Source organism: Natrinema halophilum (assembly GCF_013402815.2).
Classification (GTDB): Archaea; Halobacteriota; Halobacteria; order Halobacteriales; family Natrialbaceae; genus Natrinema; species Natrinema halophilum.
The window spans coordinates 1-52,780 of record NZ_CP084881.1 but is presented as its reverse complement, the minus strand read 5'-3'; the positions used below and the strand labels follow the sequence as shown (position 1 = coordinate 52,780).

Below are 52,780 nucleotides of genomic sequence, written 5' to 3'. Positions count from 1 at the left end.
CGTTCACGTACTGTTTGCGGTGATCGGTCTGTTCACGCACACGCAGCGGGTTGACTCTTCCTTCCGATCGAATGACTTCAAGGACGTCTTCCTCGACGTCGTCCGGCTGATATTCCATTGGTGGATCGGTTGCTGTACTCATACCTCAATCTTACTACAGAGGACATTACTAAGTAGTTTACGGAGCCAATACAAGGTCAATTACTCCGTAACCTTTTTAGTAATCGGGATTGTAGATGGTAGTAGAGGCCGAGGGACGTCGGCAAAAAGCCGGCCGGGTGCCATCAACACCCGACCTCGGTCTTGGAGAAGACCAACGATGTCTACGACATACCAACCTAAGGACGTTTCGAACGATTCGGACGACGTCGAGCGGTTGCTCGAGTCCGTCTCAAACGGCCGCGTGACGGTCCAGCGCGTCCTCGAATTCATCCGTGGAAAGCGCTCAAAAGACGAAATGAAGGGCAGTGACTGGCTGAACGCTATCAACCACGTTCGACGGCACTGCGACGAGACGCTCGTGCTCTACGCAGAGGGCGACTGCAAGGCCACCTCGATCTGCCGGACGGACTACGGCGCGATCGACCGCGTTGATTTCGGAACTCGGTCCGGCCGCCACCGACAGTTCGTTTCCTACGACGTCGCAAAGGACGATCTCCACAAAACCGGCTGGGAGGTCCTGACCCACGACGAAGCAAAGCGCCGGTTCGACGCGTACGTCAGAGCCCACGAAGACCACAAACGTGACGGAGGCGATGCGTGATGCCAGTTATCGACGTCACCGACCTGATGGCCACGCCCGCCGGTCGCGATGAGATCGGGACGCCGGACGAGGCGATCGGTCGCTGTGACAATTGCGGCGAACTCTACCGCCGCCGAGAGGGTTCCTGGCACCTCTGCAATGGCGAGCGCGTCGAATACGAACAAGAGACCGACGAGTCCGTGCTGCTCCCTCGAGGTGAGGCATGATGATAGTTCGTGATCACGAACACGTTGCGAAACGCGCCGAGCAACTCGAGCGCGAAGCCGCTCGTGAGATGCGAAAGCTCGCCGAAGCCCACGCCGTCGCCGGCCCGGAGCACGTCGACGGGACCGATGGATCGGAGATCATCGTCGCCGGCGACGACGGCCTCCGTGCTGACGGTGGCGAGCCAGGCGAGGACCGCGAACCGATCGACGTCGGTAATCACGTCCAGGACCGTGAGGATCCCGACGCGACGATGGTGGTGGTCAACCTCGATACGCTTCGGGCCGATGCGTACGAACTCGAGGATGGTGGGCCAACGGTCGCGGACGTAAACCCGCAATACCCGGAGACCGACGACGTTGTCGAAGTGATCTACCCGCAGCGGACAGACCTGACGCTCGAGGGGAAGGAAACGTACGCCTTCCCGCGGGAGCGCCTCGAGGTCGTTGCTCGAGTCCATGATCGCGACGGCGGCGATGGGGGTGAGAAGTGATGCCATTCAACGGTCCTGAATACGAGCCTAACCCGAATCTCCCGGACGGGTTGTCGTACTGCGTCGCCTGCGGCACGGTCATGGTGTACCACAGCTCTCGTGACTGTCCGTCGTGCATGCTCGCCGAGCGCCTCGAGGAAATCGAGGAGGAACTCGACGCACTCTCGGAAGACGGCGAGATGATCGCCGAGCACATCGTCGACACGCACGAGTCAATCCACGGCCAGCTGGAGAGCCTCAAGGAGCGGGTCGATCGTGCCGAGCGTGACATCGATATCATCGATGGGGGTCTCTGATGGCGGCCGCCGAGCCCACCCACGATCCTACAGCCGGAATCGACGAGGCAACGCTCACCCGCGACCGCCGCGGCGCCGAGCAGTCGATGGGGATCTGGCCGATCGCCGACGACCTCTGGGGTGTCGGAACTGGTAGCGGTGAGGAGTACTCTGAGTACCTGGTCGACCTTCGCAGAGGCCGGTGTACGTGCGACGATTGGCAGTATCGTGGCGAGCCCGGCAGTGGACAGATCACCCGCTGCAAGCACGCCGCGCGCATCCTCCAGGCACTCGGTCGGACCGAACCGCCGGCGGACGCTGACCCGAGTCCGGAGCTAGCGGCCCAGCGCACGAGGTGGTCGCGATGAGTATCCAGACTGCCAACCTCGAGGGTGCTGCCGAGGCCGTCCCATCGCACCCGACCGTCCACGACGCCCGGCTCGTCGATCGTCGCGACGCCGGCGGCCGCCTGGCGGTCGAGATCGTCCTGGGGCCACAGGTCGACCGCGTCCCGCCAGGGGTACTGCGGATTCTCGCCGAACACGACTGCGGAATCCGGCAGACACAGCCGCAAGGAACGTTCCTTGTCGCGGAGGTGCGGTAGATGTCGATCGTTCGCGGCGCCGTCGCTGCGGTGATCGAGTGGCTGCCGCTCGTCCGACTCGCCGACGTCACCGGTGACGGCGACCTCGAGCTCGTGGTCGGTCCAAAGCCGAGCAGCACGATCGGGACGGTCCTCCGCCACGCCGGCGACCGGTCGATCCAGATCGGGCAACTCGTGATCACGCTGGGGGCCGAGTAATGCCTCGAGACGCACTCGCTCGAGACACGGAGTACATCCTCATTCGAAGTGACACGCCGGTCGACGTCGACGGCTTCAACTCGGCGAACCGACTGGAGAGGTAGAATGTCTGGAGTGTAGAAAGTCAGACCAGAATATAGACGAAATCCCACACAAGCCAGATTGCAGCCAGCGATACGCGAAAACGGATTACTGGCGCAAACACTTCTTATCGGAATAGTCAACTATACGCCATCTATTCCTTGGCGAGATTATTCGGAATTACAAGTAGTCTTTTTAACAGACGTGAGCGTTTGCTGAAGTATGATCCAGGACCCCAGGGTTTTCGATGACGGATTCGACGATGTCGAGTTGCTCCATCGAGAGGGGGAAATGGAAGAGGTACTCAAACGAATCGTTGGGTCTCTCACTGACAGCGAGATCCTACTGTCAGGCCCGAGCGGGGTTGGGAAGTCTCTGTTCGCACAGAAAGCGCTCGACGAACTCGAGGCGCGACGATCCGTCGATCGAATCAAAATCAAATGCCTGGGGAAAACGAGGGCCGCCATCTTCCGGTCGCTCCTCGAGGCCCATCCAAACGGCCCAGATACTGTTGCACAGACCAGAGCCACCGACTCCGTCCAGGAAGAGTTCGAGGAGATTGTCGATCGGAAGACAGTGATCGTCCTGGACGAAGGCGACGATCTCCCCTACACCGATGCGGTCGGAGATCTTCTCGCGATGCCGGACGTCACGGTCGTCGCGATAGTCCACGATGCGACAGACTGGCTGTCCAAACTCGAGATCGACGACGGGCACGCGTTCGATATCGGCCACATCAAACTCGACCATTACGTCACTGACGAACTTGCGGACATCCTCGAGCGACGGGCTCGCCAAGGCTTCTTCCGGCCTGATATCGTGTCCCGGACCCAGCTTCGGGATCTCGCTGACGATGTCGCCGGCGTTGCGCGGAACGGGATCCAACGCTTGTGGGGAGCTGCCAATATCGCCGACGAACGTGAGCACCTAACGATCCACGATGAAGATATCCAGGATGGCGAGGATCGGGCTTGGCGTCGGATCCGCCGGCTCAACCTCGAGTCACTTCCCGTTCACCACCGCGTGCTGTACGCGATCGTCCACGAGGCTGGCGAGATCTCCGGCGAAGCGCTCCATGAGAGATACGACGAGGTCGCGGACGTCATCTATCAGGGCGAGCCAGCTCAGCCGATCGGCGAGCGAGCTCGACGCGAAAAGTTTCAGAAGCTTCGCGAGTACAAACTCGTCGACTACGAGGGGCCGACCAGGGATCGCACCTACTGGGTCATCGATGAGGATGTCGAGCCACAACATATCGAGTTACCGGAATCGGTATCAACGAGGTGATATACTAATTTACTCTTTTTTGTATCGATAATAAGTTTTGGCTCCGTCTTGCGATTCGATATACCTCGTTTCTAACTCATCAACATATACAAGAGTCTGACAAATTGACTCAAAATATGCTCTAAGAACAGCATCTGCTATCTGCTCTGCATTTTCTGAGTGATCAGCGTCATAACCCTCCTCAAACGATGCTCTATACTCGTGAATGGTTGCCGCCTCCGGATAAATTTCTTTGAAGTATTCTATTGCAGCACCTATCTGTGATACAGGGTACCCATCCTCCCATTCTTTCTCGCTTATCGGCATAGAAGGGCTTTGATTCGGAAGGTGTAAATACTTGTCAGATGGACATTCGGTAGATCTTTTACATATTGCTCGCAATCAGGTACGTAACCTAATCTATGTCCAGTGCTACACCCCCACCACCCCCCTTGACGCCAGATGAGATTGGGGACATCGACGATCCAGATGATATAGATGATCAGAAGGTTGATCAGTTAGTTGGCGACGGCGTCCAAGAAACGCTTATGGTGCAAAAGGGGCGTATCCAACACAGCCAAGAGCCGACAAATTCAGGCAGTTCAAACCGTGGTGTGTACGAAATATTTGTATCTCGAATCTTGCGAACTTCACAGGCTGCAACGGACGCCAATGTTAACCGTGAGGGTGTCGTAGATAGGAGTACACGAGCAGAGAGGAAACCTATGAATCAACAGGTGCAAGTGGTCAATATCGCCAGTTTCCGGACGTTTACTGGATTGGCTTCGTTAGCGTCACTTGCATTCACAGTTCTGTTTCTGTCGCTCTTTCTGAGCGACGATTTGGCAGGACCAATTGCAGCTATCCTGTTAGTCCTCCTATCGCTGTCGACTGTTGGTTTCGCGAAGCTTTGGCATGAACTTAGGAAGTATTAGAGAAGCGCTTGATCTATTCTACTCGCTCGAGGAGGAAAATCAACAATTGTTTGCGGCTCTCAAAAACACCCTGATGGGTGCAATTCCAGGCGCTGTTGGAATTATCGCCATGTTGCACACTGTCGGGTGGGAACACACCGATTTCATTCTAAACATGGGATTCCTCCTATTTGGGGTATTTGTTGCTCTTGTCTGCTACCGAATCTGGGAACTGGTCCGGTTTGAATTTACGTGGCCCACTGGGCTAAAGTGAATTTGGACACTCCCACCGCCGCATTCTGTGGCTGATGCTGATGCTTAATAGCGATCGTTTTCCCCGTTACGACGAAAACACAACTATGACTAGCAGCGAGAGACAACCAGAAGACAATATGCTACCCGACGAACACCATGTGATCGCTGAACGCGCACCGGACTTGGACAGACTCGAAGAGGATGAATACCTCACGAGTGATGAGATCGCCAACGCACTCGGCATCGATCTCGAGTGAAATCTTTTGGTGAGGCTGGATCGATTAAAAGAAGATATCGTGGAGTTCGCCCGAGGTGTTGTCTTCTGGATCGATCCCTAATTCACGGAGATCGTCGTCGCTCGGCGGTTCACCCTTACCGTGATAACCGACAACCGCTTCATCGAGGTTTTCGAGTGCATCTTCGCAAGTCGGTCCCTGGGACGCCACACCAGTTTCTTCGTCGCGAGCAACCCACAGCGCGCCGCTCTCACCGAGTGAAAGCGAAATTTTGACCGGCGGGCTCGAGCCGTTGTCCCCGGTTCCGTCGGCGTCGGTGCTCATAGCTCGAGAAACAAGGGGGTGTCAGATAAGCGTTCGGCGTCCGTCAATCTTAACCAACAGTGGCGGGCTGCTGCCCCGGTTGTTGGTTAAAATCGAAAATAACCGCTTATCGGCCCCAGCTTTGCAATCACGCTGGCGCAACGTCGGGCGAATGCTGGCCAATGGGGAGGTCGATGTCGATCTCCTCATACCAGACGACCGGGCGTTTTGCACGACCATGCTGCTCGAGTTCGATAAGGCCGTAGTCGGCAAGTTCGGTGACGTTCTCCGTGACCTCTGGCGGGTGGCGATCAACGATTCGAGCGAGTTCGCGAATGCTACTTGGTTCGTGATCCGCGATCGCCTCGAGGAGCTCGAGATTTACCGGCCGGAAGATCCGACCGAACGTCTCGAGATCTTCGACTGAGAGTGTCGATGGCTTTGGGTCAACACTCTCGCCGGCATCGAGTGCTGCAAGCGTGTCTTCGAGATCGCTTCGATCGGACGACGAATTGATTCGGACGTGGAGTGTTCGGGTCATGATTTGAAGCTGAGTGGGGGGCTACCAATCGGTCCGTTTTTCGAATGGAAGCGCCGCGCGCCACGCACGGTATAGGGTTTGCAAACCGGGGAAGTCACCCTCGTATGTTCGTGAACCGAGATGTAATTCGTGAACGCCGTGGTGGTTATCGAGTCGGATGTAGGGATTCTCGCCGCCAGCAACACCGTAATGGAAGGAGTATTTGACTTCTTCCGGGAACTTCGTTGATTTGGGCACCGCAAGGACGCGGACACGGGCGACAGTGCCATCCGCGTAGGCTTCGATCTCGTCGCGAACAACGGTGACGTCATCGCTCATCCCTGTATGTTAGTATACGCCCTAACACAATAAGTGTTAGGTTTTAGCCTAACATAATCTCAAATCTACGTGCGAATTCGTCGTATACGATAGGCTTTTCAACTGATACTAATGGGATAGTAGTATGAACACCTGCTCAGATTGTGGTGCCGCTGTAAATCAGTCTGACAAATTTTGTAGCGAATGTGGATCGGACATTGAGCCTCCGAAGATAAACAGCGATGTCTACAAAGAAACGGATTACCAAGCTCACAAGGGAGGTCTTTTCAGAAACTACGTTTTCGACGCTGGACATGTCCAGACATGGGAATGGGTAGTAATGACAGCACTTCTCTTTTTTCTTCCACCAGTCGGTTTCTTCGTTGCTGGTTGGATCCTTATCGGGTGTATTCACAAAGTAGATGCCACTGGGACTAGGGTTAACCCAGGCGGACGATCATCAGCCGGACTATTCTCGCTTATATTACTCACGGTCGGAGCTTTAATCGTCAGCGGAGTTCTCCTGCTTCTGCTATTGATCGCTCTTCTATAAGCGGAATAGTTCGGCGGGATTCACTAATTGATTAGTGGCTAAAGGCATTAACCAACACGGTCAGTTGTCCACTGCGGATGTTGGTTAAGGCAATACCACCATTTTAATACAGGACCGACAGTCACACCATCGAGATTATTCGGAATTGTAAGTCGATTTAAAGGGGGTATCAACCCTCATCGCAATTGCCATGTCGACGACGACTACCAGGCGGATCGACATCGACCTACGCCGCGATCTCGGGAAAGACGTCCCCGAAGGCGAGCCCGCGACGGCCACGTTAGAGTTAACCTACAACGACGATGGCGGGCGTACGGTGAGTCTCGATTACGGACAAGAGGAATGGGTTCTCGAATTTGATAATCAGGGCCGGTGCGTCGATCGAGATACGCCGACGCGGCCGCTACCGGGCTGGGTCAGTGAAGCTGTGGAACTGGTCAAGGGTGAGCTGAGGTGAGATCGGTGTCACTCGCCGCTATCGTCGACAGGGTCAAGCTCATCTACGTCGAGATCGCCTTCCAGATAAGCTTCGCCTATGTCTGTAAGGCGATAGAGACCTCGATCAAGACGTTCAAGGAGCCCATACTCCGTAAGCTTGCGGCACCGATCGCCAGCGTAGTCTCGACTGATATCTATTCGGGGAACGTCCCCGTCACGGGACAGAGCGCGAGGCGTCATGTTCCCCTCATCAAACATCAGCTCAAGGATTCGGTCATCAGCAGGCAACCTCATCCACTCCGCCGGCTGGCGCATCTCGCGCTTAACTGGGCAAACAGGACTCATATGTACACCGGTATACGGATCAAATCACGCTACTGACCAATAAATATCCCGTTTATAACGGTAGGCATCCCGTTATTGGTGGGAAAAGTATTAGTCAGTCGAATTACTCACTGTAGATGGGAAGTCAGTCTCGCCAGAACCTGCAAAGGTTCGGGGTGTTAGGCCACCCCGAGATTGACTTCCAATCCCACTGGAAGGGATTTCAGAAGTCATGAATGACAACAACAACGGGGTTAAAAACGATTACCCCATCGAGAGTTGGACAGTTGGTCGTTCGGACGACCATGATCAGAACGCAGACGTCACTAACGAAGACGAATCGCTACCGCGCGAGCACGCGGCAGAAACGACGAGGCGATGTCCACGGCCTGGCCCTCGTCAAGAGAACAGTTCAGCACCGAACCATGAAAACGCCACCGGTAGCCGTCGACCGGCCGACACGAGAATCGCACTGACGGATGGCGGCACCGAGATCGGAACGGGCCAGGACGTCCAGACCATAGCCGGCGAGCTAACGAAATTCCAAATTCGGGCACTGGCTACGGTCGCCTGCCAAGACCGGCACGGCATCGGGATCAAAGACGAACTCGAGTCCTACTACGGCAAAGAGGTTAACCACGGTCGCCTCTACCCGAACCTCGATGAACTGGTCGATCTCGGTCTGATCGAGAAGGGGAGCCGCGACCGTCGCACGAATAACTACTCGATCACCGAGCCTGGCCGTCGGGTGCTGCAGCACGAACTCAGTTGGCTCGAGGAGCAGGTTTCTCGAGGGGATGACGCATGATCCGCACATTCCTTCGGGACCTTTTCCGTGATGAACCAGTGCGGTCCGACCTTCCGCTCGATGCAGCGGTACATCTGATGAGCAACGAGCGCCGGCGGTTGGCTGTCGAGCTCATCGACGCACTCGGACCGATGGAACTGAAAGTGCTCGCTGATGCGTTCGCAGCGATCTCCGATATCGATCGAAAGGGAGCATACGTCACGCTCTACCAAACACATCTTCCGAAATTGGACAAGCACGATGTGATTGAGCTTGGCGATCGTGGCCACCACATCGAGCCAGGCGAGCATTTCAATGCGTTAGTCAAGTGCATCTCGGACCTCGAGGAGCGGTTTGAGATCGAGACAGATTCGTCGCAGGTGTTCGAATTCGATGAAGACGACGCAGTGGCGGAAATCGCGGGTGATGCCTAATGGCAGGCTGGAACCCGACACTCGTAACCCCTGACGGTGAGGAAATCGAGCCATCGTCGAAGCTTGCCGGCACCCACAACACCACCAGTACGCGACAGCCGTCCGCCTCCAGCCGCGTGCACGCTTCCAAACTCCGCCAGGGTCTCCTCGAGAAGAAAGCGTTCGAGACGCTCTGCTGTCCGGACTGCGGGCGTGAACACGATACCCGCGAGGCCGAAGCCGATTGTCTTCGAGAACACGTTCGCGAGCGGGCAGATACACTCCAGCGCTGGGCCGATGATGGTCACGACATCCTGTCGAAGGAGGTGGGTGCCTAATGACGACCGAAGTCATGACCCTTCAGGAGTACGCCGACATGCTCGGCGAGCTCGCAGAAGACTGGGACGGCGATCAACCCGCAGTCCTCATCGGAGACGTCACCGGCAACGTCAGCGTGAACGCGAAAGAGGGCTTCTCGAAGTATGGTCCTGTTGGGTACGCCCAGGAGTGTTTTGAAGGCAACGGTGTGTTCGAACTTGGGCAGAAAGGGGACCGCCGCTTTTTCGGAACGATGCTATTCGCGGTTGACGATCTCGGTGAAGACGCGAGAGAACAACTCGAGGCTGACGAGGAGGTGACCGCCTGATGGCGAGCCTCCAGCGGCACACGAACCACAGCCCATGTCGGAACTGTGGACACAGTCGCGCCTACCACAAGCGAGTGCGCGTCTACCCAGACGACGGCCCCACGGGGAGCTACCACTACCGCTACACTGACTGCCCAACGGGCAACGGGGTGTTCCGGTGATGATCGCCGGTCAGCTGGCGCTTCTCAACGGATCGGCCGATGAGCCGCTTCAGAGTCATCATGACCAGACCGGTCGCGCACTTCAGGTCGACGAGACGCAGACCTACCTGGGCGACGATCTCGTCATCCAGTCCGGCTTGGTCGCGGGAAAGGTTCCGAAACAGGAGGAGCGAGTCATGGTGGACGGTCACGTGATCGAGACCGAAACACGGGATGTCAGTCGCCGTGTCGCCACCGAGTGGATCGCAGACGTCGACGGGAGCGGATGGGTCCTCGCAGAACGCACGCATTCGAGTGACCTCGAACACGAACCGGACTGGCCCTTCAACGAATTCTCAAAGCTGGCTGGACCAGAGATCGCACCGGTCCGCCTGAAGCCGTGGGAATTCGTCCGAAATCAGCGGGACGAAGGCCGGGACTGGACCGCGGAGATGGCGACACGAGAGCACAATCTCGACGACGTCTCGATCGAGTGGGGCACCGAAACCAAGACGGATGCGATCAACGCCGATGTCGGGGTCGCGCTGACGACTCACTGGCGGGATATGTTCGTCCGCCTCGTCATCTACTCGAGTGGATACCTCGCCATCTGGGAACCGGACGAGATGAAGCCCGAACTCCTCGGTCGGTTCATCCACGAGGAGATCATCCCGATCACGACGTTTGATGACAGCGCTAAGATCGACGAGAAACAGCAGGTCACGCAGACGACTCTCGATGATAGCGAGGTGGAAGCATGACCGGCGACGGCAAGACGCTCGATAAGGGCGTCCCAACCGAACCGACCGGCGAGGACTGCCCCGCCTGTCCCGACGGTGAACTCGTCAAGCCACGCAGTGAGGTGCCACAGTGTCCCAACTGCCTGTACGTCAACAACCCGCTCTACATGGACAATGAGCTCGGCGATTTCGAGCTTACCCATCGTCAGGGACGCCGCCTGCTCCGTGTGTTCGGATACGATCATCACGGCACAGCTGGTGATATCGGGACGCGCCTTCGGCGGTTCTGTCACGAACAGGACGTCGATATGGACCACCTCAACGATCTGCTTGCCGACCTTCGCGGAACCAGCGGATACGAGCGAGGGGATTCAGCATGACCCACTCGAGAGACGATCTCGACCGACGGGTTCGCGAGGCGATCCGCGCCCACCGCGACCGTGGCAACTGCTACGTGACAGTCCGGCAGTTGTCGAACGCCATCGAGGATGAGACACACCAGGCGATCAACCACGCAGTTCTCCGGATTGTCAACGCCGGCGATCTCGAGCCGTGGCGGGACGTCCGGTCGTCGTCGGTGACGTACCGAATCCAGATTGGTGCACACCGTTGCGACCTGTGCGGCGCCGGTCACGACTCTGTCGGCGCCACGCTCCGCTGCTGTGCCGGCCTGTTCGAGGACGGTCCTGCAGCTGGGATGAATAGCGTCCGCGGTCCCGCTCCTGGAGTCGCAGCCGCGCATGAGGAGCGTGATGCACGATGACGGAGGTTTGCCCAGTCTGTGGCGAGGATCCAGAGTCATGCTACCGGTGCCAGCAGTGTGGGAAAGATCTGGTCGGCAGCCAGACTGAGGAGAAAGACGATCTTGTCGCAGACGGAGGATTTCCGGAAGACCACCCGCTGGCGCCGTTCGCTGATAACCTCGAGACACATGCCGATCACCTGGATGCGTATAGCCAAGTCCTGGCCGAGGCAGATCCGGACGACATCCACGGCGTGATGCTGGTGATGTATTCGTCTGATGGCGTCGACACGTTCCCCACAGTTAGTGAGGACGTCGACGCCCGGCCTGCATCGCTGTGGATGCTCGGCGCGTTCATTCATCACGTCGCCTCAAGCGCACAGCGGGCTGGTGGTTCAGCGACGATGGAGGAGGTCGCCCACGATGCGATCGAGTACCTCCGCCACCACGGGTTCGGCCATCAAAACCTAAGGACGGACGGCGGCCAGCTGATGGCGACCGACCAAATCGTCCTTGAGCAGGTCGATGCGCTCCAGGACGAGTCCGAACACGGTGCACCGATCGGATCGGTCGTCAACGCAGTCCTCGAGGAGACCGACGATACGAACGTCGACTTTGGGAACGTCTTCTGGACGATCGAGTTCCTACACAACAATGGCGAACTCTACTGTCCCGCACGTGGCTACCTTCGCCGGCCATCTTTCACCGACAACGAGGATGAGAACGGAGGTGACGAGGCGTGAGCGCGAAGGAAACGGTCGAAGAGCGCTGGCAGAAGCGCCTCACCGAAGCCCGTGTCCAGATCAGTGACGGTCTTCAGCCGGAATTGCTGGCCAAGCGGTACGGCGCCGAGACAACCGACGAGATCGCGGAGCTGACCCAGCAAGCAACCAAAGAGATGATCCGCGGCGGTCACACGCTACTCACACTCGATGACCTGGACGTCGCCGAGGAGAAACTCGAGGAATCTGGATATGAGGTCGCCACTGATGGCGGTGTCGTCCAAGCCGCTAACGCAGCTGACCGATGCCGGATCTGCGACGATTCCGTTTCTGCATCGAGTGTCAAATCAATCGACACCGTGGATCCAGGGCCGACCGGGTACGGTCTTATGTCCGGCCCAGTCCCGTTATGTAACTGGTGTCGGGAGTACCTCGAGGCGCCTACTGGTGAGGGGTGCATCGTCTGTGGCTCAGACGATACACATCACTCGTTTGAGATCGAAGGTGTCGCCGGCGTAGACGATCTTGACGTCTACTACGGCGGTAGCCTCTGCACGCGTTGCTCGAGGGATCTGGTCTTCGATCTCCAGCAGCGAGCGCTGTCAAAACAGTCCGAGGAATCAGGTCGCGATACGGAGGAGAAGACCCTCGTTACTGACGGCGGCACCGATATCGATGACCGAGAAATCAAAGACGAGTTCGTCCAGGAGTACGCTGTTCCCGTCGACGAGGCCGAGTCGTTCGTTCATGTCGGATACGATGACGCATACCATCCGACGGGAGGGTACTGGTTCCCAACAGGCCAGAAATGGGGTGACGCCTCGGGGTGGGTCTCGAGGAAATACGACCTCCCAGAAGGCGAGTTGATCCAGTATCCATGCGACGATCGGCCACCCGAAATACTCGGCTACGATGACCTTCCGGGATGGGTCGTCAACCGGGCTCTGCCAGAGGCCCAGTGCCCTCTGGTGGTCGTGTCGTGTGCTGGGTGCGAGAAACGGTATCTGAAAGAGAACGCGACGATTCCCTCGGAGACGGTAGAAGACGGTGAGGTACTCGATCCAGAGGACGGTCACAAACGCTGCCCTTACTGTGGTCAGACAACTGTGTCGAGTGCGCGTGTCCCAGTTCGGTTAGACTTTGAAAACGGTCAGATCGAGGCAGGGGCGGATTCCGATGACGATGACGAGATCGTCACCGACGGCGGCCAGGATCTCGGAACGATGTGGTACGTCGTCGCCGAGCCACAGCAGGATCCGGCACGAATCGTAGCCGGCCCGTACTACGATGCCGACGAGGCGGACCGACGGGCGAGTCTGGACCACGACCTTAATGCCGAGGCCCAGTTCGCCCTCATGCTGGTCCACAATATCCAGGACAACGACTACAACGTCGAGTGGGCAGACGGCGTCGATCGGCCCGAAGCGCTGGTTCAGACGGATGGTGGATCTGTCCCAGATGAGGTTCGTGAATACCTCAAGCGGCGCCAGGAGCGCGGGAACAGCTACGTCAAATCGAGCCATATCTCCAATTCTCTCGGTGTCTCGACTAACGCTGCATCCGATTATCTCCGAACACTCGAGGAGCAAGGCGAACTCGATCGGTGGAGTAACTCCAGTGCTGGAACAGTCTGGAAGATCACCGGTTCTTTCGGTGCAACAGATCACGGAGGTGAGTCAGCGTGAGCCGCGCATGGCACCACGCGAACGTCGACGCAGTCCGTAACGAGGCAGGCGTCGCCGACCAGAGCGACGAGTGCCGAAACGGGACTACTGGTTGCCCGGGCCCCGACGCTGACGTCGATGCGTTACCGTGCATGACGTGTTTCCTCGAGGGAGACGACGCCGGCGATCGGGGCGTCGCGACCGACGGAGGTGAACGCCGGTGAGCGACGACGCTGAGTTCCGCGAGGAGATCCGGACAGTCATCAGAAGGCACGACCCGGACGCTGACGACCTCCGGGACCTCGCCAGCGATCTCGAATCGCTTGCCGACCGCTACGAGGCGACCTCGGAGGCGATCTAATATGCCCGCCGAGGATCTGAAATACCTTACCAACGGCGAGTTACGCGAAGAGATCGCTTACACCGTCGGTGGGGATCCGACCCGATACGGGGTAGACTCCGAGCGAGGGCTCACTAAAGCCGACGTCTTCCGTATCGCCGTCGCAATCGAGCCAGACGATACTACTGTAGACCTCCCGGACCTCGATCTCGAGGAGCTCTATCGGGTCGTCTGCAAGTGGGCTGGTGGCGAGTACAATGCGAACGTTGGCAACGCCTGGAGGATCAATCGGCCAAACCTGAAACGGATCCATCAGGCGGTCGACGCGCAGCCACCACGTGAGGTGGTGTCGCCATGAGTGCCTCCGCTACAAGCACCGACTCGATCGTCGTCGTGGATCTCTTCGCTGGCGCCGGAGGCTTCTCGACAGGCGCGGCTGACGCTGTGAACGACGTCCGGCAAAGCCCCGATATCGACGTTCGACTGATCGCAGTCAACCACGACGAGGACGCCATCGCCACACACGAGGCGAACCACTCGTGGGCCGACCACTATCACGCAAAAGTCGAAGAGATCCATCCCCCGGATGTCGTCGAACCGGGGACGGTCGACCTGTTGATCGCAGGGCCGATGTGCACCCACTTCAGCAACGCTCGAGGAGGTGTGCCCGTCGACGAACAGATGCGCGCCTCACCGTGGCACGTCCTCCACTGGATCCAGCTGCTCCAGCCGACGAACATCATCATCGAGAACGTTCGCGAGCTCCGGTCCTGGGGGCCGGTCGTCGACGGCGAACCGACGTGTGACGGCTCGATCTTCGAGCAGTGGGTCGCCACGCTCCAGGCACTCGGCTACACGATCAACCGGGACGACGACGGCGATTACGGCGTCGTTCTACGGGCGGCCGACTACGGCGATCCGACCACTCGAGAGCGACTGTTCGTGATGGGCAGCCGCACGCAACGACCGACGGTCCCTGAGCCCACACACTCGGACGATTCAACTGACGAGCTCGAGGACTGGCGACCAGCGGCCGACGTGATCGACTGGACTGACCCGGGAAGCTCCATCTGGACGCGATCGAGGCCGCTATCGAACAACACGATGAAGCGGATCGCCGAAGGGATCCGCCAGCACTGCGATCCCCGGCTCGCGCCGTTCGCCGACGCGATCGAGGAGTTCGGCGTCCGCCGAGACATCGAAGAGCACGGCAAGGACGTCAGGCTGACTGCCGACCTGCAGGACGACGTCGTCGACGTGGCCGATCTCGAGACGGCGCTCGAGGAGCGTGACGGACCGTTTCTTGTCTCCGGCGAGATCGAATCCGCGCTGTCGGTCCCGATGGTGATGGGGCAACACTCACACGCCAGAGCGAAGCCAGCCGACTCGACGCCGGTGCCGACGCTGACCAAACGAGGCGTGATCCACCACATCAACGCCGACGCGTTCGTCCTGCCGCGGAACATGCCTCAGCGTGATATCTACAGCAACGCCACGTTTGATCCGGAAGAGCGGCCGTTTCCCACCATAACCGCGAAGAACCACGACGGCCACCTCATCTCGCCGTTCCTCGTCGAATACTACGGCAACTCGGACGAGGCACCGATCGACGAGCCGCTTCCAACAGTCACGACGAAAGCCCGGCACGCGCTGATCGTCCCGGACCTCTTTCCATGGGGGCTCGACCTTCGGTACCGACTTCTCGAGCCGCCGGAGACGAAGCAGGCCCAGGGCTTCCCCCCGGACTACGAGATCGTCGGCGACACGAAGCGCTCGGTCCGGAAGCAAATTGGTAACGCAGTTCCGGTAAACCTCGCTGCAGCGCTGTGCAGGCACGTCTTGACCACCGAGATGCCAAGCCTCTCGACTTACGGGGCGGGGATCCAGCCCGATCGAGATGTGGAGGTCCCACAGTACGAGGAGGTGCTCGCCAGCGATGACTGAGCAGGCAGGTGAGGATGGACCAATTGTTTTCCTCGCCGTTACGACGAGCGGCGGGTATGGCAACGTGTATCATAGCGATTCAGGCTGTCGAGCCATCGCGAACGCACGGAGTGTGTCCGAGAAGCCGTTATCGCTTCTCGACGACGATGATTACCGCGAGTGCCAGGTTTGCCAAGGAACAGCATCTGACGGCGGGTGTCCGTCTCCAAACGCGACTCGCAAATTACTCGAGTCGCTAAACCCAGAGGACGTCGGCCTCAGTCCGCTCGGAGAGGTGGATTCCGATGTCTGAGGATGTGAAATACGTCGTTGGGAAAGCCCCTGCGCCGTCACTGTCGAACGCGGAAGTCAGGGTCCGCATCGCAGAGATCGTCGGCTGGGACTATCAGGTGCGACTCGACAGCCGAGACTCAACGTCGGATCACGCAGTCTACTTTCGCGCCGGCGATCTGGTTGCGATCCTCAACTGGCTGCGTTTTAGGACCGACGAGAATCCAGAGCCAGTCCAACACCGTCGATCGAAAGATGAGCTCGTCGACGAGCTGGGTGATCGGTGTGAATTCTATGCTCGGTCGACGCGCCTCGAGCGCGTGGAGCTGTCTGCAGTCCTGGACCGAGTAACCACTGTCAATGAGGGTGATCCGCAGTGACCGACCTTTCGCAGTTCGGTGGCGGGATCGATCGGCCCGAAATCGAGGATGAGGACGATAGTGACAGTGAAACCGACTCGAGCAACCGACCCTACGCGAACGTTCGCTGCCGCGGGATCACGACCGAAGGCCGTCGGTGCGCCGCGCCGGCGTCGAATATGTGGGGTGGCGAGAGTCTCTGCGGTGTCCACAGTGGTTCGAACTCGAGCGTCACGATCGACTCCGATCCAATCTCACTGATCGAGGCAACGTCACGGAAGCTGTTCATGAACCTCGGCGATCTCGACGTCGACGAGGAGCTCATCCGCGGAGCGATCCACAACATCCACGGCCTTGAGGAGCGACCGTTGCCGGTTTACGAGGCCGGGCTCTGGTTACCGGAACAATTTGCGAAGGCACGCCGGCTGATCATCCGAACGCCGACGTCCACGATCGACCCCCGGTTGGGCGGATCCAAATCTCGCCACCGTATCTTCTCCGCTGTTCGAGCGGGGCAGTGGGATCCAGATTACCTCGAGGGCGAGGGTCGGACTGCGAAGATCCGCAACGAGGAGTGCCTTCCTGGCGAGGATGGCACACCGCGGGTCGGCCTGAAGATCGCCGGCGAGGAGCAACGCTGGTTCCCCGTCGAGATCAATCGGGGTGATCAGCAGTGATTCCGTCAGACGTGACTATGCATTTTAAGTACCGTTACCAACAACAGAGACGACAGCAAGCACACGCACGAGAAAGCAAAACCAACACGCGCCGCTGGCGGGCGTTGGAACCAGGTGGTAGGATATCTGGTTCTTGTACGTTCCACCATATAAGCATACCGGACGAAGAGCGGTGCCCCTGTGAATTTCGTCCGGTCAACACCGCAGTGTACGCAAGAGAGAACCGTTTACACAGCCGTTTCGGCAGTTCGCATGAGGTGGGACGATGAGCGACGAGATCGTCACTGTCGGAAGCTACAGCGACGTTCTCGGTCACGATGATCTCTCATCGAAGGACGAACTCGCCGTCGTCGACGCGCTCAATTCAGCAACAGGCCAGGAACTCGTTGTCTGGATTCCGGGCTGGCTCGCTTCCGAGAAATCACTCGAGGCTGCCGGGAGCTCCGAACAGGTGTTCGTAGGGACGGTCGAGCGCGAGACAGAGAAGGCCTGGCAACTCGTCCAAGACGACAGGACCGACGACTGGATTCCAAAAAGCCAGGGCGTTGTTTTCGAGAGGGCACCGGATGCAACACTGACGACGCCACAGAATCGTCTTGACGAGTGGGGGGAGGCGGCATGACGACGGCCGGACTCTCACCCACGCTACAGGTGCCGGCAGCCACGATCGCGTCGATCGAGGTGACCGATCAGCCCGTCTCTGACCTATGGCGAGAATTGCTCAGTCACACCGACGTCGCCGATACGTTCGTCCACGCCGTTCGTGACTTCGCTCGTGGGAAGACCGTTCCCGAGCTGTATGATGCGCTCGAGGAGCAGTCAATTCCCCACTGGCTCCGGTCGCGCATTCGAGACGTCGCCCTCGGGAATCGTCGCGAAGCATGGCATCTCGTTGCCGATATCATTCCCGAACTTGGTCATGGTCGCTCGAGCGTCGACGATATACTCTCGACCGCTACGCTCTTCCGCGAACTCAACGGGGATGATGTTCCGACAGTCGCGTTCGTTGTCGGCAAGGAATTCAAAGACGAATCTCGTCGAAAGCGAAGCAAGATCTGCCGTCTGATCGCGACGCTTGCAAACGCGTTCGATGTTCGGTTCGTCGCGACGGGCGTTACACAGATCTTCGTCCGTGCACACCACCGCGACGAACTTCCAGGTGTTAACGACTGGCGTCGCACAGATAGTACTGATACACCGCTCGCTAAGGTCGTCGACGATGCGATCGAGACGCTGGATCCCGACACTCGCGAGATCAAACTTTTGCGAGAGCTCGAGGACCAGGATAGCGAAACGCTGTCGTACAACCAGTTGTACGGCATATTCTCCGAAGTCAACAAGCCGCGCGTCCGTCAAACGATCGCGGCCCTCGACGAGCTCGCACTCATCTCGAAGTTTGGTCCACAGTCGAATCGGAAAGTCGAACTACTCGAAGCTGGTCGAGGTGTTCTGGACCGTCTCGATGCCGAAATCGGCAGACAGCAGGAGCTCGATGAGAGCGTTAGAAAATCCGGAAAGTCTTCTCCCCAGTGCCGTGTAACCCCGCGTACGGGAGGGGAGGGAGAAGCCGGCCCCAAGCCGTACCAGGTTGACTGGATGAGCCGGTACAACCACGTTGCCGGGGTAGCCTGCGGCCACCCCGGAAGCGTGACCATTGCAAACGGCCCTGTACCGGCCGGAGACGGCCGAACGCATGAGGTGAGTTACGACCCGAACGAGGACCAAGCAGTAGTGGCTGTGCAAGCCGACGAGCCCCTGCCCTACGCGGTGAGTACGGCGGTGGCGTTAGCAACACCATGGTTTGTGGACGATGTTCTTCCACCGTCACGCATTCAGTCTATCGATGAACCGCCAGCAATCCTTCGGGATGCTCGCTGTATCGGTGAACTGTCCGATGAGGCGCTGGCGGATCCATTGGTCTTACGAGACAAACTGGTCGACTGGGGCCAACGGATCCAGGACTGGACGGTCGATCTCCGTCACGGCGAGTACGAGGATCGTGACTCGTTCCGGTCAATGATTATGCGGTCAGCCCACGGTTTGACTGGCTCGATCGTCCACCTTCTGGATGCGGCTGGTATCGATCTCATTCGAGAAGTGCGAGTTCCTAGCGGGGCCGACCGGGATGACCTCGAGGATCTCTCTGAGACAGTCGCCATATCGGCAGCCATTCAGTCGACGTATGACGGCGTCCACAACGGTTTTCGACAGCTGTACGAGGATCGTGGGAAGAAGCGAGCCTTCTCCTTTACTCCGACAGTCGATGCAACAGAACCGTTTGGATCACTCATCGGATCGTTCGTGTTTCGTGGATCAGATATTGGTCGATTGAAGGGAGAACTCGAAAAACGGCTTGAATCACCGCGAGATCTTCATGATGACGCCCCTGAGTTTGCGATTCCGATCCCGATTCGTGAGACGGGTCGGCCGGAGATCGCGGCAGTGGCGAACAAGATACTGCTGCCGAAGCGAATTCAACCAACTGAGGGTGCCGTGACGCTGTGCCACGCTCTCGTCCCGGATCCGTTCGCCGTATCTCGTGGACTCGAGCAGCTTGAGGGTGAAGATGAGCCACGGCAGATTCGTATTGATGAACTTCGGTATGCGCTGTCAACGCTCGACACAGAGTCGATACTTCCAGATCTTTCACCAACGGCATCGGCGATGGTCGAAGCCCTGTTGACAGCTGAGACGCGACTGTCGCAAACTGAACTGGCCGATCGGGCGGATGTCTCAGCCCGTTCCGTTCGAAATAACGTTGCGGAACTCGAGGCGGTCGGGCTCCTGGACTCGACTGACGGCTACCGATTGACGATGTCGTTCAGAACCCGGAAAGAACGCCGTTCCTCAGTGGTCCCGAATCTCGTCGACGGGACTGCAACGCTGATTGATACAGTCGATTCCCTGCTCGAACGGTCACTTCCACCGGATCGGTACGGTGATCCGGACGACCCACTTGGAAAGGCATTATGGTGGCCGCCGGATCCGTGGATCCTCGAGGGTAACGACGACCTGGGGGGTTGGTTCAGTGTTTCGGTTAGACTCGCCGCAGAGCAACCGGTCGAGAAGTCGGTCGTGACGATGGGGCCGACGATCGAGCAGCAGCCACTTCCGACGACCGGCAACTCGAACGAGGTAAATGCATGATCGGGATGGCAGCGCTTTACGGAGCTGGTGTCATCGCCGGTTCGCTCATCACAACGGCACTGTTCAAATTCCGACTCACGTCTCGAATGAACGTAACGGAATCCCTGGTCATTGAGACGATTGGTCAGTATGCCTACCTCCAGGCGACGATCGAGACCGTCGACGAAGAGACCGAGTCGGAAATCCAGCAGCGTGCGGAGGAAATAGCTGACGAGTACGATGTCGAGATCGCGGATGTTGGGGGTGTGATCGATGGCTAAGTACGAGCCCGACACGAGCCACTGGGATGAGGACGAAGAAAGCAACGAGTTCGAACTGCCGCGAACGCAGATCAAAACCCACGAAATCGAGGTCATCTACACGACCGATCCCGGTGAGACGAGAGGCTACGGCCGCGAGAAATACAGCGCGACGATCCGGTACGACGACGAAACAGGCGATCCGTTCGTTCTGTTCGTCGTCGAATATCGGTGGAAAGGGAACTACTGGCGTGACGTCACCGACTGGGACTGGCGCGATGTTCCCGAACCAGTCCGCAAGCAGATCGCCGCCGCACTCCCAGTCAGGTCTCCCGACGAACTGGACAGTGGGGCGCGCCTGATCGACGAGGGTGGCGAGTCCCGCTGGGAGAAGTACCACAAGCACCGGGTGGAGGAACTCAGTGGTGACGAGATGTGGGGCACGTCGTTCCTCCGAGATGCGCTCGACCCCCTCGAATCGGCCGCGGAAGCGTTCGACGACGGAAGCAAAGGCGAACGACTCTCTGAGAAACTCGTCACGCTTACGCAGAAGGTGATCCGGACAGTCGACGACCGATCGGATGCCGCGGAAGGAGGCGATCGCGATGACTGATCTCGAGACCTCGATTAGCACCGGTGACATCGTCGAGGACCTCGAGGGGACGTCCCCGAACGGGATCGTCGTCAACCGGCCACCGGTCCCGATCAAAGACTGGGAGATCTATGGAAAGGGCCCGGTGTCGGCACACAACCCGGAGTATCCGGAGGACGATCGCGTGATCATCGTGCTGTACGAGGACGTCCTCGAGGAGCACTACCCAGAGTACACGGGTGGTCGACCGATCCCGATGAAGCAATTGACCGCGGACGGTGCCAAACCGTACGCGTTCCCCGCAACCCGCCTCGAGACGATCGGCGAGCGTGAACCGATCGAGCTCTCACTCGACGCGATCAACCCGGCTTCGTTCCACGCTCGGAATTTCGACGCCGGGGGGAACCGAGACTACATCGACGCGATCGCGGTTCGGGGACGACCGAAACCGATCCCGCTGGTTCGAGACTGCGGCGAGCGCTACGAGATTCTCAATGGGCACAAGCGCGTGTGGGCCAGCTACGTCGCCGGTCTCGAGGAGATACCAGTGCACGTCAGCTACCTGAACGACTTCGCAGCAGCCCAGTACTGGGCGGAACGGCATCTCGAGGATTACGATCCCGACGAACAGCAGGTTGCACTGGACCGACTCCGGGATCGGTTCGGTGATCGAGCGCACGCGATCGAACGAGAGTACCTCTCGACGGGTGCAGATCCCGTTTCAAAGCAGGCTCGAGCAGACGGTGGTCACGATGAGTAAGCCCAACGCAGCGCACTCGATAGACTCAACGCAACTCTCTGAAGCCGCGATCCGTGCGTTCGAGAAAAACATCAAGACTCACTCGCTGCCAGTCGTCTCCCGGGCGGCGGTCGTAGGCGAACTCATTCACGCCGGGAGAACGCTCGAGAGAGCAAACCACGCTATCACAGTCGCCCATCGGTCTGGAGAAGTCGCACAGGTTCGGGCTGCCGACCGACTGTATCTGCTGGATCCGGAGAAAACGGATGACGATCTCGTAGAAAAGCTACGGGCGTATCTCGAGGCGACGGACGAGCCTGATGAAGGGCTCATTGGGGCAGTGAACGCACGGGTCCAAGAGCTTCGCAACGATGGAGGTGATTCGTGATGTCAAAGATTAATTCAAAAATTAGGCGCGTCCTGGAAGTGTTATTCCCACTTCGGCATACTTCCCAGCGCAGTCACCACAGAGAACGTCAACGGGATCTGGTCGAGACAATGTGGGATCGATACTTCCTACACCTTGTTGCTTTGCTGGAGGATACTGAATCGCAAAGTCAGCATTGTCATCATCACATAAGACACACCCTGAATTCCCTGCAACAGATCGACCTACCAGAGTCTGAGAACAATCTCTGCAAATCTCACCAACTCTTTCCTTTTTTGGCACAACAAGGGTTTTCCCGTCGATTGCAGGTTGCGGACAGAACAAGCATTCATTCATACCACGATGTCGACCTAACAACACAAAACGATTTTGGGGCCGACACTGGACCCGGAAATTTCCTGGCCGTTAAAAACAGATCGACAACGGGGTGTCGACGATGAGTGGGTCGATCGAGGAACTTCCACCGAGTGCAAAACTCGTCTACAAGGTCCTCGAGTACGCTGAACATCCCCTAACACAGGATGAGATCGCCGACGAGACTCGTCTCTCACGGTCGACACTACAGTACGCCCTGGATCGTCTCGAAAAAGTCGACGCAATTCAGTCAGATCACGACCTTCAGGATCTCAGAAAGAAAGTATACAAAACTGATAAGTGATAATATTCATCGCTAACTATCGCCTTATTACATAATAAACAGAATGTGGTAGGTAACCAGCCGGCGTTGGCAGCGCCGGTCCCTCACAGATACTTCTCAACCATGTCCGCAACATCAACCTCAAGCGACAGGTATGAGTGCGACCACTGTGGCGACTACGCACCGAGCTACACGTTTTTCGATGCGGCGATGTGCTCGGAGTCCTGTCGCCGGGCAGCGGATGCGGAGTCGATCCTCAACACCCTCACGCACGACCACACGACGTGTGGAACGTGTTTCCGCCGGCTGAAAGTGATCGAGAAGCCGCCAGAACGAGCCCCATCGGCAGCGATCGGCTTCCAGTTCCGGACGGAGAACGCGACATGGGGGGAGAAACGCCGGCCGACTGGTCCGAAGAACGACGAGCCGGAGCTCCCATCGCTAACGCAGCAGGTCTACGCGTACGAGGTCCAGGACGATGACAACGACGAGCTTCGGGAGTACTACCCGGGCCGTCGGTACGATCGTGCGAATGAACCCGAGCCGACGCCGAAAGCGAACGAACCGGTCCGGACGGGAACCGTTTGCGACGTCTGCGGGAACACGGAACATAACGTCCCGGATCCCCATCTCCGGTCGAACTGCTCGACGATGTTGGTGGGCCACTTCTTCACGGAGCGCGTTCGCGAACTCGACAAGACGATCGACGAACAGCAGTTCTGGTCCACCTACTCGGAAGCCGACCGGACGATACGCGATGCCCTCGAGGCCGCAGTGATCATCTGATGATGCGCTCATTCGAGGGGAGCCCGATCGACGCCCGCTACCAGCACATCTCCGAACGCCCGTCGCTCGAGGACGAGGCGGACGACGTCGTCTACGCAACGGACCCGGCACCTGGAGGCGAGGAACGGTCGGAAAACGTCCCGGTCCCTGATGACCCAGCTGACGAACCGGAACCTGACCGACCAGTCGTGAAAGGCCAGACAACACTCCAGGAGTGGTCGAGCCTGTAACGCCTGGGCTCTGTTCCCGATCCCGATGACGGCCGCTGCCTCAGAGTTAGACGCTCACTATTCCCGAGAGGTACGCTCGAGGGTTCTCCACGGTTGACTCCGACTCTCGCAGACACCACCCCTCTTCCCCCAATCCTCAACCTCTACCCCCATTTCGAAGTAAGCCCGTGTAATGGTAGGCCGATCAGGCCAGGGTTCGACTCCCTCGAGGGCTGTTCCGATGACGTCGGCGTCCGGCAGTAGGCAGCTGCCGTAGATCGTGTGTTGCGATCGGCACTCGTGTGGCGCTCGAGTCCCGTCGACAGAGGTATGCGGGGGGCTGAAAGATGCCCAGAGTACCTCTCGTCGTGTCTCGAGGGCTGGAAAAGTGCATCTGTACGCAAATGCGTATCGGCGTTATCGTGATTGAAGTCGTCTAATCGAACACCACCATATCGTAACGACATCGGTGCGCCACGTGCACGACGAGTCCGCGGTGAGGGATCGGCCGACGACCAACCGAGGGACAACTTCGGCGTTGTCGGCTCGAACGAGAGCCCGAGCGAAAGCGAGGAACACTCTCGAGCGACCTGCGGCCGCGAAACACAACCATCAGCCAGCCCGTTCCTGTTCCAATATTTGAGTCGGTAGCTCAGCCAGGTCAGAGCTGCGGGTTCCAGACCCGCCGGTCGGGGGTTCAAATCCTTCCTGACTCACTCGCGGAGCGATTTTATGATCGACACAGTAACAGACAACATATACGCGATCGTCACGGCCGCGATCGTCATGATCGGTATCGCCCGGGCCTACTACGGACCGGAGTTCAACGAGGTCCCGTGGCAACCGCTCCGACGGGTGTTCATCCCGTTGGCTCACACGATCGCGAAGCGCTCGCTCGGCGAGGACTTCTACGCGGCGTACGAGGTAAGCCCGGCAGAGCACGTCTCGACACTCAACATCAAACCTGAGGTCGTTATCAAAGACCTCGAGGAAGCAGGCTACGTCGTCGAACCACTCGCTGGCCTCAAAACGGACTGGAACGGAAACACGGAGGTCGCCTCGTACGCACGGCATCGAGGATCGAAACCGTTCCCTGGCGCTCCGGAATGGCTTCGCCGACGGCAGGTTCACGTAACGCTATTCCCGGCGCCGAGTGGCGGGACGATCGTGACAGCCCATGAGGAATACAATTCGTGGAGACCCGACCTCGCTGAACAGCACTACCGTGGTGTGACTCAGGACATCCAGAAGGGGCGACTACTCGCAGCGTCGGATCTTGGCATCGCCATCGAATCCCCACCAGAGCCATGAATGAGCTTCAAGAGTCGCATTCGGCCGCTTGCAGGCTTCGCAGCAGTTCTTACACTGCTGGCCCTGATGGTAGCCGACACGGTCCATCCCGAGATAACGCTCACACTCGAGAACAAGGTGCTGCTGGTCAGCCTGATCTCGGCGCTTCTCGGCGTCGACATCGCACTGGATCAGCTGCCGGTCACGATCGGGAGGAGCCAGAGTCAGCGCCAAAGCGAGGGTCGTAACGGAGGGGATGGGGATGATTGATACACAACTCGTCGATACGCTGGGAGCGTTCGCCGGTGTCATCTGGATGTCTGCTGCGTTGTACTTCCAGTTCTGGCGGCGTGATCACGTCCATCCGGCGCTGGTTTCGAGTCTATTCCTGATCGGCGTCGCCCTGATGATGGCTTCGTCGGCCCTGGTCCTTACCGGGAGTCCGGCGACGATCGTCCTCCTGGGGCTCATCGGCAACGGGCTATTCGCTGCCCTCGGGATCGCCGTCTGGTGGGGCCTCGAGCGAAACACGCCGACCTGCGAAGTACCTGCCTGACCATGTGGACCTGCTCACTCGAGCTCGTCGACGACTGCGAACAGCGGGGGATGTTCTCGGCGCCGGACGAGTACCGAGGTGAACCGACGTGCAGACAGTGCATCGACGCCATCGGGCCTGCAGCGGGACAGGGCTACGACGACTTCCCGGCGACGACGTCTTTCCAAATCACGGACTGAGAGATGGCCAGAACTGATCTCGAGCGCGGCAAAGACGTCGTCGTGTTCGAGTACGAGGGCTTGTACATGCTGTACGACGGAACTCCAGGGGGTTGGATCCGATCCCGGCCGCCGATACAGCTGAAATACTGGCGATAACTTTCCATGACCTACCACTATGAGTGCGACGGCTTCTGCGAGCCGCAGACCATCTATCGGACCCGCCCAGCCCTTACTGCCGAATTTAATGAGCAGTTTTTCGAGTCGACGCGGATCGGTGGGCAGCTCGCAGAGCACGAGTTCGAGGTCGGCGACCTGATCACGCTCTGTCCGGAGTGTACTCGACGGCTTCTAATCGACTTTCCATGACCGATTCGAGGGATCGCCACCGCGAACGCGTCCATCTCGAACGCGCCGGTCGACGGTGTCCCACCTGCGGCCGCACCTTCGACACTGCTGATCGCGTCGACGTCCATCACCGTGACCAGGACGAACGGAACGGTCATCCGGCGAACCTCCGGAAGCGCTGCAAGAAGTGCCACCTCGAGGGCGAGCACGATCGCCCCGACGACGTCGACTCGCCGAAGATTCCCAACGGCATCTCTCGACGAGGACCTCGCGGCGTGAGCCAGAGCGGCCCGCCCCGATGAACACGCCATGACAGACCCTGCGCTGACGAACACGCCATGACAGACCACGATCTCGAGATTGCTCCCGAGGCCCCGACCGACGCGGAGGGCCACCCGGTCCATCCGGACTCGGACAAGAGCCACCGGATCTGTGCTGCCCAGAAATCGGAGCGAACGACGCCCACGGAACACGGCCGGGAGCGGGACGACGTGCCGTACTGCACGCTCGCCGCCGGCTGGGGTGTCGACGAGAAGAGCGAGGGGACCTGCAGCCACCATCTCGGCGCCGTCGACAACCGTGGCGAGAATAACGGCAACTACGAGCACGGTGCCTACTCCGAATTCCAGGATTTCATGAAAGAATCAACGCTGTCGGAAAAGGAGCAGGCGGCTATGGAGGCGCTTGACCTCGAGGACCACGGGCAGGACTTCGCTGCAGACGTTGTCCGACAAGCGTATCTCAAGTACCTCAGGACTCATGACGACCGATTCCTCCGTGAGGCCCGTCAGTGGGCCAGCGAATTCGGCGTGATCGAGAAGCCAGCGGACAAGCTGGAGGCGACGGTCGATGCGAACGTCGACCAAACGACGACGCAGGAACTCGGCGAGGAAGAGAAAGAGATCGCTCGAGAGCTCATCCGGCAGCAACAGAAGCAGTCTGCAGCTGGTGGTGACGATGAGTAGCGCGATCCAGACTGACGACGTCGATGCCGGCGCCGAGCAACTCCTCGAGATCGTCTCCGATCCCGAGATCAAACGCGATCTCCTGAACCCGTTTGAGACGGGCGACTGGATCACGTACGCCAACGAGCTGACTCGGAACTACATGGCCGAGGAGATGGAGGAAGACGAGTACCACCTCCTTGGCGACCACCATGAACGCTGGCTGAAAGCGTTCGACGGCGGCGACCGCGTCCTGCTGTGCCACCGCGACGGGCTGAAGACGACGATTACGCTGGCCTACCTCATCGCCTCGCTCGAGTACAAGGATGGCTTTCGGGCGATCTGGGCGATGAACAACCAGGGCTCGGTGAAGAAGAAAGCCGACACCGAGTTCTGGAAGATGGTCGAGCGGAACCCGTGGCTCACAAACCTGAACGGGCCGCGGAAGAAGGACACGATCGAGGCGAAGGAGTGGGCCCACGGCTCGGTCATGAACTCAGGCTGGCTCTTCGGCGGGATCGAGGGCGACCGCGCCCACCTGCTCGTCCTGGACGACATCATCAAGGAGAAGGGCGACGGGGATACCGAGGACGTCCTAGACTGGATCCAGGCAGTGTCGGTCCCGATGGTCAAGGAGGGCGGACGCACGGTGATGATCGGCACCCGGAAACGGCCCGACGATATCTACAACGACTACCGAGCCCTCGAGGGCTACGAGTTCGACGAGTATCCCGCAGTGCTGGACTACTGGGATCAGCAGTTCGGCGCCGATGATGACTGGGAAGATCGTCGGCCCGATGAGGAGCTCTACACCGAAGTCGAAAACCCGTGGAACGAGGGAGAAACGCTCCAGGTCCTCTGGCCGGAGGCTCGAGGCCCCCAGTGGCTCGCCAACAAACGGTCGCAGATGGCCGACCATCGGTTCTGGCGCGAGTACTGCCTCGTCATCATGGGCTCGAGCGGAAACCTGATTGATGCCACGGACGTCCGAAAGCCAGCCGAAGAGGGCGGCTGCTCGATCTCGGATCGTGACCCACCGCCGAAGTATCGCGCCGGACCTGGCGAGGCGATCATCCTGGGCCACGACCCGGCGAACTCGCCGACAGGAGACGATGCTGCCTTCTCGGTATGGCTACTGCAGCGCGACGGTCGACGTCGCCTCCTGGACGCTCACGCCGAGGCTGGCATGAAGCCCAGCGAGGTCAAGAACCAGCTCCTCGAGTTCGACCGTCGGTACGACCCGGCGCTGATCGTGATCGAGGATAACGGCATGCAGTCGTACGTGGCCGAGGACGCGATCGAGTTCGACGCCCAGCTGGCCGCGAAGGTGACTGGACTGACGACGTCCGGCCAAAAACACAGCTGGGAGAACGGAATCCCGCGGATCCGGACGCTCGTCGATAACGGTTACATCCTCTTCCACCGAGGGCACCGGCCGACCGAGGATTTCATCACGGCGATGCAGTCACTCGAGCGTCGCGATGGGAAGCTCCACGGCCACACGCCGGACCTGATCGCCTCGTGGTACATGGCTGAGAAAGGCTTCCGCCGGCTCGAGTCGATGGGCGCCCTCGATGGCGTCGACAATCGCGATGGCGGCGAGGAAGGTGAGGACGGCGATGGCGGCAGTGGCGTGAGTTACCTCTAACATGATAGACACAACCACCGAAAATGCGGCTCGTAGAGCTCTACGGAAGTTCATCACCTGCCCCCTGTGCGGCAACGTTGATGCAGAAGTGGAGATACAGGCCGATCCCTCGGAGGATCCGCAGTATCTGCAAGAAGTCCCGGAGATTCGGGCCGTCTGTGATGAGTGTGGCGTTAAAACTGGGTGGGTTCGAATATGAGTGACTCAGACAGCGATCCTACTGAGGAACAGACGTCCGAAGTATCGCTCTCAGTCTCGACACTCGGTAACGGGAAGACGATGTCGAAGGCCCGCGAGACGACGCAACTCGACGAGCGTCGCATCGCGATCGACGCTGGCCTCGGGATCCAGCCGCCGTACAACCCGGAGACGCTGGCTACTCCTTCACGAAATTGCCGTGCTCATCCCTTGCGATGGCGTCCACCGTTTCCTTCCCGTGGTGTGATAGATGCTCCTCGATGGGAAGCACTTCGAGGTTCTCAGACCGGTCGTCAATGGGGTGGCTGTTCTTGTGGTGAACGTGCGTCGAGTCGTCGAAGACATCGTCTGCAGCGTTGTCGAGGAGAGCAACCAACTGCGACAATAGGAACGTCCGCTCCTCGCCGTACTCGACGAACTGGAACCAAATCCGGCCGCTCGAAATCGCCTTGGTCAGGTTCGACGCATACCGTGTGCGAATTCCTTCGGCCGAGGACCGCGTCTCGATGCCGTGTTTCTCCAACATCCACCAGATGCCTGGCTGCTCAACATCTTCCCAGCGTTCGGCTATCTGGAACGTCGATAACTTCTCCTCGTGATACAACCGCTCCAGAAGTTCAGGATCGTCCCAGGGAAGATTCCCACACCCGGTCCGGTGGCCCGCATACGACTTTACGTTATCAAACTCCCTACCACAATCTTCACAGACTCTTTCGGCCATGTATAACACTCTATCCACAGAATAATAAAACTCAGGGATTCAATGTGACGCACACACAGGAGGTACTTCGATGAGCGACGATAGTAGCGAGGTCAGTCTGAGCGTTTCCACGCTTGGGAACGAGCCTCCGCAGAATAAGGCAGCTGAAACGACGCAACTCGACGAGCGCCGAATCGCGATCGACGCCGGCCTCGGGATCCAACCGCCCTACGATCCTGCTGTCTTAGGATCATTTCTGGAATTAAACGAGACCCACCAGGCATGCATCCGAAAGAAGTCCCGGTACGAGGTCGGATACGGCTTCAAGATCGTCCAACACCCCCAAGCCGACGACCCTGATCCGGACGGGGATGCCCACGACGCCGTCGAGACTTTCTGGCACGGCGCCACCTCGAGCTGGCAGATCGGGCCCGAAGGCACGGCCGCCTCAACTCCCGAAGAGGTCCTCGAACTCGGCCGGCAGGACTATCACGGGATCGGCTGGGCTGCACTCGAGATCCTCGTCGAGGGCGACGGCACACCGATCGGGCTGGCCCACGTTCCGGCGACGACGGTCCGCGTCCGGAAGTCATCCAGCACAGTCAGAACCGAAGATGGCGAGGAACAGGAGGTCATCGAGAAAGGGCACGGCTATCTCCAGGTTCGACAGGGCCGCCGTCGGTACTTCGGTGAAGCCGGCGATCGCTACGGTGACGACAAGATCTTCGTCGACAAGGAGACCGGCGAGACTGCTTCGAGCGCCAGCGAACTCAAGAACGATCCCGCGAACGAACTCATCTACATCCCGAACCCGTCGCCACTTTCGCTGTACTACGGCATCCCCGACTGGGTCGCTGCTATGCAGACGATGGGCGCTGACCAGGCGGCGAAGGAGTGGAATCACGACGTCTTCGACCATCACGGCATCCCGTACTACGTCGTCAAGGTCACCGGCGGAACGCTCACGGAGGACTCGAAGGACGAACTCCGGAATCTGATGGACAACCTCAAAGGTACACGCTACAGGACGGCGATCCTCGAGGTCGAAGAGTTCGAGCAGAAAACCGACCTGGAGGGAGAGGACGGAAACGACATCGAGATCGAGCTGGTCCCAGTCGGTTCTCGCGAGGATCTCGATATGGAATTCCAGGCTTTTCGGGAGCGCAACGAACACGAGATCGCGAAGGTCCACGAGGTCCCGCCGATCCTGATCAACGTCACCGACACCTCGAACCGGTCGAACTCGAAAGAGCAGGTCCGCGAATTTGCCGAGGACGTCATCGCTCCCGAGCAAAAGAAGTTCGAAGCCCGACTCTACAAGATCCTTCACCAGACCGCCCTTGGCGTCGACGACTGGACGATCCAGTTCGAGCTCAGGGGAGCTGATCGGCCAGAGAAAAACGCTCGAGTGGCCCGCAACCGCGTCGCCGCTGCTGGCCGGGCAGTTACCGTCGACGAAGCCCGCGAGGCCGCTGGCTGGGATCCGCTGCCCGACGATCACCCTGTCGACGGCGATACGCTACTCACTGATCTCGACGGTGGCTCTACCGAGCAGCCTGATCGGCCGCCATCGCTCGAGGAGCAACTCCCTCCGGAAGAAAACAAGATCGGGGAACGTGACTGGGCCGACGTCGAGGCTGATCTGGTTGACAAAGATCCGATTGAGCAAACACAGTTCAACAGCTCAAACCTGGATGAGGGACTGTACGACTTTGGCGAGCGAGAACTGTATCTCTCGTTCAAACGCGAGGACGGACAGAACTCTCTATACGCCTACGTCGATGTCCCGGCTTCGACTTGGTCGTCACTCGTCAACGCCGGCAGTCACGGATCCTATCACTATGAGAATATACGCCTCAGTTATCCGTATATCGAAGTGACGAACTTCCATTCGAGGCTGCCAGAGGGTCCGATGCCGGACTCGGACGAAATGCCAGATGACATTCCTGGGGGGATATAGATGGGGATCGTCAAGAACATCAAGTCCGCGCTGTTCCAGCAGCCGACGATCGATCTCCAGTCGTTTCTCATCAACAAGGGTCGCGGCTTCACGGTCTCGAACCGGCACACCGCTGGCCTCGGAAACGGCGAGAGTATCTACCTATTCGTCAACAACCCCGCCGGGAGCGGCTACGACTATGACATCGTCCTCCTGCCGCGGGCGAGTGGCCGGGCAGAGATCGACGTCTCGTTCAACGCCGACGCAGGCGACACGGGCGAGGCAGTGACGGCCCACAACCTACAGTCGGGGTCGCCGCGGACGTTCAGCGGCTCCGTCGAGCGGAGTACGACCGGTGATACGGGGACGCTTCCTTCTCACGGGACGACGTTCCTGGAGGACTTCGTCCCCGGGAGCGGGATGGGGACGAACGTGGCAGCCCAGATCGTCGACTCGATTGCGTTCACCGTCGACGAAGGTGAAAACAAATTGCTCGAGCTGCGGAACGCCTCGGGCGGCAACGTCGACTGGATCGGCATGAACGTCGTCATCTTCGAGGTGGACGGCACGTACAAGCAACACCGCTGATCCTCCGCGACCTGCCGATGACCCAGGAAGCACCCGACTCCCCTGGACAGAAGGCTTGACCGGGAGATTCTGACCATGACCAACAAAAACCAAGAGCGCGGCGAGAAGCGTGGCGTCCTCTCTACCGGTCGAGCCCGGAAACTCCAGGACGCCGACGCGGACGCCGCCGACGAAGATGAACAGGAGGACTGACGCATGCCTCCGGTAACGAAGGCAGGCGGCGAGCAGTTCCGAAAGGACGTCGAGTTCGTCACGAAGGACGACGACGAACAGATCGCCGCCGGTATCGTGATGGTCCCCGACAAGGCGGACCTCCAGAACGACTTCGCCCGCGAGGAGACCATCCGCGGGTTCGCCAACCAGTTCGAGGCGTTCGTCGATGCCGGCGAGGCAGGCGGCGGCATCATGCATGCCGTCTTCCCCGACGGATGGATGGAACTCGAGCGAAACGAGGTCCTCGACGAGTCCGAAGAGATCGGCGGGCAGACCGTTGATGCCGGTGCGTGGGTCCAGGAGTGGCGTATCAACGAGGGCGCGCTCTGGGAGCTCATCGCTGACGGCATCCTCGAGGGCTACTCGATCGGGGCTATCCAAGTCGACTGGAACGGCCCGTACGAGACAGACGAAGTCGACGACGTCGCGATCCCCGACGATCTCGGCGAGGACGCCCTCGTCTGGGAGCTCACCGACGGGATGATCCGCGAGGTCTCGGCCGTCGACATCCCGGCGGTCCCCGATGCCCAGATCCTCGAGACGAAAGCCGACGCGGAGAAGCGCCTCGGCGACTACCTCGGCGATCCCGACGGCTTCCTCGAGGAGGCCCAGCAGCGCGGTCACTCCGAATCGGAGGCCGAACGGCTCTGGGACGTCCTCAACGAGGCGGTCGCCGTCGACGGCTCGGCCGAGCCAGGCGAGAAGAGCATCTTCCACCGTATCGGCAAGGCCGCGGTGGACACGTTCCTCGGCGCCGACGACGGTGCGAGCGTCGCCGAGACGCCCAACGAAGACCCACGGAAGGACCGCGGCACGGAGACCGCCAAGGAGGGACGTACCCTCTCGACGTCGAACCGGCACTCGTTGTACGCGACGATCGATGCCTCGCTGGACATCCTCCAGGACGCCGGCGTCGATCACGGCATGACGCGCTTCACCGATCGCGAAGACACGACGTTCGATCTCTCCGAGCACAGCGCCCGGACGTGGTCGACTCCCGACGAGGACGACGAAGACGAGGACGAGGAGGAAGAGGAAGCGGACGACAAGCACGCCACCGGCGGCGACACGCCGAACGACTCAGACACTATTGACATGACTGACAAAAACGAAGATGATCCGATGGCCGACGCCCCTGACTGGGCGAAGGCCCTCAATGACCGTATCGACGACCTCGAGAGCAACAAAGACGCCGACACCGGCGACGCTGACGATCCGATGGCTGACGCCCCCAAGTGGGCGAAGAGCCTCGACGAACGCGTCAACGAGATCGAGGAAAAGGCCATCGACGACAGCGAAGACAAGGAGAAGCCCGAGTGGGCGAAGAACCTCGAGGCGCGTATCGACGAGATTTCGAAACAGACCGGTACCGACACGCAGCAGATCGGGAAGGTCGAAAACGAGGAGAACGAGAAGGGCAGCGGCTTCACGCTGGACCCGCGGAAGGCACGAGGTAACTAACGATGAGCATTCACTCTACCCGAACGCAGAACGAAAAGGCACTCGAGAAACTCGACACCACGGACATGGCCGGCGGCGTCCTGCCGCGTGACCTGTTCGAGGAGTGGTACCAGAAGGTCGTCGACTCGGCGACCATGCTCGAGGGGGCCCGCACGGAGGATCTCCCGCGACCGCAGATGGACCTCCCGCGTATCAGCGTCGGCGAGCGCATGCGTCGCGCCTCCGCAGAAAATGATGGCGACTCCGGCTCGGGCGAGGTCAACACCGACGCCGTGAGCCTGGACGTCGAGAAGGGAACACTCTCGTACGATCTTTCTCGAGAGTCCGTCGACGACACGCTCGACAACGTCGACGAGATCGTCCTGGACATGCTGGCTCGCCAGTTTGCCGTCGACACTCAGGACCTCGGGATCAACGGCGACGAGTCCAGCGGAGACGCGTTCATCAACCAGAACGACGGCTGGCTGAAGATCCTATCGAACTCGTCGGATACAGCCACTTACGACCACACCGACGGAAACGGCAACGCCCAGCCGGTCGACACGTCGCTGTTCGACCAGTCGATCCAGGCGATGCCGAACAAGTACCTCCGGTCGGACCGGTTCGAGCCTGTGTTCTACATGAACGAGAACAAGGTCCAGCAGTACCGGATGGCGCTGACCGAGCGCGAGGACCCGCTGGGATCGGCCGTGATCTTCGGCGACGAGGACATCACGCCGTTCTCGTATGACGTCGTCGGCGTCGCTGCGTGGCCGGAAGACACGGCAGTGTTCACGCACCCGCAGAACTTCGTCTACGGTCTCTACGACGAGGTCGAGATCCGCGTCCTCACGAACACGGACAAGGTCGCCGAGAACGACCTCTTCGCTCGCTACTTCATGCGCGTTCGCGACGACTTCGCGATCGAGGACGAAGAGGCGGCAGTCCACGTCACGGGCATCCAGACCTAAGGAGGACCGTAGATGACAACCACTAACGAGAAGATTCGCCGACGGTACGAGGACGGTGAGTCGCTCAACGATGGCGCACCCGGAAACGTCACGACCGATGCGCCTGCCAACGCGGCGGATACGGTCGTCGGCGAGGACACGGACGTCCACGTCGTCACCGCCGACGGGACCAACACGGTCGATCTCTCGAACGCAGAAACGGAAGGTCGTGAGGTCACCGTCGTCCACAAGGGCGGCGCCAACACACCGACGCTGTCGTTTGCCGACGCGGACTTCGTCGGGACTGGACCATCGAACATGACGGCAGCAGGTGCAACGGCGACCGTCCGCAACATCGACGGCACGGCTTCGGGCTGGGTCGTCGTCGCCACCGGGAGTGCCTAACGATGCCTCGAGTACGCTACACAGCTGACGGAGGACGGTATCGCACCGGCGGTGTGACCTTCGAGCCCGGAGATGAGGGCGACGTCGCTCCTGGCCTGGCCGACCATCTCGTCGAGAACGTCGGAGACTTCGAGTACGTCGACGACGGCCCCGAAGACGACGTCGAAGAGGAGAACGCAGGAGACGATGCAGAAGGCGACGAGAGCGAGGACTCGGCCGACGATGACGGTGCCGAGACGAAGAACTCGGTCGTCACTGCGCCTGAAGAATTCACCATCGATGACATCGAAGCCGAACTCGAGACTGGCGACTGGGATGACCATCTCGAGACGCTTCGCGAGAACGAGGAAGCGGGCAAGGATCGCGCTGGTGTCTACGACGCGATCGGCGTCCGTCGTGCCGAGATCGAGGGGTAACCCATGCCCGCATGGAACGCCAGCACCACCATCGCGGACTCGAAGACATTCGCCGCTGCGGAGACGGCGACCGCCTCGATCGACGGCTATCACACACCGGCGATCTGTGTCGATCTCGAGAACCTCGAAGGGAACGCTGACGACACACTGACGATCGAGATTGTGGGCGACGTCGGCACCTACGAAGTGGATAGCCGGACGCTCTCGGAGACCGGAACCTACATCGTCGACGTCCCGCAGGCCGACATGATGCGCCTGACCAGTACGAACGGGACAACGATCAGTGCCGAAGCGCGGAACAACCCGCGGTGATCTAAATGGCCACAGGGTACTGTACGCTCGAGGACGTCCGGCGGGCGCTCCGGAAAGCTCAGTTGCCGGGGGACGTCTCCCAAGACAAGCAGATCGCCGTCGACGCGATCGCCGCGGAGACCGAACCGCTCGAGAAGTCGTTGAAGCGCCACTGGTACGCCCCCACCGGTTCCGACATCCTGAGCGAGGCGACCGACATCGACATCCCCACTGAGCCAAAGTCAAGGGACGATGAGGAGGACATCCCTACTGGTGGGGCCCACCTCGTCGGCGAGCCAGCCACTCCGAAAACGTGGCAGGATGACTATACTCGGATCGAACTCGCTCGTCGTGATGCCGAGTCGACCACCGAGCTCCTCGTTCGAGATAGCGATGGTGGGTACACCGATTGGGTGGCAAGCAACGACTACGACGGTGGCCCGTGGCCTGGTGCACTCGGACAGGATTACGTCCTGCGAGTGAACAACGGCGGGTGGACGCATCTGTACCTGGACACGACGAACTTCCTCAAAGAAGACGCTGACGAGGATGACGAGTACTACCTCGACTCGTTTTCGAACGCAGTCTACGTCACCTTCGACTACGGCCACGAAGGGATCCCGCGGAACGTCCGCCGGGCTGTTGCGTTGCGTGCCGGCGCCGAGCTCGTTGAGGAGGCCGTGATTTCAATCCCAGAAAACGCGACGCTCTACAACGTCGAGACCAAGGCCGACGAGATGCGCACGAAGGCCAACGAACTCCTCGAGGTGTATCTCTGATGGAATATTGTACGTTCCTCTTTGTTCTCTCAGCCACGTTCGCCTTCGCGGCGTTCGTGGCTCTCCTGACGTCCAGAGAACGAGAGGTGAAGGCTCGAGTTGCGGAGACGTACGATGAAGACCCTCGGGGAGAGACGCCCGATCTCGGCGAGTATGATGCACACGAATCCTGGAGGGTCTAACTGATGGCAACACTTGAGAGTGGCTTCACCTCGAAACTCGAGCAGGCCGTCCTGGACGACGTCGAGCAGAAGGCCAGAGACGATATCGGCCCGCGGCTGATCGAGGTCGCCAAGGAGAACTGGCAGGCGTACGCCTCGCGCCACGACTACGATATAGATCACATCTGGGAGGACGTCGAGGGCCCGATTGTCGAGCGAGACGGTGACAGCGTCTCGATCCGTATTGAGTGGCCCGGCCTTACGGCCCTGTTCGAGTGGGGCGTTGATCCCCACACGATCGAGGGGAATCCGATGCTCCACTTCTACTGGGAGGAAATCGGCCAGTGGGTCAAAACGGAGAGCGTTAACTGGGGAAGTGAGACGGGCGGCATCCCGGAGTCGCGGGCGATCCGCGACGCGCTCGACCAACTCGAGGGGGAGCTGTAGATGGCTGTCCAGGACGAAGTCACGTGGGTCCTCGAGACGATCAAAACGAACTGGCCTGGCGACTGGCCAGCCGACCAGGACGGGACCGAGCGTTTGTACCGAGTCAACCGCGACGAGCCGAAGGTTCTCGAGACGGGAGAACGGACCAAAGGGGTCGAGTTCACGAGGGCATCCGCGCTCGGTGCCTCGCTGGGCTCTCGGATCCCCGAGGTCGCCGGCCCGGACAACCGCCGGCGCGTCACAACAATCGTCGACTGTCGGCTCAAGGGGCTGACGTCGCAGGATGGCGAGTGGGGCCACGTCGACTCGAGTACCAACGCCAAGCAACTCGCCCTTTACGCACAGAACGCGATCCAGCAGGAACTCTCCTACCCGACGGTCGACCCCGACGCCGATCCGATCGGTCGCGTGGCTTATCACACAGTGACCGTCGGCGAGCCGACTGACCGCAGCCAGGAGTGGCAGGATGAGTTCTTCTGGACGTGGACGGCCGAACTCACCGGCTACGAAACAATCTAAACCATGATACGACACACGCACACTGACGGAGGGATAGTATGACGGGCGCCGGATCGGCAACCGTCGCGTACGCACTCGAGCAGTCCTACATGGGCTCGCTCGTCGATAGCGATAGTGACGGTAGCCCGGACTGGATCCAGCCCGGGATGGACATCACGGTCGGCGATCTCACGGTCGAGCAGGCGCTCGAGCGCAGTCGCCACCCGGACGACCCGACGCCGGCAGGCTCTCGCGAGGGCAACTTCGAGGGCGCGCTGTCGGTGTCGTTTTCGATGACCGACGACAACTTCCATGACCTCATCTTCGCCGACGGTGGGACGGCGCTGCCGACTTCGCCGATGCGCGCACCGTCGTCGACGTGGTACTGCGCGGCCGAGATGCCCGACGGGACGACCGAGACGCGGACACCGACCGGCGCGATCGTTCCGGACGCGACGATCAGCTACGAACAGGGTAGCGATATCACGGTCGAACTGACGCTGCTGTACGGCGACGAGCCGAGTGATGTAACAGCCCCCAGCACCGTCCAGAAGCCGTCCGATGCAGACGTCTTCTCGTGGCATGGCGCGACCTTCAAGGTCGACACACTCAACCAGCCTCTCATGCAGTCGACGACGCTCTCGCTGTCTGGGCTGGCACGGTTCCGGCGCGGTCAGGATCGCCACCCGTATGACGCTGTCGTCGACGCGATAGAGCCGTCATTCTCGACGGACGCTACCTTCACGGAGCGCGACCAGCTCGCTGCAGCAGTCGACAACTCCCGAGATGGGCCCGTCGGCAAGGTTCCGGCGACCCTCTCGTTCGCGAACGGCCAGGGAACGACGATCGAGTACAGTCTGACGGATTGCCAGCCGGCGTCATACTCGTGGGCTGATCTCGTCGCTGCGAACGCTGATCTGTCGGAACCCATCGACTACCACGTTACGGATGTGTCGGCGACGACGACCACTGCCTAACCCATGCTCACAACCGAAACCTACGAACTCGGCGCCGAGTTCGAGAAGCTGAATGATCGTATCGATGAGCTCGACGAGAGCCTCAAGGAGTTGGAAGAAGGGACGGACGAGTACACGGCGACCGAAAGCCGCCGCGATCGGCTCCGGTACTTCCGGAACGGCCTTGAGTGGCAGCGTGACGAAGAGGAGTGGGGTGCCGACACCGAGATCGAACTCGGTGCGATGACCGCAGGTGAGCGGGCGATGATGTATCGTGAAATTCCCGAGGTTGCGGACGAAGACGAGCGAACCCTCTGGTTCACCGCCGCCAGCACGGCCAACGCACCGTACGGCGGCTCCGACGAGGAGCTCAAAGAGACGTTCTCGTCCCTTGCTAACTGTCATCCGGCGTTCGCAGACTGGCTCGAGGCGAAGACCAACTCGCTCAGCGTCGCAGGTGGTCCGGGAAACAGGTCCTCGACGTCCTCGACAGAGACCATGACCGAAGCCTCAGAGACCTCGACGGGCAAGCGAAACTCGACTACTACATCGTCGTCGGACTCGCCCACGGCATGAGCTACGAGGATGTCCTCGAGGTACCGCTCGACTATCTGAAACTGCTCGACGCCTACGCGGCGTCACGCCCACTTCTGTAACCGACTATGTCCGCATCAGATGACGGCTTCGAAACGACCGCCACGCTCGAGGTCGAGTTAGACGACCGGTCGGTCAACACCGTCAAGCAGCAACTGGAGTCCGAGCTCGGGACGACCGAGGTAGGCGTTGCTGATGGTGGGGCGATGTCTGCCCAAGTCGCAACGGACGGTGCTGGTGGCGGTCGCGAACGCCGCCGGCGGCGCCGCGAGTACCGCTGGGCCCGTGAACGGACCGACTACCTCGAAGAGACCGTCTCGTACCTCGAAGAGATCGAAGACAAAGTCGGAGAGGGTGACGGTGGCCTTCTCAGCGATCTCCTCGGCGGTGGCGCGATTGGCGGTCTCCTCGGCGGCGCCGGTGGCGTTGTTGGCGGTGCAGGGGGTGGCGTTGCGACAGGGATCGGCGCTGCCGTCGGATCCGCTGTCGGGTCAGCAGTCGGCGATGCAATTTCCGGCGAAAAGGTCGAAGTCAAAGAACCGGACTGGACGCCGTTGGAGGTGAAAAAGCCCGAGAACGCCCTCGAGGTAGATCACCCTGAAGAGCCGTATGCGGTTGATCACCCAGAAAACCCCTACGCGGTCGAGGATCCGAGTCCATTAGGGGTGGAAGATCCAAGTTCACTAAGTGTCAACGACCCCAGCCCGCTTGATGTCGACGACCCGTCCCCCCTCCAAGTAGAGGAGGTTGATCCACTCCCAGTCGAGGATGTTGACCCGGTCGAGATTTCAGTCGATGTGACGACAGGAGGATCTGAAGGGGTGAAGCAGCCAAAGGTTGGTAATAAGCCATCCATCGAAACGTCTGACGGCGGTGACGATGGCGGAATAATTTCTGATTTCCGCGACGAGCTGAATCCGACAAAAGACGGCCCGATATCCGGGTATTTCGATAAGACCGACCCGTCTAAACAGTTAGACGACGCCGGCGATGAATTGAATCCAACGGAACATGGCCCGGCCTCTCGGTACATGACCGATAACAGTCCATTTGCAACCGACTCCACCGGCGAAGACGCCTCCACCCAACGCTCTCGGCCAGCGAACTCAAACAGGGGTCCAACCACAACGACGGTAAAAACGTCTGTCGACCCACGTCCGGCTGACATCGATGCCAGCGTGGGGCCGATCGACGTCAACGTTCGCGATCTAGACCGAATGGTCGACCAAGTTGTTGACGCGGTCGAGGAGCGTGTTGAAGAGGTCAGGAATGATCTCGAGGACCAAATCGACGACCTCAAACGAGAAATGTCGAGAGGGTAATGTTCAACTCGTGCGCAGCACACGGGACCACCCTGTTAGGAGTCCAATCCCAACTCCGGTGAAGTGGGAGAGAAACGCACTCCCTTCCGCCGAAAAGCGTATCGTAAAGAGTCCAGCGACAATCAACATAATCGTCACAAGACCAGTCCGGGAGACACTTGCCCGGCCAGAAATGGCGGTGTTAGCAAAGGATCCGATTACATACCCACAGAGAGCAAACGCCGCTCCGCTTGATCCGACGATCCAGACTGGTCCACCATCGGAGACGGCAACTGCCTGCAGTTGTATAGCAGTCGTGATAACCCCAGACACGATAAAGAAGAGGTGGAATCGGGTGGCACTCGTCGAGAACGAGATGATCCCACCGGCGATGAGAACAAACAGTGCATTCGACATGAAGTGGGCCGTGTTCAAGTGCGCGTAGTTCGCTGTGATCAACTGCCACCAGTTCTCTTGTAGCGGAACACTCGCGGCGAAAACCGCGGGAGATGAAGGATCGGTTGGCTGAATACCCCAGCCGATAATCGATATCGTCGCCATCACGGCGAGCGTTTGAAGGACAGGATTCGTCGCTATCGAAAACCCGTTCGCGGAACTTTCACTAGCGTCAGGGCCAACCTGCCGCGACGTCTCGACGGCCCGTCCCATATCCTGAAATTCCAGCGAACAGATAAAAATGATTCCCCTACCCTGACAACATGACACTGACCAGCAAAGCATACCTCGAAATTGACATTAAAGGTGGCGACACTACTGGCATCTTCGAGCTTCAGGAGGACCTCTCGGTGACAGGGGACGTAACAAAGCAGTACCTAATCTCGAACCGGGGTCAGATGTTCCGCGAAGCCTTTGACATCGGGACAGACTTGCTCCCAAGCGAGGTCGAAGATGCCGATCTCGAGAACCGGAAAGGATACCACGTCGACGGCGGATCCGGCCACTACCAAGAGACACTCTCGTTCGTCGCCGGCCAAGGCGATCGCTGGGGAGACGGGTCATCGAACGCCAACGATCCCGACGATACGACAAAAACTGACGCGACTGGCTCACATCCGATCTCGATGGCCCACGTTTTCGAATGGTACGTTACCCAAAGCAAGAGCGACAGTTCCGGCGGCGGTCGACTCCATATCGGGGAGTGGACCGACGGATCCCACTCGAGCAGTGCCGGCGCGTTCGGACATCCAATGCCCGTCGCGATCAACGAGTCTAGTGTCACGAAAGACCCGGACAACCCGTCGGCGATCGAGGGGTCGATCACGCTGACCTGGACCTCGATGTTTCCCGACGTCGACCTTGAAGGATCGTACCAGAACGGCCTCAACGATATCGCAGACCTTGTCCAGGACTACTGATCGATGAAGTACATCTACAACAGCCCGATTCCGGAGGCCGCACAGACGAACGAACGTGATCGGCTCGGACAGAAACTCGCCCAAGCAGGCATTCTCCAGGAGGACGGCGCTATCGTCGAGTCCCTCTCCTCGGAGCCAGCTGATCTCACGCTCAGCGGCCAGTACCGCTGGGGAACGGAGATCTCGACGATGCTTGCCACTGAACTAGACGAGCTCGCGGACTCAAGCCTCCCTACATTGCCGCTGTATCGGCGTGGGGGCGGCTACTCGAACGCCGGTTACTACGAGATTGAGAGCGCCGACGTCGAGCCGTTGCACGCGAACGACCGGAGTGTCTGGGCGTATACGCTCTCGCTGAAATTCGTTGGCAAAAAAGGGAGTTACTTCCGGGCGATCGAGCCGAACCGCCGTCAACTCGACCACCCGTTCGGAAATTCAACAAGCCCTGTTCGCGTCGGCGTTCCCACGGCCGCTATGAAGGCCCAGTGGTACAATCCTGAGGACGGATCACGGGCGCCGGCGACGTCGATCGAGACACATGCCAGCGCTGCGGCCGACGTTGACATATACGACCTCGATGCTGGCGAGACCGCAGTCGGCGTGACAAACCCGCTGCTGATCTACGCAGTCAACTATCCGGACGAGCCTCCGTGCGGTACTCGTGTCTACGACACACGCGGCTACAGCGCGAAGTTCACGAGCGATGGGATCCGGCAGTGGCAGACCGTCCACTCGACGGAGCACGATAGTGATGACTCGTTAGTCCTCTCGAACGCCCTCATTCGGCTGCGCCTCGACGAGCCCAACGCCACCCTCGAAGCCGAGGAGTGGGACGACGCGAACACGACCTGGACGACGGTCGGCCTCTCGAAACCCTCGACGGTCGACCTCTACGATGTCGACATGATGGACATCGCGATGGCGAGGATCCGCGCGCAGCTCACGTTCGACGTTGACGGCTCGCTGTTCGCGCTGAACGCGATCCTCAACCGTGGGTACAACGAGGTGCAGTTTACGATCCCGCCGAATGAGAGCGGGCCGATTCCGACGGATCTCGAAAATTGGCTCGATCCGATCGCTTCGGCGAGCGTGGTCGATCCAAATGCCAGCAAGACACTGATCTCGAGAACCGAGGTGCGACGATAGATGCCATCACAGACGTTCACGTCGGACGGGACATGGACTGTCCCCTCAGATGTTGAAATTGTCACGCTCTACCTTTCTGGAGAGGCGGGCAAAGGTGGTGTTGGTGGGTTTGATCCCGGCGCTGGCGGCAGCGGAGGATACGTCGAGGGCGAACTGGCCGTCACGCCGGGCGAAACGCTCGACGTGAACATCGGAGAGGGCCGTTCGGTCGGCGGCGCTGCCTCCAACTACAGCGGGGGAGATGGCGGCGGAAGCGTCGATGTGAGGCAAGGTGGGTCAACAGCATCAGATCGGGTTGCCGTCCCAGCTGGCGGTGGGGGCGGCGGTGCATCCGATAGTGAAGCTGCCCCCGATGGCGGCGCCGGCGGGGCCCTGCAAGGCGCCGACGGGGGGACGAAGTCCCAGGTTGGCCAGGCGACTGGTGGGACACAGTCGAGTGGCGGCACGGGAGCCGGAGGTGGCTCAGACGGCAGTCTGGTGTCTGGGGGCGACGGCGGGAGCAGTGGCAATGCAGGTGGCGGCGGTGGTGGTGGCGGATACTACGGCGGTGGTGGTGGCGAAGGTGGCAGCAACTACGGCGGTGGCGGCGCCGGTGGGAGTAACTATGTCGACGCCCTCGCGACCGTCACGGCGAACGACCGCGGGGGGAGTGCGAAGTCATTTGGCAGCGGAGAAGTGACGATCGCCTACTCCACTCCGCCCAGCGGTCTGTCTGCATCCACGGTACGATACCGCTCTGTGGACCTCACGTGGGACTCTGTCAGCGGAGCTGACGAATACCGCGTCTACCGTGACGGAAGTCAGGTGGGGACCACAACGTCGACGTCGTTCACTGATACGGGACTCGCTCCCACGACAGGTTACACGTGGGAGGTGACGTCGGTGACCGACGGCGTCGAGAGCAGCCCATCCGACCCAGCGAGTGCAACGACCGGCGGGTCGGCGCCGACCGACGTGTCCGTCTCCGTCGTGGATGACGATATTACAGTTACGTGGACGGACACAAACGGCGATGAAGACGGCTACGAAGTACACCGGTCGCAGTCATCGCCCGTTGACACGTCCGGGACGCCGGTCACGACAACGAGCGCGAACGTAGAGTCGTTTTCGGACACTGCGCTGCTCGATGGTGAGCGGTACTACTACCGGGTCGTCGCTGTCCGCAACGGAGAGCGAGGTGACGACTCGGCTGAATTGGATGGTCTCACGGATCTGCCACGGCCGACCAACCTCACTGTTGACAGCGTCAGTGGTCGGACGGCAACGCTGTCATGGACGGATCCAAGCGACAACGCGAGCGGGTACCGGATACTGGTCCGGACCCCGACCGAGCGGAACTTTTCGCAGACCGGCAGCGATGTCGCACCGGTCTCAGAAGGCGAGACCGCGTCGGCGACGACGGGCGACCTACTTGACGGTCAAAAATACGCCGTCACCGTCGAGACGTTTACCAGTGATGCGTCGAACCGGTATGCCGAGATCGACGTCGAGGCAGGGACGACGTTGACGGTCAACAGCGGCGAGACGAAAGACGTGCTCTCTCCGTTCGCGGTGAAAGGGACGGTATCGAACAGCGGAACGGTCGAAAACTCATAAATCAAACTCATGGCACCACAAGAACCACAGTACGAACTGCGTGACCCCTCGGATGGATCGCTCCTCGGAACGATTTACGCAAACGGCAGCGACGGTATCGCTATTCATCATGCCGGGTCCGGTGACGAAGTCGTCCTCGACGGCTCTGGCCTAACGACTCCATCGTTAAGTACAGAGCGTGTAGATACCGAGGTATCATCCATAGGTCAATCTGAACATACGCGAACTTCCGCTTTTAACGGTTCAAACAACTATCGAGTAAGAGAGCAGAAAACCGAAGACGTGTCCGATTCAGCTACAGTAATTATGGATAACGCGGACGATATCGCGGTGAATTTTGTTTTCGGTAAGGTTCAAGGCTCCAGTGCTGGATTTGCTGATATTGTCATATCCATTAGGTGGACGTCCGTTTTAGAGATCACCGGGTTGAATGACACATCGTCAGCTATCCCCAGTCGCAGTTATTCAAAAGGAGCCCCGAGCGAACTTGAATTGGCAATGTCTGACCCGGGCGACCAGTCAGACGTGGTTGTTCGGAGTTTCAAGGGGGTGATCTAACATGGCTACTATAAAAATCGAGCAAGATGGCGTCGAAATTGGGGAAATAGTAGTAATCGGAATTGAAGCGGCAGATATAGACGCAGATGATTATGCCGAAAGGCACGGGTACGACTCGGCCAAAGTGACAGCAACAGTTGAGGGTGACTAACCCCCAGGGTAGTTCCTGAGGTCTTGGTAGCGGTTAGTTCTCAAGCGGCTGTTTGAAACAAACGATAGCAATGACACTCACATTCACCACTGACATCCCCGATGCTGCCGGCCTCCTCCTGGATGCGACTGTCCAGAGTGAGCTGACTGCAACATGGGATGATAACCTCAACAACGGAGAGTTTCGGCTCGAGTGGAAAGAAGAGGACCCGGACACGACGACTACCTATTCGGACGCGAACAGCGCGACTGTCGGCCACGATATCCTGTCGTACACTATCACCGGCCTCCTGGACGGAGAAAAATACTCCGTTCGTCTCCGTTGCCAGACCAGTTACAAGACCGGATCGTGGCTCGAAGCTGCCGACATCACGAAGCTAACTGCTGCCGACCAGCCATCGGTCTCGAGTTCGACGGACACCTCTGTCGGTTTGAGTTGGACAATCAACTCCAACTTCGAGGGATCACAGCAGATCTACCGGCGGCGTACGGACTACAACTACAACGATAATGGCCGACTCATCGCGACCCTCTCGACGACTGCGGCCTCCTATATTGATTCGACCCCCCAACCCGACCGCGAGTACGAGTACGAAGTCCGTGCGCTCACACAGTGGGTCCATGCCGATAGCCCGGCGACGACGGTCTCGACGACTGATTCGCTCGGTCTCGAGGATCGTGCCGTCCCACCGACGGAATGGTACGCGGAGATTGCCCATCCAGACGACCCAACGCTGACGCCACGGATCCTCGACGATCCTGTTCGGCGGCCAACGGTCAACGGCTTCCCGCGCATCGAACTCCCGGTCCCGCAGGACGAGACATGGCACGCAACCGCGTTCGACGATGCGCCACTCTCGGTTTGGCATGACGGCGATCGCGAACCGGTCGACACGCTGGAGCACCGGCGCCTCCGGCCCGATCGGACCGTCCTCGAGGGCCGCGGTGGCACGCAGCTCGACCAGCGAGTGATCGAAGACGTCGACACCCAGAAGACGCACCTATTCGTCGAGGATTTGCTTACGACGCACACCGACTATTCTGTCAACGTCGATACTCCCCAGAGCGAGACTGAGCAGCGGTCGATTCAGGAGGCCGATACGGACGTCGAGCATCAGCAAGCGTTTGTCTCAATCCCCAGCGACCAGCCGCTCGAGTTTACGAGCGACGGCTACTACGCACCGACGCAGACCGGCTGGTTCGTCGAGGCCGAGAACGCGGCTGGGAACGTCCAGGGGACGGTCTCGAGTTCGGACTACAGCGGTGGCACAGCGGCCGGTGTCTTCGGGGACGCTGACGAGTTCCAGCTGACTATCGAGAACGACCATACCATCCCGGCGGGCAACCTCCAGATTCTCTTTCGACGGGATACCCGGAACGTATCAAACCACCACGGCCTCGATCTCATCCTCGATGGGACAACGATCGAGTCGTTGAGTGCTGGCGTTTTGGCCGAGCAACTGGCCTGGTACTCGATCGCCGTCAACACCGAGATCTCGCCCGGCACCCACACGTTCACGGTCGCAGCGACCGGCGGTGGCGAGGACTTCGAGATCGACGCGGTGGCAGCGTACGACAACCGCTTCGGGCACTCCGAGCCCAGCAGCGTCAACGCAGACGGCTATCTCGATGGCCCCGAACTCTACCCGGATATCGCCCGCCTCGAGATGGAGCCGATCGAGACGCCGCTCGGGATCTCCGAGGTCACCCTCGAGGTCGTGACTGCCGACGATGGGACCGTCTCCGAGCTCGCAATCGGCGAGGAGGGCACGACGACCTGGAACACTGCCACCGATGTGAGCAGTCACACTTACTCCTACTCGAGCCTCGCGACGACGGCCCGCGGCCGGATCGGCGTCGGCCGCCAGGGATCGCGAAGTGATGCCGCTCCGGCGACGGGCTTCGACCGCGAGAGGGTTGACTCGCTGACGATGACGGCGCAACTCGACGATACGCCAGTGCTCACTGATCGGTCGTTCGACGGCCGGTTAATCGACGTCCTCCGCGAGGTCGCCGACATCGGCAACTTCGTTTTCGAGGTCCGCGAGACGAGCAGCGGGACGACATTCGAGTGGACGCAGATCGACCAGCGCTCGACCAACGTCGATCCCGACCTCGCAGACTACGATATCGACCGTCAAACCGAGGACGTCGTCGAGAAAGCAGTCATCTACGGCGGCGCCCAGCGGATCACGCGCCAGTCGGTGACCGTCACGGTCGGCTCGTGGGTCGACCTGCCGTTCCCCGATTCGCGACTCGTCGAGGGCCGCGAGACCATCTACGACGGCAGCACGGAGTACGAGCGCGGTACCGACTACGAGATTCGGTATGCGACCAGCGACGGTAATCCGGAGCTCAAGGCGCTATCGGGTGGTTCAATCTCCGATGGAGCGACGGTCTCGGTCGACGCCGACGTCAAACCCCGTGGTCAGTACACGGCCGGCGGCGCAGGGGCAAGTCCAAAGACGATCATCAAGGACATCCCCGGCCTGGCCTCGAAGCAGATGTGTGACCAGGTAGCGCTCTATCTCGTTGAGGAGACCGGCGATGCCTTGATCGAGGCCGACGTGACGGTCCCCCACGACAGCGTCGAGTGGTCGGTGATCGAGGCAATCGACCCCGCGCAGTTGCCGACCGACGGGCCGATGCAGGTCCGCGAGATTGAGAGCAACGCCAGTCAGACGACGCTGCGCCTGGCCTCGAGGCAGTCGGTCGGCGAGGCCGTTCAGGACATCAGGCAGCGAACGCAGCGGAATAGCGAGCGGGTGTGATTGGCGGAGGATCAAGCCGAATTGTATTTTATCAGAACTATTCCCACGGACTCAACATGTGATATCGGGAAAAACTTCATAAGATATCCATGAGCAGTTGAGAATGTCCGGGAAGGATACTCACATCCAAATAGAAAGGAAACAGAGTTTCCTTTCACTCTCCTTTGCCCGGGCGTTTACCTCACCTGCCACGGGCGTTCTTGATGCTACTTGTGAGCTTATAATCATTCGGGACAGTAACGATTCTTCTTTCAAACCCTAAATGCATGTCATAATCATCCTAATCATACATCAGTGCTTCATTTTATCGATCAACCAATAAACTATAGATTTTAAAGTCTCACCCCCAAAGATGAGACTGCTCCCATTCAGGGGGAGCTACGTGAGGCACAGAGGGGGTTTCACGTTGGAGGCGAATCTCCCTTCTGTGGCGCACATTCTGTGCGCGCCCAATTGTAGTCTAAACAGAATTATCAACTTTATGTATATATAGGTTATATTTTATGGTTATCAACAATTCTATTTGCTAATACGGAAAATCACGCCGTGCAGAAACGTCGGCCATAGGCCGACGTCGAAGCCCCCGAAGGTGGTGGGTCAATCGGGTTGGGGTCCGAGATCGGGTGACAGTTTGGCTAATGTCTTCACGGTGGAACGATCTCGAATGGCGAGGTCAGTATGTCTCGGGTCGGATAGATTCTGTCGGGGCAACGACCGAATCTGTTCCCTCGCCATCTCAGCTTTGGGAAAGTGTCTCCATCAATCTGTTGGCCAGGTTAAAAGTATAAGTGATTATTAGAACACATATCCAAAGCAAACGAATTTATTCGGGGCGACTTGTTTACCTATACTGAATGTTGTTACTACAAACGGAACAATACCTCAGGATAGGTTTCGGAAAATCGGAAATCGCCCTCGAACAGTTAATGTTCGCGACAGTCCATTGTGGGTATGGGTTGGAACACAAACGCTGTCCCGTCGCTTGACGAGATCCCCGACCTTCCATCATTGGAGGCCGGCGTCACACTCCTGGAGTCATCGTCTCGTGGAGCGTTCCACGCGCTCGCCGTCGACCATTTGCTCCTCGAGCGACCGGGAACAGCGTGGTGGATCGACACGTACGGGCATGCACAGACCGAACCGCTTGCAGATGTTGCACCGAGTCGACGCGTCCTGAAGAAGATACAGATAGCCCGTGCATTCACTGCATATCAGCACTACACGCTCTGCGACCGACTACTCGAGGATCCTGACTACGGAAAACTCGCAAGCGTCGACCAGGACGACGTCGGCTTGATCGTGGCGCCAGCCATCGACGGCCTCTATCGTGATGACGACCTCGATCAAGACGAGTCCGAGCGAATGGTGGTGTCGGCGCTGGCTCGGTTAGCAGCTGCCTCTCGCCGCTACGAGTGTCCGGTGCTGATGTCGAAGGCTCGAGACGATGAGTTCGCGAAGGCGATCGACAACCTCGTCGACGAACGGATCGAGTGTCTCGAGACCGACGAGGGGGCTCGATTTATCGGAAAAGAATTCGAGTCGCTGGTCTACCCGGTCGGAAATGGGATGTTCCAGACGACGCTCGCGTTCTGGAAGCAGGTTCTCGAGGCCCGCGAGCCGGCGTATCCGACGTCGATCACTGCGGGTTCGATCCGGGAGGTGGCATAGATGGGGAAGACGAACCCCACCTATCGCGACCAGTTGCGTCACCTCGAGGAGGACTGGCAGCCATTCCGGCGGGCACTCCGGGCGCAATATCGCGATGAGTTCGACCAACTCTTCGATCAGGGTCGACAGTTTGCGGATGCTGCTGGGATCCAAAACGAGATGACGGTGATGGAGCCGTTCCTCATGTCGGTGCTGTTAGCTCAGGAGTGTCGGATTCGGGAGTTAGAAAGGTGTCTCGAGGAGTAGGTGGTTCTGATCGGTAAAACGCATTGCCGGCGCAGGCTGCGGTTTGTTTAAAAATAAGCCATTAAAGCATCAATCTAATTCAGATTGTCTGACGTACGTTTATAGAACGGTTCGTTAACGAGTCAATTGGACCATGAGAAAATCTATCCGGTCCACGACTGAAGGAATCGCCTCAACGGTACTTGAACTTCCGAGGCCGCTACGCTACGTTGCGATCACAACGATGGCAATCGTCATCCCAACGATCACTGTGTCAATCGTCATAGTCGGCATTACGTTCGGCGCGACGCTTGCCCCATTCCTCATCGTTCTGATCGTGTTGTGGCTGATCTCAGGCCGAGGTCGCTAAGTACGGTCTGCGAACATTAGATAGGTGCCAGAGGCGGAGGTCAGTGGTAAATCTGTGTGAGGATCCAAGCGGTACGAGGAAAGCGGCCTCTTGCTCCCTTTGAATCGAATTAGCCAGAAGCTTCGCCATATCAATCTAGGATATAGTCATACAACCTGAGATAATGAGTGCACTCCCGAACTATGGGACTATATTGTCCGGATAGCCGCTACGCTGCCGCTCACCCGCTTGAGAAGCCCGGTTTCGACGGCTCAAACCCACCGTTTCTGCTCGTGGATCGGGTCGTTACACCCGCGAGGAGGGTGTGTTATGGAGTGTATATATCGTATAATGCGATATATAATTCGAGGGTTACTCGTCAGGGAGATCGTCGACGAGGCTCTCGTTCTCGATTGTCTCCCGAAGTTCATCAGGCGACATCTCTCGGAGCTCTCGGGCACCGACCAGCAGCGCCAGCGGCCTGAAATAGCGGTTCCGGCCGCCGATCTGTTGGTCGTCGATATCGACGCCGGTCTCCTCGAGGACGTCCAGGGCGACACGCCGATAGATCTGGTTGAGTTCGCTGCGGACATCTTCCGATAGATAGAACGTATCATGCTCCCGTTGCGTCACAGGCTCCAGTTTCTCCTGTTGACTCTGTTGAGTCTGTTCCGCCTGTGGTGACTGTGCTACATCTTTCGCCCCAGTCGTCTGTGGTCCCATAGGCTCCTGTTGCGCCTGTGGCGCTTCCGTCTGCGTATTCCCATCTCCATCTCCATCCCCCTGTTTCGCCTGTGGTGGCTGTTGTGCTCGTGGCGACTGTTCTGCCTGAGGTGCCTGTGGCTCCTCTGTTCGTGAGCGGCCGCGCTGTCTCGATCGCCGGTCGCGCTTCCCTTTCACTCGATCGAGCCGGTTTCGGTCCTCATCTTCGAGCGGATCGTCCTCGTCACTCATGCACTACCACCGGCCTCGAGGCCGAGTTCGTCTACCAAGAAAGCCGCTGCGTCATCGAACGTCGCGACGACGTCCGCCTCCGGCTCGTATTCGAAGATCGACTCGCCTTCGTCGTAGGCGTAGCTCAACGCAACACGCTCAGGAACACGATAGACGGGGACATCGTCGAACACCTCCTCGAGGAACGCCGTCATCTGATCGGCGGCCTTCGTGCTCATTCGGATCCGGTTTACGACAGCGAACTGCTCCTCGACGATCAGTCCGGTCTCGTCCTCGAACGCGGCGACCTCGTCGAACAGTCGGTCGACTGCGCCCTTCGAGCTGGCCTCTGCAGTCGCGGGGACAATCAAGTTCGGCGCCGCATAGAGCGCGTTCTTGAACATCGGGTTGTGCCCTGGTGGCGCGTCGATCACGACGATGTCGTACTCTTGGTCGATGCGATCAAGCGCATCGTTGAGCATCCCATATCCGTGCAGATCGTCGCCGACCGTTGCCGGCGTCACGACCTCCGTCATCATCTCGAGGACATCAGTGACGTCAGTAGCCAGATCGGGACTGATTCTCAACTCTGGATCGTTGTGAAGAACTGCGAGGAAATGCGCCGCCGCGAGCTCCATCGATGCGCCGAGCATGTCGATCGACGATGGCACGAGGTCTGCCTCAGTACCGTTCTGAACGATCGTCGCAATCTCGTCACGCGCATCGATATTCAGGAGGACGTCGAAGATCGTCGGGGGTTGCGCCTCGTACGCGTCGAGGTGACCGAGTGCCTCGGTAAGATTCCCCTGCGGGTCTGCGTCGACGCCGAGGACGTCCAATCCGTGATCAGCGAGACCACCGATTAGACTCGCTGCAACGGTCGTTTTTCCGACTCCGCCTTTTGCGTTCGCCACGACCACCCGTGGCGGACCTTGCGCCTGTGGTGCCTGTTGAGCCATAGGGACCTGTGTGGCCAGTGGCAAGATAAAACTACGTCAGACAAGTTATCTAAGTTTCTTAGATATCGTAGCCAGATAAGACTCACAGACCAGAGATTTAGACAAGATCGAGAGCGTCGCAGAGAGCAATCCGGTGCTGAACTGATGGTACGAGGCGATCCCGCTCCCAATTGCTCACTGCAGCCCTGGTGACACCAACTCGCTCGGCGACATCTGCCTGCGTTAGCCCAGCCTGCCGGCGTCTCACCCGAAGTTCTTGGCCACGGATCGCACGTGGATCAGCGGGTTCGTCGATTTCCTCAC

77 protein-coding genes and 1 tRNA gene (1 of these 78 cut by a window edge) are annotated in these 52,780 nt (G+C 59.4%); 69 read left to right on the top strand and 9 right to left on the bottom strand.

The features are described 5' to 3' along the window. Positions 1-142, bottom strand: the 5' end (the start) of a protein-coding gene (locus HYG82_RS44180; RefSeq protein ID WP_235218284.1) for a hypothetical protein. The gene continues 254 nt to the left of window position 1, outside the view; the window shows 142 of its 396 coding nt (coding positions 1-142); the start codon lies at positions 140-142; its stop codon lies beyond the left edge, outside the window. A 177-nt stretch (positions 143-319) separates the two neighbouring features. On the opposite strand from HYG82_RS44180, the gene HYG82_RS44175 reads away from it, so the two are divergent. The 8 genes from HYG82_RS44175 (at position 320) to HYG82_RS44140 (ending at position 3,905) form a co-directional block, all read left to right on the top strand. Continuing rightward, positions 320-763 (top strand): hypothetical protein, encoded by a 444-nt coding sequence (locus HYG82_RS44175; protein ID WP_235218283.1) that lies wholly within the window; start codon positions 320-322, stop codon positions 761-763. Further along, positions 763-969, top strand: a complete 207-nt coding sequence (locus HYG82_RS44170) for a hypothetical protein (protein ID WP_235218282.1) — start codon at positions 763-765, stop codon at positions 967-969. Before HYG82_RS44175 ends, HYG82_RS44170 begins: the two co-directional genes overlap by 1 nt. After that, entirely contained in the window at positions 969-1,460 is a 492-nt protein-coding gene (locus HYG82_RS44165; RefSeq protein WP_235218281.1) for a hypothetical protein, read from the top strand. The genes HYG82_RS44170 and HYG82_RS44165 overlap by 1 nt, the downstream gene beginning before the upstream one ends. After that, entirely contained in the window at positions 1,460-1,756 is a 297-nt protein-coding gene (locus HYG82_RS44160; protein ID WP_235218280.1) for a hypothetical protein, read from the top strand. The genes HYG82_RS44165 and HYG82_RS44160 overlap by 1 nt, the downstream gene beginning before the upstream one ends. Beyond that, positions 1,756-2,103 (top strand): SWIM zinc finger family protein, encoded by a 348-nt coding sequence (locus HYG82_RS44155; protein WP_235218279.1) that lies wholly within the window; start codon positions 1,756-1,758, stop codon positions 2,101-2,103. Before HYG82_RS44160 ends, HYG82_RS44155 begins: the two co-directional genes overlap by 1 nt. Continuing rightward, entirely contained in the window at positions 2,100-2,339 is a 240-nt protein-coding gene (locus tag HYG82_RS44150; protein WP_235218278.1) for a hypothetical protein, read from the top strand. Before HYG82_RS44155 ends, HYG82_RS44150 begins: the two co-directional genes overlap by 4 nt. Further along, positions 2,340-2,537: a hypothetical protein gene (locus tag HYG82_RS44145; RefSeq protein WP_235218277.1), complete on the top strand. Its 198-nt coding sequence runs from the start codon at positions 2,340-2,342 to the stop codon at positions 2,535-2,537. It abuts the gene before it with no gap. Between the two features lie 303 nt (positions 2,538-2,840). Further along, entirely contained in the window at positions 2,841-3,905 is a 1,065-nt protein-coding gene (locus tag HYG82_RS44140; RefSeq protein ID WP_235218276.1) for a Cdc6/Cdc18 family protein, read from the top strand. A gap of 9 nt (positions 3,906-3,914) precedes the next feature. Here the strand turns inward: HYG82_RS44140 and HYG82_RS44135 are convergent, their stop codons facing one another. Beyond that, positions 3,915-4,211, bottom strand: a complete 297-nt coding sequence (locus tag HYG82_RS44135) for a hypothetical protein (RefSeq protein ID WP_235218275.1) — start codon at positions 4,209-4,211, stop codon at positions 3,915-3,917. Positions 4,212-4,799: 588 nt separating this feature from the next. Between HYG82_RS44135 and HYG82_RS44130 the strand changes: the two genes are divergently transcribed. Further along, the gene (locus HYG82_RS44130) at positions 4,800-5,072 is read left to right on the top strand and encodes a hypothetical protein (RefSeq protein ID WP_235218274.1); all 273 of its coding nucleotides are present in this window, start codon (positions 4,800-4,802) and stop codon (positions 5,070-5,072) included. Positions 5,073-5,157: 85 nt separating this feature from the next. Beyond that, on the top strand, positions 5,158-5,310 hold the full coding sequence (locus HYG82_RS44125) for a hypothetical protein (RefSeq protein WP_235218273.1): 153 nt from the start codon (positions 5,158-5,160) through the stop codon (positions 5,308-5,310). 24 nt (positions 5,311-5,334) lie between these two features. Here HYG82_RS44125 and HYG82_RS44120 read toward each other — a convergent pair whose 3' ends face one another. The 3 genes from HYG82_RS44120 to HYG82_RS44110 all read right to left on the bottom strand — a co-directional run bounded on the left by HYG82_RS44120 (position 5,335) and on the right by HYG82_RS44110 (position 6,451). Then, entirely contained in the window at positions 5,335-5,613 is a 279-nt protein-coding gene (locus HYG82_RS44120) for a type II toxin-antitoxin system HicB family antitoxin (RefSeq protein ID WP_235218272.1), read from the bottom strand. A gap of 127 nt (positions 5,614-5,740) precedes the next feature. Then, entirely contained in the window at positions 5,741-6,133 is a 393-nt protein-coding gene (locus tag HYG82_RS44115) for an HVO_A0114 family putative DNA-binding protein (protein WP_235218271.1), read from the bottom strand. Between the two features lie 21 nt (positions 6,134-6,154). Beyond that, positions 6,155-6,451 carry a toxin-antitoxin system TumE family protein gene (locus HYG82_RS44110; RefSeq protein ID WP_235218270.1) on the bottom strand — a complete coding sequence of 99 codons (297 nt, stop codon included), beginning with the start codon at positions 6,449-6,451 and terminating at the stop codon, positions 6,155-6,157. 124 nt (positions 6,452-6,575) lie between these two features. On the opposite strand from HYG82_RS44110, the gene HYG82_RS44105 reads away from it, so the two are divergent. The 37 genes from HYG82_RS44105 (at position 6,576) to HYG82_RS43925 (ending at position 28,870) form a co-directional block, all read left to right on the top strand. Next, the gene (locus tag HYG82_RS44105) at positions 6,576-6,983 is read left to right on the top strand and encodes a zinc-ribbon domain-containing protein (protein WP_235218269.1); all 408 of its coding nucleotides are present in this window, start codon (positions 6,576-6,578) and stop codon (positions 6,981-6,983) included. A gap of 190 nt (positions 6,984-7,173) precedes the next feature. Next, a complete protein-coding gene (locus tag HYG82_RS44100) occupies positions 7,174-7,440 on the top strand; it encodes a hypothetical protein (RefSeq protein ID WP_235218268.1) in 267 nt (88 codons plus the stop codon). A gap of 5 nt (positions 7,441-7,445) precedes the next feature. Further along, the gene (locus HYG82_RS44525) at positions 7,446-7,802 is read left to right on the top strand and encodes a hypothetical protein (RefSeq protein ID WP_343233133.1); all 357 of its coding nucleotides are present in this window, start codon (positions 7,446-7,448) and stop codon (positions 7,800-7,802) included. Between the two features lie 436 nt (positions 7,803-8,238). Continuing rightward, positions 8,239-8,553, top strand: a complete 315-nt coding sequence (locus HYG82_RS44090; protein ID WP_235218321.1) for a PadR family transcriptional regulator — start codon at positions 8,239-8,241, stop codon at positions 8,551-8,553. Then, the gene (locus HYG82_RS44085) at positions 8,550-8,966 is read left to right on the top strand and encodes a DUF7344 domain-containing protein (RefSeq protein ID WP_235218266.1); all 417 of its coding nucleotides are present in this window, start codon (positions 8,550-8,552) and stop codon (positions 8,964-8,966) included. Before HYG82_RS44090 ends, HYG82_RS44085 begins: the two co-directional genes overlap by 4 nt. Beyond that, positions 8,966-9,283: a hypothetical protein gene (locus tag HYG82_RS44080; RefSeq protein ID WP_235218265.1), complete on the top strand. Its 318-nt coding sequence runs from the start codon at positions 8,966-8,968 to the stop codon at positions 9,281-9,283. The genes HYG82_RS44085 and HYG82_RS44080 overlap by 1 nt, the downstream gene beginning before the upstream one ends. After that, positions 9,283-9,591, top strand: coding sequence for a hypothetical protein (locus tag HYG82_RS44075; protein WP_235218264.1), 309 nt, complete (start codon positions 9,283-9,285; stop codon positions 9,589-9,591). Before HYG82_RS44080 ends, HYG82_RS44075 begins: the two co-directional genes overlap by 1 nt. Positions 9,592-9,751: 160 nt before the next feature. Then, positions 9,752-10,492 carry a hypothetical protein gene (locus HYG82_RS44070; RefSeq protein WP_235218263.1) on the top strand — a complete coding sequence of 247 codons (741 nt, stop codon included), beginning with the start codon at positions 9,752-9,754 and terminating at the stop codon, positions 10,490-10,492. Beyond that, on the top strand, positions 10,489-10,851 hold the full coding sequence (locus tag HYG82_RS44065; RefSeq protein ID WP_235218262.1) for a hypothetical protein: 363 nt from the start codon (positions 10,489-10,491) through the stop codon (positions 10,849-10,851). The genes HYG82_RS44070 and HYG82_RS44065 overlap by 4 nt, the downstream gene beginning before the upstream one ends. Then, positions 10,848-11,234 carry a hypothetical protein gene (locus HYG82_RS44060; RefSeq protein WP_235218261.1) on the top strand — a complete coding sequence of 129 codons (387 nt, stop codon included), beginning with the start codon at positions 10,848-10,850 and terminating at the stop codon, positions 11,232-11,234. The genes HYG82_RS44065 and HYG82_RS44060 overlap by 4 nt, the downstream gene beginning before the upstream one ends. After that, positions 11,231-11,956, top strand: a complete 726-nt coding sequence (locus tag HYG82_RS44055) for a hypothetical protein (protein WP_235218260.1) — start codon at positions 11,231-11,233, stop codon at positions 11,954-11,956. Before HYG82_RS44060 ends, HYG82_RS44055 begins: the two co-directional genes overlap by 4 nt. Beyond that, a complete protein-coding gene (locus HYG82_RS44050) occupies positions 11,953-13,620 on the top strand; it encodes a DUF7123 family protein (RefSeq protein ID WP_235218259.1) in 1,668 nt (555 codons plus the stop codon). Before HYG82_RS44055 ends, HYG82_RS44050 begins: the two co-directional genes overlap by 4 nt. After that, the gene (locus HYG82_RS44045) at positions 13,617-13,823 is read left to right on the top strand and encodes a hypothetical protein (protein ID WP_235218258.1); all 207 of its coding nucleotides are present in this window, start codon (positions 13,617-13,619) and stop codon (positions 13,821-13,823) included. Before HYG82_RS44050 ends, HYG82_RS44045 begins: the two co-directional genes overlap by 4 nt. Next, complete coding sequence (locus HYG82_RS44040) at positions 13,820-13,960, top strand: hypothetical protein (RefSeq protein ID WP_235218257.1); 141 nt, start codon at positions 13,820-13,822, stop codon at positions 13,958-13,960. The genes HYG82_RS44045 and HYG82_RS44040 overlap by 4 nt, the downstream gene beginning before the upstream one ends. A gap of 1 nt (position 13,961) precedes the next feature. Beyond that, on the top strand, positions 13,962-14,297 hold the full coding sequence (locus tag HYG82_RS44035) for a hypothetical protein (protein WP_235218256.1): 336 nt from the start codon (positions 13,962-13,964) through the stop codon (positions 14,295-14,297). Next, positions 14,294-15,883, top strand: a complete 1,590-nt coding sequence (locus HYG82_RS44030; RefSeq protein WP_235218255.1) for a DNA cytosine methyltransferase — start codon at positions 14,294-14,296, stop codon at positions 15,881-15,883. The genes HYG82_RS44035 and HYG82_RS44030 overlap by 4 nt, the downstream gene beginning before the upstream one ends. Next, complete coding sequence (locus tag HYG82_RS44025) at positions 15,876-16,175, top strand: hypothetical protein (protein WP_235218254.1); 300 nt, start codon at positions 15,876-15,878, stop codon at positions 16,173-16,175. The genes HYG82_RS44030 and HYG82_RS44025 overlap by 8 nt, the downstream gene beginning before the upstream one ends. After that, positions 16,168-16,533, top strand: a complete 366-nt coding sequence (locus HYG82_RS44020; protein WP_235218253.1) for a hypothetical protein — start codon at positions 16,168-16,170, stop codon at positions 16,531-16,533. Before HYG82_RS44025 ends, HYG82_RS44020 begins: the two co-directional genes overlap by 8 nt. Continuing rightward, the gene (locus tag HYG82_RS44015; protein ID WP_235218252.1) at positions 16,530-17,189 is read left to right on the top strand and encodes a hypothetical protein; all 660 of its coding nucleotides are present in this window, start codon (positions 16,530-16,532) and stop codon (positions 17,187-17,189) included. Before HYG82_RS44020 ends, HYG82_RS44015 begins: the two co-directional genes overlap by 4 nt. Before the next feature lie 265 nt (positions 17,190-17,454). Then, positions 17,455-17,811 (top strand): hypothetical protein, encoded by a 357-nt coding sequence (locus HYG82_RS44010; protein ID WP_235218251.1) that lies wholly within the window; start codon positions 17,455-17,457, stop codon positions 17,809-17,811. Continuing rightward, entirely contained in the window at positions 17,808-20,336 is a 2,529-nt protein-coding gene (locus tag HYG82_RS44005; RefSeq protein ID WP_235218250.1) for a winged helix-turn-helix domain-containing protein, read from the top strand. Before HYG82_RS44010 ends, HYG82_RS44005 begins: the two co-directional genes overlap by 4 nt. Beyond that, positions 20,333-20,596 (top strand): hypothetical protein, encoded by a 264-nt coding sequence (locus HYG82_RS44000; RefSeq protein WP_235218249.1) that lies wholly within the window; start codon positions 20,333-20,335, stop codon positions 20,594-20,596. Before HYG82_RS44005 ends, HYG82_RS44000 begins: the two co-directional genes overlap by 4 nt. Continuing rightward, positions 20,589-21,188, top strand: a complete 600-nt coding sequence (locus HYG82_RS43995; RefSeq protein WP_235218248.1) for a hypothetical protein — start codon at positions 20,589-20,591, stop codon at positions 21,186-21,188. Before HYG82_RS44000 ends, HYG82_RS43995 begins: the two co-directional genes overlap by 8 nt. Then, entirely contained in the window at positions 21,181-21,927 is a 747-nt protein-coding gene (locus HYG82_RS43990) for a ParB N-terminal domain-containing protein (protein ID WP_235218247.1), read from the top strand. The genes HYG82_RS43995 and HYG82_RS43990 overlap by 8 nt, the downstream gene beginning before the upstream one ends. Beyond that, on the top strand, positions 21,920-22,294 hold the full coding sequence (locus HYG82_RS43985; RefSeq protein WP_235218246.1) for a hypothetical protein: 375 nt from the start codon (positions 21,920-21,922) through the stop codon (positions 22,292-22,294). The genes HYG82_RS43990 and HYG82_RS43985 overlap by 8 nt, the downstream gene beginning before the upstream one ends. Before the next feature lie 436 nt (positions 22,295-22,730). Then, the gene (locus HYG82_RS43980) at positions 22,731-22,952 is read left to right on the top strand and encodes a MarR family transcriptional regulator (protein ID WP_235218245.1); all 222 of its coding nucleotides are present in this window, start codon (positions 22,731-22,733) and stop codon (positions 22,950-22,952) included. A gap of 102 nt (positions 22,953-23,054) precedes the next feature. Next, positions 23,055-23,717 (top strand): hypothetical protein, encoded by a 663-nt coding sequence (locus HYG82_RS43975; protein ID WP_235218244.1) that lies wholly within the window; start codon positions 23,055-23,057, stop codon positions 23,715-23,717. Continuing rightward, complete coding sequence (locus HYG82_RS43970; RefSeq protein WP_235218243.1) at positions 23,717-23,947, top strand: hypothetical protein; 231 nt, start codon at positions 23,717-23,719, stop codon at positions 23,945-23,947. Before HYG82_RS43975 ends, HYG82_RS43970 begins: the two co-directional genes overlap by 1 nt. 620 nt (positions 23,948-24,567) lie before the next feature. Continuing rightward, a tRNA-Trp gene (locus tag HYG82_RS43965) sits at positions 24,568-24,642 on the top strand. Between the two features lie 16 nt (positions 24,643-24,658). After that, positions 24,659-25,237 (top strand): hypothetical protein, encoded by a 579-nt coding sequence (locus tag HYG82_RS43960; protein WP_235218320.1) that lies wholly within the window; start codon positions 24,659-24,661, stop codon positions 25,235-25,237. Next, positions 25,238-25,486 carry a hypothetical protein gene (locus HYG82_RS43955; protein ID WP_235218319.1) on the top strand — a complete coding sequence of 83 codons (249 nt, stop codon included), beginning with the start codon at positions 25,238-25,240 and terminating at the stop codon, positions 25,484-25,486. After that, on the top strand, positions 25,479-25,772 hold the full coding sequence (locus HYG82_RS43950) for a hypothetical protein (RefSeq protein WP_235218318.1): 294 nt from the start codon (positions 25,479-25,481) through the stop codon (positions 25,770-25,772). Before HYG82_RS43955 ends, HYG82_RS43950 begins: the two co-directional genes overlap by 8 nt. Positions 25,773-25,774: 2 nt before the next feature. After that, positions 25,775-25,951, top strand: a complete 177-nt coding sequence (locus HYG82_RS43945; protein WP_235218317.1) for a hypothetical protein — start codon at positions 25,775-25,777, stop codon at positions 25,949-25,951. A 144-nt stretch (positions 25,952-26,095) separates the two neighbouring features. Continuing rightward, positions 26,096-26,299 (top strand): hypothetical protein, encoded by a 204-nt coding sequence (locus HYG82_RS43940; RefSeq protein ID WP_235218316.1) that lies wholly within the window; start codon positions 26,096-26,098, stop codon positions 26,297-26,299. Continuing rightward, entirely contained in the window at positions 26,296-26,580 is a 285-nt protein-coding gene (locus tag HYG82_RS43935) for a hypothetical protein (RefSeq protein WP_235218315.1), read from the top strand. The genes HYG82_RS43940 and HYG82_RS43935 overlap by 4 nt, the downstream gene beginning before the upstream one ends. A 36-nt stretch (positions 26,581-26,616) precedes the next feature. Beyond that, positions 26,617-27,243 (top strand): hypothetical protein, encoded by a 627-nt coding sequence (locus HYG82_RS43930; RefSeq protein WP_235218314.1) that lies wholly within the window; start codon positions 26,617-26,619, stop codon positions 27,241-27,243. After that, positions 27,236-28,870, top strand: coding sequence for a phage terminase large subunit family protein (locus HYG82_RS43925; RefSeq protein WP_235218313.1), 1,635 nt, complete (start codon positions 27,236-27,238; stop codon positions 28,868-28,870). The genes HYG82_RS43930 and HYG82_RS43925 overlap by 8 nt, the downstream gene beginning before the upstream one ends. 376 nt (positions 28,871-29,246) lie before the next feature. Here HYG82_RS43925 and HYG82_RS43920 read toward each other — a convergent pair whose 3' ends face one another. Continuing rightward, the gene (locus HYG82_RS43920; RefSeq protein ID WP_235218312.1) at positions 29,247-29,789 is read right to left on the bottom strand and encodes a hypothetical protein; all 543 of its coding nucleotides are present in this window, start codon (positions 29,787-29,789) and stop codon (positions 29,247-29,249) included. Between the two features lie 70 nt (positions 29,790-29,859). On the opposite strand from HYG82_RS43920, the gene HYG82_RS43915 reads away from it, so the two are divergent. From HYG82_RS43915 to HYG82_RS43850, 14 genes are all read left to right on the top strand, one after another. Then, positions 29,860-31,728 (top strand): phage portal protein, encoded by a 1,869-nt coding sequence (locus HYG82_RS43915; protein WP_235218311.1) that lies wholly within the window; start codon positions 29,860-29,862, stop codon positions 31,726-31,728. Next, positions 31,729-32,295 (top strand): hypothetical protein, encoded by a 567-nt coding sequence (locus HYG82_RS43910; RefSeq protein WP_235218310.1) that lies wholly within the window; start codon positions 31,729-31,731, stop codon positions 32,293-32,295. A gap of 195 nt (positions 32,296-32,490) precedes the next feature. Beyond that, positions 32,491-33,969, top strand: a complete 1,479-nt coding sequence (locus HYG82_RS43905; RefSeq protein WP_235218309.1) for an XkdF-like putative serine protease domain-containing protein — start codon at positions 32,491-32,493, stop codon at positions 33,967-33,969. Positions 33,970-33,971: 2 nt separating this feature from the next. Continuing rightward, on the top strand, positions 33,972-34,919 hold the full coding sequence (locus HYG82_RS43900; protein ID WP_235218308.1) for a phage major capsid protein: 948 nt from the start codon (positions 33,972-33,974) through the stop codon (positions 34,917-34,919). 12 nt (positions 34,920-34,931) lie between these two features. Beyond that, positions 34,932-35,303, top strand: a complete 372-nt coding sequence (locus HYG82_RS43895) for a hypothetical protein (protein ID WP_235218307.1) — start codon at positions 34,932-34,934, stop codon at positions 35,301-35,303. A 2-nt stretch (positions 35,304-35,305) separates the two neighbouring features. Further along, positions 35,306-35,719 carry a hypothetical protein gene (locus HYG82_RS43890; RefSeq protein ID WP_235218306.1) on the top strand — a complete coding sequence of 138 codons (414 nt, stop codon included), beginning with the start codon at positions 35,306-35,308 and terminating at the stop codon, positions 35,717-35,719. A gap of 3 nt (positions 35,720-35,722) precedes the next feature. After that, the gene (locus tag HYG82_RS43885) at positions 35,723-36,031 is read left to right on the top strand and encodes a hypothetical protein (protein WP_235218305.1); all 309 of its coding nucleotides are present in this window, start codon (positions 35,723-35,725) and stop codon (positions 36,029-36,031) included. Positions 36,032-36,036: 5 nt separating this feature from the next. After that, positions 36,037-36,789 carry a hypothetical protein gene (locus tag HYG82_RS43880; protein WP_235218304.1) on the top strand — a complete coding sequence of 251 codons (753 nt, stop codon included), beginning with the start codon at positions 36,037-36,039 and terminating at the stop codon, positions 36,787-36,789. After that, positions 36,789-36,971: a hypothetical protein gene (locus HYG82_RS43875; RefSeq protein WP_235218303.1), complete on the top strand. Its 183-nt coding sequence runs from the start codon at positions 36,789-36,791 to the stop codon at positions 36,969-36,971. The genes HYG82_RS43880 and HYG82_RS43875 overlap by 1 nt, the downstream gene beginning before the upstream one ends. 3 nt (positions 36,972-36,974) lie before the next feature. Continuing rightward, positions 36,975-37,397 carry a hypothetical protein gene (locus HYG82_RS43870; protein WP_235218302.1) on the top strand — a complete coding sequence of 141 codons (423 nt, stop codon included), beginning with the start codon at positions 36,975-36,977 and terminating at the stop codon, positions 37,395-37,397. Further along, positions 37,398-37,916 (top strand): hypothetical protein, encoded by a 519-nt coding sequence (locus HYG82_RS43865; RefSeq protein WP_235218301.1) that lies wholly within the window; start codon positions 37,398-37,400, stop codon positions 37,914-37,916. Between the two features lie 38 nt (positions 37,917-37,954). Next, a complete protein-coding gene (locus tag HYG82_RS43860; protein WP_235218300.1) occupies positions 37,955-38,872 on the top strand; it encodes a phage tail tube protein in 918 nt (305 codons plus the stop codon). Between the two features lie 3 nt (positions 38,873-38,875). Further along, entirely contained in the window at positions 38,876-39,427 is a 552-nt protein-coding gene (locus HYG82_RS43855) for a hypothetical protein (RefSeq protein WP_235218299.1), read from the top strand. 86 nt (positions 39,428-39,513) lie between these two features. After that, positions 39,514-40,767, top strand: coding sequence for a hypothetical protein (locus HYG82_RS43850; protein WP_235218298.1), 1,254 nt, complete (start codon positions 39,514-39,516; stop codon positions 40,765-40,767). Positions 40,768-40,770: 3 nt separating this feature from the next. On the opposite strand, the gene HYG82_RS43845 is transcribed toward HYG82_RS43850, so the two are convergent. Continuing rightward, a complete protein-coding gene (locus HYG82_RS43845; RefSeq protein ID WP_235218297.1) occupies positions 40,771-41,415 on the bottom strand; it encodes a rhomboid family intramembrane serine protease in 645 nt (214 codons plus the stop codon). A 50-nt stretch (positions 41,416-41,465) separates the two neighbouring features. Between HYG82_RS43845 and HYG82_RS43840 the strand changes: the two genes are divergently transcribed. From HYG82_RS43840 to HYG82_RS43805, 8 genes are all read left to right on the top strand, one after another. Then, a complete protein-coding gene (locus HYG82_RS43840; protein ID WP_235218296.1) occupies positions 41,466-42,122 on the top strand; it encodes a hypothetical protein in 657 nt (218 codons plus the stop codon). A 3-nt stretch (positions 42,123-42,125) separates the two neighbouring features. Beyond that, complete coding sequence (locus HYG82_RS43835; RefSeq protein WP_235218295.1) at positions 42,126-43,268, top strand: hypothetical protein; 1,143 nt, start codon at positions 42,126-42,128, stop codon at positions 43,266-43,268. Continuing rightward, positions 43,269-44,864, top strand: a complete 1,596-nt coding sequence (locus HYG82_RS44420; RefSeq protein ID WP_179259630.1) for a fibronectin type III domain-containing protein — start codon at positions 43,269-43,271, stop codon at positions 44,862-44,864. It begins immediately after the preceding gene. 9 nt (positions 44,865-44,873) lie between these two features. Continuing rightward, the gene (locus HYG82_RS43825) at positions 44,874-45,422 is read left to right on the top strand and encodes a hypothetical protein (protein WP_179259629.1); all 549 of its coding nucleotides are present in this window, start codon (positions 44,874-44,876) and stop codon (positions 45,420-45,422) included. 1 nt (position 45,423) lies between these two features. After that, on the top strand, positions 45,424-45,573 hold the full coding sequence (locus tag HYG82_RS43820) for a hypothetical protein (protein ID WP_179259628.1): 150 nt from the start codon (positions 45,424-45,426) through the stop codon (positions 45,571-45,573). A gap of 70 nt (positions 45,574-45,643) precedes the next feature. Beyond that, positions 45,644-48,343, top strand: a complete 2,700-nt coding sequence (locus HYG82_RS43815; protein ID WP_235217809.1) for a fibronectin type III domain-containing protein — start codon at positions 45,644-45,646, stop codon at positions 48,341-48,343. Positions 48,344-49,294: 951 nt separating this feature from the next. Beyond that, positions 49,295-50,011: a hypothetical protein gene (locus HYG82_RS43810; protein ID WP_235218294.1), complete on the top strand. Its 717-nt coding sequence runs from the start codon at positions 49,295-49,297 to the stop codon at positions 50,009-50,011. After that, positions 50,012-50,257: a DUF8156 family protein gene (locus HYG82_RS43805; RefSeq protein ID WP_235218293.1), complete on the top strand. Its 246-nt coding sequence runs from the start codon at positions 50,012-50,014 to the stop codon at positions 50,255-50,257. A gap of 700 nt (positions 50,258-50,957) precedes the next feature. On the opposite strand, the gene HYG82_RS43800 is transcribed toward HYG82_RS43805, so the two are convergent. Together HYG82_RS43800 and HYG82_RS43795 are read right to left on the bottom strand one after the other, a co-directional pair. After that, a complete protein-coding gene (locus HYG82_RS43800; protein WP_235218292.1) occupies positions 50,958-51,539 on the bottom strand; it encodes a DUF8160 family protein in 582 nt (193 codons plus the stop codon). Next, positions 51,536-52,477, bottom strand: a complete 942-nt coding sequence (locus HYG82_RS43795) for a ParA family protein (RefSeq protein WP_235218291.1) — start codon at positions 52,475-52,477, stop codon at positions 51,536-51,538. The genes HYG82_RS43800 and HYG82_RS43795 overlap by 4 nt, the downstream gene beginning before the upstream one ends. Positions 52,478-52,780: the final 303 nt, after the last annotated feature.

Coding starts and splice junctions, on each gene's coding strand:
- HYG82_RS44175 (WP_235218283.1), top strand. CDS start 320: ATGTCTACGACATACCAACCTAAGGACGTTTCGAACGATTCGGACGAC.
- HYG82_RS44170 (WP_235218282.1), top strand. CDS start 763: ATGCCAGTTATCGACGTCACCGACCTGATGGCCACGCCCGCCGGTCGC.
- HYG82_RS44165 (WP_235218281.1), top strand. CDS start 969: ATGATAGTTCGTGATCACGAACACGTTGCGAAACGCGCCGAGCAACTC.
- HYG82_RS44160 (WP_235218280.1), top strand. CDS start 1,460: ATGCCATTCAACGGTCCTGAATACGAGCCTAACCCGAATCTCCCGGAC.
- HYG82_RS44155 (WP_235218279.1), top strand. CDS start 1,756: ATGGCGGCCGCCGAGCCCACCCACGATCCTACAGCCGGAATCGACGAG.
- HYG82_RS44150 (WP_235218278.1), top strand. CDS start 2,100: ATGAGTATCCAGACTGCCAACCTCGAGGGTGCTGCCGAGGCCGTCCCA.
- HYG82_RS44145 (WP_235218277.1), top strand. CDS start 2,340: ATGTCGATCGTTCGCGGCGCCGTCGCTGCGGTGATCGAGTGGCTGCCG.
- HYG82_RS44140 (WP_235218276.1), top strand. CDS start 2,841: ATGATCCAGGACCCCAGGGTTTTCGATGACGGATTCGACGATGTCGAG.
- HYG82_RS44135 (WP_235218275.1), bottom strand. CDS start 4,211: ATGCCGATAAGCGAGAAAGAATGGGAGGATGGGTACCCTGTATCACAG.
- HYG82_RS44130 (WP_235218274.1), top strand. CDS start 4,800: ATGAACTTAGGAAGTATTAGAGAAGCGCTTGATCTATTCTACTCGCTC.
- HYG82_RS44125 (WP_235218273.1), top strand. CDS start 5,158: ATGACTAGCAGCGAGAGACAACCAGAAGACAATATGCTACCCGACGAA.
- HYG82_RS44120 (WP_235218272.1), bottom strand. CDS start 5,613: ATGAGCACCGACGCCGACGGAACCGGGGACAACGGCTCGAGCCCGCCG.
- HYG82_RS44115 (WP_235218271.1), bottom strand. CDS start 6,133: ATGACCCGAACACTCCACGTCCGAATCAATTCGTCGTCCGATCGAAGC.
- HYG82_RS44110 (WP_235218270.1), bottom strand. CDS start 6,451: ATGAGCGATGACGTCACCGTTGTTCGCGACGAGATCGAAGCCTACGCG.
- HYG82_RS44105 (WP_235218269.1), top strand. CDS start 6,576: ATGAACACCTGCTCAGATTGTGGTGCCGCTGTAAATCAGTCTGACAAA.
- HYG82_RS44100 (WP_235218268.1), top strand. CDS start 7,174: ATGTCGACGACGACTACCAGGCGGATCGACATCGACCTACGCCGCGAT.
- HYG82_RS44085 (WP_235218266.1), top strand. CDS start 8,550: ATGATCCGCACATTCCTTCGGGACCTTTTCCGTGATGAACCAGTGCGG.
- HYG82_RS44080 (WP_235218265.1), top strand. CDS start 8,966: ATGGCAGGCTGGAACCCGACACTCGTAACCCCTGACGGTGAGGAAATC.
- HYG82_RS44075 (WP_235218264.1), top strand. CDS start 9,283: ATGACGACCGAAGTCATGACCCTTCAGGAGTACGCCGACATGCTCGGC.
- HYG82_RS44070 (WP_235218263.1), top strand. CDS start 9,752: ATGATCGCCGGTCAGCTGGCGCTTCTCAACGGATCGGCCGATGAGCCG.
- HYG82_RS44065 (WP_235218262.1), top strand. CDS start 10,489: ATGACCGGCGACGGCAAGACGCTCGATAAGGGCGTCCCAACCGAACCG.
- HYG82_RS44060 (WP_235218261.1), top strand. CDS start 10,848: ATGACCCACTCGAGAGACGATCTCGACCGACGGGTTCGCGAGGCGATC.
- HYG82_RS44055 (WP_235218260.1), top strand. CDS start 11,231: ATGACGGAGGTTTGCCCAGTCTGTGGCGAGGATCCAGAGTCATGCTAC.
- HYG82_RS44035 (WP_235218256.1), top strand. CDS start 13,962: ATGCCCGCCGAGGATCTGAAATACCTTACCAACGGCGAGTTACGCGAA.
- HYG82_RS44030 (WP_235218255.1), top strand. CDS start 14,294: ATGAGTGCCTCCGCTACAAGCACCGACTCGATCGTCGTCGTGGATCTC.
- HYG82_RS44025 (WP_235218254.1), top strand. CDS start 15,876: ATGACTGAGCAGGCAGGTGAGGATGGACCAATTGTTTTCCTCGCCGTT.
- HYG82_RS44020 (WP_235218253.1), top strand. CDS start 16,168: ATGTCTGAGGATGTGAAATACGTCGTTGGGAAAGCCCCTGCGCCGTCA.
- HYG82_RS44010 (WP_235218251.1), top strand. CDS start 17,455: ATGAGCGACGAGATCGTCACTGTCGGAAGCTACAGCGACGTTCTCGGT.
- HYG82_RS44005 (WP_235218250.1), top strand. CDS start 17,808: ATGACGACGGCCGGACTCTCACCCACGCTACAGGTGCCGGCAGCCACG.
- HYG82_RS44000 (WP_235218249.1), top strand. CDS start 20,333: ATGATCGGGATGGCAGCGCTTTACGGAGCTGGTGTCATCGCCGGTTCG.
- HYG82_RS43995 (WP_235218248.1), top strand. CDS start 20,589: ATGGCTAAGTACGAGCCCGACACGAGCCACTGGGATGAGGACGAAGAA.
- HYG82_RS43990 (WP_235218247.1), top strand. CDS start 21,181: ATGACTGATCTCGAGACCTCGATTAGCACCGGTGACATCGTCGAGGAC.
- HYG82_RS43985 (WP_235218246.1), top strand. CDS start 21,920: ATGAGTAAGCCCAACGCAGCGCACTCGATAGACTCAACGCAACTCTCT.
- HYG82_RS43980 (WP_235218245.1), top strand. CDS start 22,731: ATGAGTGGGTCGATCGAGGAACTTCCACCGAGTGCAAAACTCGTCTAC.
- HYG82_RS43975 (WP_235218244.1), top strand. CDS start 23,055: ATGTCCGCAACATCAACCTCAAGCGACAGGTATGAGTGCGACCACTGT.
- HYG82_RS43970 (WP_235218243.1), top strand. CDS start 23,717: ATGATGCGCTCATTCGAGGGGAGCCCGATCGACGCCCGCTACCAGCAC.
- HYG82_RS43960 (WP_235218320.1), top strand. CDS start 24,659: ATGATCGACACAGTAACAGACAACATATACGCGATCGTCACGGCCGCG.
- HYG82_RS43955 (WP_235218319.1), top strand. CDS start 25,238: ATGAGCTTCAAGAGTCGCATTCGGCCGCTTGCAGGCTTCGCAGCAGTT.
- HYG82_RS43950 (WP_235218318.1), top strand. CDS start 25,479: ATGATTGATACACAACTCGTCGATACGCTGGGAGCGTTCGCCGGTGTC.
- HYG82_RS43945 (WP_235218317.1), top strand. CDS start 25,775: ATGTGGACCTGCTCACTCGAGCTCGTCGACGACTGCGAACAGCGGGGG.
- HYG82_RS43940 (WP_235218316.1), top strand. CDS start 26,096: ATGACCTACCACTATGAGTGCGACGGCTTCTGCGAGCCGCAGACCATC.
- HYG82_RS43935 (WP_235218315.1), top strand. CDS start 26,296: ATGACCGATTCGAGGGATCGCCACCGCGAACGCGTCCATCTCGAACGC.
- HYG82_RS43930 (WP_235218314.1), top strand. CDS start 26,617: ATGACAGACCACGATCTCGAGATTGCTCCCGAGGCCCCGACCGACGCG.
- HYG82_RS43925 (WP_235218313.1), top strand. CDS start 27,236: ATGAGTAGCGCGATCCAGACTGACGACGTCGATGCCGGCGCCGAGCAA.
- HYG82_RS43920 (WP_235218312.1), bottom strand. CDS start 29,789: ATGGCCGAAAGAGTCTGTGAAGATTGTGGTAGGGAGTTTGATAACGTA.
- HYG82_RS43915 (WP_235218311.1), top strand. CDS start 29,860: ATGAGCGACGATAGTAGCGAGGTCAGTCTGAGCGTTTCCACGCTTGGG.
- HYG82_RS43910 (WP_235218310.1), top strand. CDS start 31,729: ATGGGGATCGTCAAGAACATCAAGTCCGCGCTGTTCCAGCAGCCGACG.
- HYG82_RS43905 (WP_235218309.1), top strand. CDS start 32,491: ATGCCTCCGGTAACGAAGGCAGGCGGCGAGCAGTTCCGAAAGGACGTC.
- HYG82_RS43900 (WP_235218308.1), top strand. CDS start 33,972: ATGAGCATTCACTCTACCCGAACGCAGAACGAAAAGGCACTCGAGAAA.
- HYG82_RS43895 (WP_235218307.1), top strand. CDS start 34,932: ATGACAACCACTAACGAGAAGATTCGCCGACGGTACGAGGACGGTGAG.
- HYG82_RS43890 (WP_235218306.1), top strand. CDS start 35,306: ATGCCTCGAGTACGCTACACAGCTGACGGAGGACGGTATCGCACCGGC.
- HYG82_RS43885 (WP_235218305.1), top strand. CDS start 35,723: ATGCCCGCATGGAACGCCAGCACCACCATCGCGGACTCGAAGACATTC.
- HYG82_RS43880 (WP_235218304.1), top strand. CDS start 36,037: ATGGCCACAGGGTACTGTACGCTCGAGGACGTCCGGCGGGCGCTCCGG.
- HYG82_RS43875 (WP_235218303.1), top strand. CDS start 36,789: ATGGAATATTGTACGTTCCTCTTTGTTCTCTCAGCCACGTTCGCCTTC.
- HYG82_RS43870 (WP_235218302.1), top strand. CDS start 36,975: ATGGCAACACTTGAGAGTGGCTTCACCTCGAAACTCGAGCAGGCCGTC.
- HYG82_RS43865 (WP_235218301.1), top strand. CDS start 37,398: ATGGCTGTCCAGGACGAAGTCACGTGGGTCCTCGAGACGATCAAAACG.
- HYG82_RS43860 (WP_235218300.1), top strand. CDS start 37,955: ATGACGGGCGCCGGATCGGCAACCGTCGCGTACGCACTCGAGCAGTCC.
- HYG82_RS43855 (WP_235218299.1), top strand. CDS start 38,876: ATGCTCACAACCGAAACCTACGAACTCGGCGCCGAGTTCGAGAAGCTG.
- HYG82_RS43850 (WP_235218298.1), top strand. CDS start 39,514: ATGTCCGCATCAGATGACGGCTTCGAAACGACCGCCACGCTCGAGGTC.
- HYG82_RS43845 (WP_235218297.1), bottom strand. CDS start 41,415: ATGGGACGGGCCGTCGAGACGTCGCGGCAGGTTGGCCCTGACGCTAGT.
- HYG82_RS43840 (WP_235218296.1), top strand. CDS start 41,466: ATGACACTGACCAGCAAAGCATACCTCGAAATTGACATTAAAGGTGGC.
- HYG82_RS43835 (WP_235218295.1), top strand. CDS start 42,126: ATGAAGTACATCTACAACAGCCCGATTCCGGAGGCCGCACAGACGAAC.
- HYG82_RS44420 (WP_179259630.1), top strand. CDS start 43,269: ATGCCATCACAGACGTTCACGTCGGACGGGACATGGACTGTCCCCTCA.
- HYG82_RS43825 (WP_179259629.1), top strand. CDS start 44,874: ATGGCACCACAAGAACCACAGTACGAACTGCGTGACCCCTCGGATGGA.
- HYG82_RS43820 (WP_179259628.1), top strand. CDS start 45,424: ATGGCTACTATAAAAATCGAGCAAGATGGCGTCGAAATTGGGGAAATA.
- HYG82_RS43815 (WP_235217809.1), top strand. CDS start 45,644: ATGACACTCACATTCACCACTGACATCCCCGATGCTGCCGGCCTCCTC.
- HYG82_RS43810 (WP_235218294.1), top strand. CDS start 49,295: ATGGGTTGGAACACAAACGCTGTCCCGTCGCTTGACGAGATCCCCGAC.
- HYG82_RS43805 (WP_235218293.1), top strand. CDS start 50,012: ATGGGGAAGACGAACCCCACCTATCGCGACCAGTTGCGTCACCTCGAG.
- HYG82_RS43800 (WP_235218292.1), bottom strand. CDS start 51,539: ATGAGTGACGAGGACGATCCGCTCGAAGATGAGGACCGAAACCGGCTC.
- HYG82_RS43795 (WP_235218291.1), bottom strand. CDS start 52,477: ATGGCTCAACAGGCACCACAGGCGCAAGGTCCGCCACGGGTGGTCGTG.